Raw genomic sequence first — 57,671 nt, forward strand, 5'->3', positions numbered from 1 at the left:
CGCAGGAACACCGAGCCGGGAGGCACGGCACACCCCCGCCGCGCACCAGGACTCCTGAATCGTCACCCCCGCCCTGGACGCCCCACCTCCGCCGCCACGGCCGCACAGCCGCGAATCCCAGCCCCGGCCCAGAACCTCGCGGCGGAAACCGCGCCTCGCCTGCAACTCGCGCCTCGCGCACGGAGTCCACCTCGCCCCGCGTCAGACCCCACCGGTCAACAACGCAGGAACACCGAGCCGGGAGGCACGGCACACCCCCGCCGCGCACCAGGACTCCTGAATTGTCACCCCCGCCCTGGACGCCCCACCTCCGCCGCCACGGCCGCACAGCCGCGAGTCTCAGCCCCGGCCCAGAACCTCGCGGCGGAAACCGCGCCGCGCCTGCAACTCGCGCCTCGCGCACGGAGTCCACCTCGCTCCGCGTCAGACCCCACCGGTCGACAACGCAGGAACACCGAGCCGGGAGGCACGGCACACCCCCACCACGCACCAGGACTCCTGAATTGTCACCGCTGGTCACTCGTCACCGCGCTGGTTCTGGGCGCCGCTGCTTCGGGGCGCCGCTGCTTCGGGGCGCCGCTGGTCAGCGGTCGCCGCTGGTGCGGCGCGCGGCGCCGCTGGTCATCGGGCGCCGGCGGGCGGACCGCCGCGCCGCGCCGCACCGCACCGCACCGCGGACATCTCACGCTGCGAGCCGCCGCCGACGCGCCGTGAATCGCCGCTCAGGCGTGCGCGACGGCCACGCCACGGCGCTCGCCCCGCCGCACGATCGGCCTGACGATCGCGCGCCAGCCGAGCAGGAACACCCCGAGGACCACACTGGCCACGATGAAGAACGACACGGGCAACGGATTCCCGTGCTCGACGCCCTGCCCCGCGGTGACCCGGATCGCCATGCCGACGAGCACGGTGAGGATCCAGGCCACGACACCGGTCGGCCACAGCGCCAGCGGCCGGGACCACGCCCCGCTCGTGACGTAGGCGATCGCCCAGCCCGCGAGGAACGGGTAGGCCGTGATCCACAGCGTCACGGGTGTGGCCCCCTCGCCGTGCGAGAGCCGTCCGATGAGCGCGAAGACGACGACGAGGACGACGTCGATCACGGCCGCGAGCCAGCCGAAGGTGCGTGTGGTCACGAAGCCATTGTCGCGCACCGACTCGTGCACCAACACCGAGCGGCGGTCGGCACCCCGATCCGTGCCGGCCCGATGACAGCCACGATCAGAACAGGCCGCCGCGCGGGGGCGTGCCCGGTACGTCGAGCCCGCGGAACATGTCGGACACCAGGGCCTCGATCTGCGGTTCCACCAGGCGCTCGATGGCCTCGGCGATGCGGTCGCGGTGTTCCACGAGCGCGAGGCACACCGCCGTCCCGGTGGCCCGAGCGCACTCGTCCGACAGCGCGATCTCGTGGTGCAGCGCGGCCTTGGCCTCGTCCGACAGCGGTTCCCGTGGCGACGTCGCCTGGGCTCCGGTGCCGGTGAGTTCGGCGAGCGTGAACAGGAACGGCGAGCCGGGCTCGGGCTCCGGGTCGACGTCGAGACCCTGGAACTCCGGCGACAGTCCGTCGGCCGGCTGGTACCCCGCGGACCGCTTCCGTGCGTCGGAGCGGTCGAGTTCACGCTTGAGCAGCGGCAGGTTCTTGGCCGTGTAGTCGTCCACGGCGTCGTCGATGATGGTCGAGACCCGACCGATCAGCGCGTGCTGGACCGGGTGCGGCACGTCCGGACCGAACCCCGCCGCGGTCGCGATCGGGGACCCCACGCAGCGCCGGCAGATGCGCGTCCGTGGCCGGGCCGACCCGATCTGCCACCGCGGCAACCAGCGGAGCCAGACGTCGACCGCGGTCCGCACGCGCCCGTCGATCCCGTCCACCCCTCAAGGGTACGGTCGGGAGGCCCGGTGCGCCCCCGCCCCGCACCGAACGGTGCAGAACCCATCTCTGTGCAGGATCACAGCGCGAGCCTGCGAGCCCGCAGGATCAAGCTGCTTCGGTGACGAAGTCGATCAACTCCTCGACCCGGCCGAGCAACGCCGGCTCCAGGTCGGCGTACGTCCGCACCTGCCCGAGGATCCGCTGCCACGCGTGCGCGATGTCCGCCTGGGACTCGTGGGGCCACCCGAGCGCGTCGCAGATGCCGTGCTTCCACTCGATCGACCGCGGGATCGTCGGCCACTCGCGCAGTCCGAGTCGCGCCGGCTTCACCGACTGCCACACGTCCACGTAGGGGTGCCCCACCACGAGGACGTGCCGACCCCACTTGCCCCGCATCACGGCGTCGGCGAACCGAGACTCCTTCGACCCGGGCACGAGGTGGTCGACGAGGACCCCGACGCGGCGTCCACGCTCGGGCCGGAACTCCTCGAGGACGTCGGCGAGGTTGTCCACCCCCGACAGGTACTCGACGACGACACCCTCGATCCGGAGGTCCGCCCCCCACACCTTCTCGACGAGTTCCGCGTCGTGGCGGCCCTCCACCATGATCCGGGAGGGCAGGGCGACCCGCGCCCGCTGTGGTCCCACCGCGAAGCTGCCGGAGGCGGTGCGCGCCCGACCGTCGGCGGTCCCGATGCCGGGCGCCGCGCCTCCCGGCCGGTTCGCGGCGCGCCCGCCGATCGGCGCGGCGGGACGCCCGAGCCGCACGAGCTCCCCCTCGAGCAGGAACTGCCCCGTCGCGGGGAACGAGCGCGTGCGCCCCTTCCAGTCCTCGAGCTCGACGAGACCGGCCTCGAGCCGGACGACCGCGCCGGCCCACCCCGACGCGGGGTCCTCGAGCACCATGTCCCGTTCGAGCGGGACCTCCCGCACCGTCTTCCGTCCCTGTGCTCGCCAGTCCCCGGCGAGCACGTCGGAGCCGTAGCGGTCGTCGCCGGATCCCGATTGCACCCGCCGAGGGTAACGTCGAGGCATCCCCTCCCCGGCCCGGCGGCGCGGTGCGTCGTGGTGCCGGGAGCATCCACCCCACCCCGAGAGGCCACCCCATGCGTGCCACCGTCATCCACGCCGCCCGCGACATCCGCGTCGAGGACCGCGACGACCCCACCATCATCGAGCCGGGCGACGTCGTCGTCCGGGTCGTCGCCGCGTGCGTCTGCGGCTCCGACCTGTGGCCGTACCGCGGCGTCCGCCCGGTCGAGCCGCACGCGATCGGCCACGAGTTCGTGGGCACCGTCACCGAGGTCGGGGACGCGGTCACCACCATCGCACCCGGAGACTTCGTCATCGCGCCGTTCACGACGAACGACGGGACCTGCCAGGCGTGCCGCCACGGCATCACGTCGAGCTGCGAACACGGTTCGGTGTTCGGCGGCAAGCAGGACCCCTACGGCCATCCGATGGGTGGCGCCCAGGCCGAGATCGTGCGGGTCCCCGACGCGGAGGCGACCCTCGTGGTCGTCCCCGGCCCCGTCGACGACGCGCTCGTGCCCTCGCTCCTCACCCTCTCGGACGTCTTCTCGACCGGGCACCACGCCGCGGTCTCCGCTGGGGTCGGCCCCGGCAAGACGGTCGTGGTGGTGGGCGACGGCGCGGTCGGCCTGTGCGCCGTGCTCGCGGCCGCCCGGCTCGGCGCCGACCGCATCATCGCGATGAGCCGCCACGAGGACCGCCAGCGAATCGCGCGCGAGTTCGGTGCGACCGACATCGTCGCCACCCGCGGTGACGAGGGCATCGACGAGGTCCGCGCCCTGCTCGGCGGCGAGCTCGCCGACTGCGCCCTGGAGGCCGTGGGCACCAAGGAGAGCATGGACCAGGCGCTGCGCGTGGTGCGGCCCGGCGGCGCCGTCGGGTACGTCGGCGTGCCGGCGGGTGGCCCGGAGCTCCCGATGTCGTTCCTGTTCGGCAAGAACATCACCGTCGCCGGTGGGGTCGCCCCGGTGCGCGCCTACCTGCCGGAGCTGCTGCCCGACGTGCTCTCACGCGCCGTCGACCCGGGGCGCGTGTTCGACCTGGAACTGCCCCTCGAGGAGGCCGCCGAGGCCTACGCGGCGATGGACGAGCGCCGCGCCGTCAAGGTGCTGCTCCGCCCGTAGCGGCGGTGCGAGGGCCGGGAGCGCGGGCGGTGGTCCGCCGCCCGGCCCACGCGACGCGGCGGTGACGCCGACGCCGCGCTCATCGCGTTCCGCCGCTCGTCGCGCTCGTCGCTCGTCGCGCTCGTCGCGCTCGTCGCTCGTCGCTCGTCGCGCTCAGGCGTCGTGCACGGCGAGCAGGCGATGGGGTGCCGCTTCGACCACGTGCCACGGCGTCCCCTCGGGTAGGACGCCGCGCAACTCGCCCGCGGTGTAGCTCCGACGGATCGAGCGCAGCCCGTCGACGCGGACGAAGGTCCCGGCGGCCACCGGTACGACCCCGAGCGCGTACGCGCGGTAGGCGGCCGCCGAGCGTCGGATGTCGCTGTGCACGACCCGGCGCGTCGCGAGCGTCGCCGAGTCCGCGAGGAACGCCGCCCGTGCCGCATCGTCGAGGTGGTGCAGGACGTGGTTCGACACCACCACGTCGAACCGCTCCCCCGCCGCGACGAGGTCCTCGCTCGACGCCCGCCGGAAGACCACGCCGTCGGTGGTCGTCCGCTCCGCCGCCCGGATCGCCCGGGGGTCGGGGTCGATGCCGACGACCTCGACGCGATGTCCGGAGGCGTGCGCCCACCTCGCGATCGAGCGCGCCACGTCGCCGCCGCCGCATCCGAGGTCGAGCACGCGCGCGGGCCGCTCGACCGGGAGGACCGGCCGCACGAACCGCCGCCAGACCCCGCGCCATCCGCCGACGAGCGGATTGACGATCGCGAAGCGCCGGAAGGTCCGGTCGAGGGCACGAGGGTCGCATGCGGGGTCGTCCATGACCTCGGCGAGGTCCGTCGCTCGGACGCTGAGGTCCGGACGCAGAGGCTCGCCGAAGACGCGCGCGCCCCGCCGATGCTGCAGATCCGGGCGTGTCCCGACCGCCGCGTTCACGCTCGCACGACCTCGAGCGCTGCCGTCTCCACCGTCAGTCCCGGGCCGAACGCGAGGGCGACGACGCGGCTGCCGGGCTCCGCCCCGTCCTGCAGGATGCGGTCGAGCACGAACAAGACGGTGCCGCTCGACATGTTCCCGTGCTCGGCCAGCACGCGACGGGAGGCGTCGATCGCCATCGCGGGCAGCTGCAGTTCGTCCTCGACCCGGTCGAGGATGGCCCGGCCGCCCGGATGCACCGCCCAGAGCGGTACCGACGTCGCGTCGTCACACTCGATCGCCGCGAGGACCGGCGCCACGGCCTCTGCCACGTGCTGCTCGATGAGGTGGGGTACGGCCGAGGACAACACCATCTCGAAGCCCTCGTCGCCGATGTTCCACGCCATGTCGCCGGCTCCCTCCGGGATCACCGACGACGCGAACGCGTCGAGCCGCAGGGCCAGGGGCGCGTCGGGGTCCGGCTCCGCGGTGAACCGCGCGTCCGGGAGGTCCGGTGTCACGACCGCCGCGGCCGCTCCGTCACCGAACACGCTGTTGGCGACGATCTGGTCCGGGTCGTCGGAGGCCCGGATGTGCAGGGTGCACAGCTCCGCGCACACGACGAGCACGACGGCGTCGGGGTCCTCGGCGCAGAACGCCGCCGCGGTCCGGAGTGCCGGGAACGCGGCGTAGCAGCCCATGAACCCGATGTGGTGGCGGAACACCCCCGGTCGCATGCCGAGTTCCGTCGCCACGGCGAGGTCCGGGCCCGGCTGCGTGAACCCCGTGCAGGACACCGTGACGACGTGGGTGACCTGGTCGGCCGCGATGTCCGCCTTCGAGAGCGCGTCGGCGGCAGCGGCGACGAACAACGGGAGCGCGGTCTCGCGGTAGCGGTCGTTGCGGAACCGGGTCGACGGTGAGCGGATGACGCCGTGCTCATCGACGAAGTCGCTCGCGCCCTCGTGGAGGAGTTCGGAGAGCACGGTGTGCCGCTGGTCGACCGCCGAGGCACCGAACGCAGCCCCGACGATGCGCTGTCCGAGCCGACTCAACGCCGGCTGCGCCGCGAACAGCCCCTGCACCGCCCGCTGGTCGAGGGTGGTGGGCGGGACGGCCGTACCGACGGCGCGGATGATTGCGGGCACGATTCATCCTGCCACCGGCCCCCGCGCGCCGCCCAGGCACGATGCACCCCGTGGTCGCCATGCGATCCGGGAGCGTCGGATCGGGACCGACCACGGGGTCACGCCTCGTGGCGGCGGGACGACGATCTCGGCCGTACCGCCGGGCAGCGCGAGGTCAGGCCTGCGCGCGCTCCAACACCAGCTCACGGACACGGGCGGCGTCCGCCTGACCCTTCATCGCCTTCATGACGGCGCCGATGATCGCACCGGCGGCCTGCACCTTGCCGTCGCGGATCTTGCCCAGGACGTCCGGCTGGGCACCGAGCGCCTGGTCGATCGCGGCGATGAGCGCGGTGTCGTCCGACACGACCTTCAGGCCGCGGGACTCGACGACCTCGGCCGGCGACCCCTCGCCGGCGATGACGCCCTCGAGCACCTGACGGGCGAGCCGGTCCGTGAGGTCCCCGGTGTCGACGAGCGCGATGAGCTCGGCCACCTGTGTGGGCGACACGAGATCGGCCGGAGCGGCGTCCTGGGCGTTGGCGATGCGGCTGATCTCGCCCGTCCACCACTTCCGGGCGGACTGCGGTTGCGCGCCGGCGGCGACGGTCTCCTCGACCTCGACGAGCAGACCGCCGTTCACGACGTCCTGGAACTCCAGGTCCGCGAACCCCCATTCGGCCTTGAGACGACGACGGCGCGCCGCCGGGGCTTCCGGAAGGGCCGCGCGGAGTTCCTCGATGAGCTCGGGCGCGGGCACCACGGGCAGCAGATCGGGCTCGGGGAAGTAGCGGTAGTCGTCGGCGTCGGACTTCGGACGCCCCGCCGAGGTACGGCCGGTGTCCTCGTGCCAGTGACGGGTCTCTTGCGTGATCGTCCCGCCGTTGGCGAGGATCGCGGCCTGCCGCTGGATCTCGTAGCGCACCGCACGCTCGACCGCGCGGAACGAGTTGACGTTCTTCGTCTCGGTGCGCGTCCCCAGGCGCTCCTGCCCGCGGGGGCGCAGCGACACGTTCGCGTCGCACCGCAGGTTCCCGCGCTCCATCCGCGCCTCGGACACCCCGAGCGCCCGGACGACGTCGCGGATGGTCTGCACGTAGGCGGCACCGAGCTCGGGCGCGCGGTGCTCCGCCCCGAAGATGGGACGCGTGACGATCTCGACGAGCGGCACGCCCGCTCGGTTGTAGTCGACCAGGGAGTACTCGGCGCCCTGGATGCGGCCCGTGGCTCCACCGACGTGCGTCAGCTTGCCGGCGTCCTCTTCCATGTGGGCACGCTCGATCGGCACCGTGAACATGGTGCCGTCGGCGAGCTCGACCTCGACCGACCCGTCGAACGCGATGGGCTCGTCGTACTGGGAGATCTGGTAGTTCTTCGCCAGGTCCGGGTAGAAGTAGTTCTTCCGGGCGAAGCGCGAGGACTCGGCGATCGAGCAGCCGAGCGCCAGACCGAGGCTGATCGAGTAGCGGATCGCCTGCTCGTTCACGACCGGGAGCGACCCGGGCAGCCCGAGGTCGACCGGCGTGATGTTGGTGTTCGGCTCGCCGCCGAAGAAGTTCGGCGCGTCGGAGAACATCTTGGTCTTCGTCGCGAGCTCGACGTGGACCTCGAACCCGAGCACGGGCTCGAAGCGCTCGATCGCCTCGTCGAAGTCCATGAGTGCGTCCTTGGCCATCAGATCACGCCTTCTTCCGCTGCCGACTGCTGAGTCTCGTCGAGGTCGGGGACCTGCGAGATGAGGGTGCGCCCCCACGAGTCCTCGAGCAGACGCTCGAGCGCAGCGCCGTACCGGTAGAGGCGGGCGTCCTGACGCGCGGGTGCCATGAGCTGCACGCCCGTGGGCAGGCCGTCCTCGGGTGCCAACCCCATGGGGATGCTCATGCCCGGGATCCCGGCGAGGTTCGCGGGGATCGTCGTGAGGTCGTTGAGGTACATCGCGAGCGGGTCGTCGATCTTCTCGCCGAGGGGGAACGCCGTGGTGGGCGCACTGGGGCTGGCGAGCAGGTCGACCTGTTCGAAGGCGCGGTCGAAGTCACGCTGCACGAGCGTGCGGACCTTCTGCGCGCTGCCGTAGTACGCGTCGTAGTAGCCGGCGCTCAGGGCGTACGTGCCGAGGATGATGCGGCGCTTGACCTCCGGACCGAAGCCGGCCTCGCGCGTCGCCGCCATGACGTCCTCGACCGTGCCACCGGCCGCGGGCGTGACGCGCATGCCGAACCGGACCGAGTCGAACTTGGCGAGGTTCGACGAGGCCTCGGCCGGGAGGATCAGGTAGTACGCGCTGATCGCGTACGCGAAGCTCGGCGCGTCGATCTCGACCACCGTGGCCCCTGCCGACTCGAGCAGGGCGACGGTCTCGGTGAAGCGCTGCGTGACGCCGGCCTGGAAGCCGTCGCCACCGAGCTCCTTCACGACGCCGATCCGGACCCCGGCCAGGGTGCCGTCCTGGAGACCGGAGCGAGCGGCGTCCGCGAAGGACGGCCAGGCGTCGGTGAGGGACGTCGAGTCGCGCGGGTCGTGTCCGCCGATGACGTCGTGCACGAGCGCGGCGTCGAGCACCGTCCGTGACACGGGCCCCACCTGGTCCAGTGAGGACGCGAGCGCGATCGCACCGTAGCGGCTCACGCCGCCGTACGTCGGCTTGACACCGACCGTTCCGGTCACCGCACCCGGCTGGCGGATCGATCCACCCGTGTCGCTGCCGAGCGCGACCGGTGCCTCGTACGCGGCGACGGCCGCTGCGGAGCCGCCCCCCGAGCCTCCCGGGATGCGGTCGAGGTCCCACGGGTTGCGCGTGGGACCGTACGCCGAGAACTCGGTCGACGATCCCATGGCGAACTCGTCCATGTTGGTCTTGCCGAGCGGGACCATGCCCGCCTGGCGGAGCCGGGCGACGACCGTGGCGTCGTACGGCGGCACCCAGCCTTCGAGGATCCGCGAGCCGGAGGTCGTGGGCATGTCCTGCGTGCAGAGGACGTCCTTGATGGCGACGGGCACCCCGGCGAGCGGGCCGAGGGCGTCACCCGCGGCGCGTCGAGCGTCCACGGCCTGGGCCACGGCGAGCGCGGACTCGTTGACGTGGAGGAACGCGTGCACGTCGGTGTCGACGGCGGCGATGCGGTCCAGGTGGGCCTGGGTGACCTCGACGCTCGACAGGTCACGGGCGACGAGCGCGTCGGCGAGCGCCGCCGCGGTCATCCCGGTGATCTCGGCGCTCACTGTTCCTCTCCCAGGATCGCGGTGACCCGGAACCGGGAGCCGTCGGAGTCGGGCGCACCGGCGAGGGCCTGCTCCTGCGTCAGCGTCTGGCCGACCTCGTCCGGTCGGAACACGTTCTGCAGCGGGATCGGGTGACTGGTCGCGGGCACGTCCGGCGTCGCGACCTCGCTCACCTTGGCGACGCTCTCGACGATCTGCGAGAGCTCCCCGGTCAGGCGGCTGATCTCGTCCGGCGTGAGTGCGATGCGTGCGAGGTGCGCCAGATGCGCGACCTGCTCGCTCGTGATGTCAGGCATGGTGCTCCGTCGATCGGTTCGTGGGATGCCGACCAGTCTAGAGCGGCGGCGTCCGCCGACCGGGCCGCCGGGTCACTTGCCGGTGGACGGGGCCGGGATCGTCGCCGTGGTGGAGGACGAGCCGGACCGGGCGGTCGACTTCGCGGAGGTCGACCCGACCATCGTGGGGTCGGGCGTCGGCAGGGCATCGCCGCCGTACTTCTGGTCGAGCGTCGTCATCATGGTCCGACCGACGCCGAACTTGGCGCTGTAGCCGGTGGTCCCGGCGAGCATCGGGACGTTCGCGAGCCCGACCGCCCCCTTCACGTTGCCGATCCAGGTCGCGTTCGTGTACTTCGTCGTCGAGGTGACGAGCCAGTTCTGCACGTCGGCGTCGGTCGTGCCGGTCTTGGCGAACTTCGGGGTGCTGTCGCCGGGGTTCGCCGAGGCCGCGGTGCCGCTGCCCTGCAGGACGCCCTGCAACGCGTAGTCGACCGTGGCGGCGACCTGCGCGGAGACACCGCGCGTGCACGTCGTCGGGGTCGGCGCGATCGACTTGCCGTTCGCCTGCGTCACCTTGTCGATCGCGACCGGCGTGCAGAACACCCCGCCGTTCGCGAACCCGGCGTAGGCGCTCGCCAGGGTGAGCGGCGAGAGCTCGTTGACGCCGAGGATCATCGACGGCCCCTCGAACAGGCCGCTCGCACCGTTCGCCTTGTGGATGCCCATCGCCTCGGCGAGCTTCGCGATCTGGCACAGGTCGAGCTGCTTGCCCATCGCGGCGAACGCGGTGTTGATCGACTCCGCCGTCGCGAGCATGACGCTCATCGACGCCGGGACCGCCTCGGCGTTCGCGACGGACCAGGGGGCACCCGCGATGTTCTCGCACGTGTTCGTGAACTCCGCGGTCGGGTAGGTGTGCTCCGTCGTGTTCACGTACTGGTTCAAGGTGTGCCCGGACGCGAGCCACTCGGCGAGCGTGAACACCTTGAACGTGGAGCCCGTCTGGAACCCGGTGGAACCGCCGTACGCCTGGTCGGTGCTGTAGTTCACCGAGGTCGAGCCCGGAGGCGCCGCATCCGACTGGTTGAAGCTCGTGTTCTGCACCATCGACAGCACGCGACCCGTCCCGGGCTGGATGGTGACGTTCGAACCACCGATGTGGACGTAGGTCATCGTCGACGGCACGTAGGTCGAGAGCGCGGACTGCGCCGTCGCCTGCAGATCCAGGTCGAGCGACGTGTAGATCTTCAGGCCCTTGGTGTCGAGGGTGGTGATCCGGTCGGCCTCGGTGGTGCCGAAGGCGCTGTCGTGGAGCACGACGTTCCGCACGTAGTCGCAGAAGTACCCGGCGTCGTACTGGACCGCCGCGGCGCACCCGTTCGTCGTCGCGGTGATCTTCGGCGTGATCGGGGCCGCGATCGCCGCGTCGCGCTGCTGCTTCGTGATGTCGTGGTGCACGTACATGCGCTTGAGCACGTAGTCGCGGCGCGCCTTGGTGAGCGCGTACCCGTTCGCCGAGCCGTTGTCCGTGTCGGCCGGCTCGTCGATCCGGAGGTTCGCCGGGTTGTTGAGGATCGCGACGAGCGTCGCCGACTGCTCCAGGTTCAACTGCGCGGCCGTGACCCCGAAGTAGTACTCGGCACCGGCCTCCACGCCGTACACACGACCGCCGAGCCCGACGATGTTGAGGTACCCGGTGAGGATCTGCGACTTCGAGTACTTCTTGTTCACGGCGATCGCGTACCGCATCTCCTGCAGCTTCCGCTGCGGGGACACCTCGGTGACGTGCTGGTAGCAGGAGTCGATCTTCGACTGCGTCCCGAGCTGCTCGCACTGCTGGACGAGGACGTTCTTGACGTACTGCTGGGTGATCGACGACCCGCCCTGGACGTCCTTGCCGAGGGCGGTCGACGCCGCACCACGGAGCGTGCCGACGACGTCGATCCCGCCCTCGGTGGCGAACCGCGGGTCCTCGGTGTCGATCGCGGCCTGCTTCACCGTGGTGGCGATCGCCGAGTCCTTGACGATCACGCGGTTCTCCGCGAAGAACGACGCGATCGCGACGTCCTGGCCGCCCTTCTTGGCGTAGATCGTCGAGACCTGCTGCGGCGTCGAGATGTCGAGGTAGCTCGGCAGGTCCTCGAAGAACTCGGCCGCCGACGACACCCCCTGCCCGGCGAGCGCGACGCCCGGCGTGACCGCGACGGCGACGAGGACGCCCGCCACGACCGCCATGACGACGAAGAGGAGGAACGCTCCAGGCCACCGGACGACACGCATGTGATGACGGTACGGACTACCGCTGTACCCGGGCCGCTGCGACTCGCCCCGAATCTGCGTGGATGCTCAGGCCCAGCGGGTCATTCGCGCAGCTGGACGTCCTGCGGACGCACGAGCAGCAGGTCGGGGGACTCCGGCCCGCCACCACCACCACCGCCGCTCCCGCTGCCGTCCGCAGCGGTGCCAGCGACCGCACCTTCCGCGGTCAGGACGGTCCGCCCCGACGGGTCCGCGCCCGTGACGAGGTCGGAGCGGCCGACCGCGATGAGCGCGACGTCGTGGATGGATGCCGTCCCCGGCACGAGGTACTCGTTGTGGCCGTACGGGCGCCGGAACACCTCCTCGTCCTCACGGTGATCGACCCCGCCGCGCAGGTCGAGCACGGTCGACCCGAACCCGGGGGCCGCCGGATCGGTGCCGAAGTACCCGGTTCCCGCCACCGGATCCCAGTGTGCGGCGCCGACGAACACCTGCCCCGCAGGCACGGCCAGCTCGGATGCGCGGGTGACCGCGCTGCCCGGCGACCCGAGCACGGTCAGGCTGTCGACGTGGATGCGCCCCGACGACAAGGCCAGCAGGGCGGTCGTCGACCCGTACGAGTGCGCGACGACGGACACCCGCACCGGATCCGCCGTCCTGGTCGCGTCGATGCCCTCCACCACCCGCTCCAGACGCACCGCCCCCGCCCGGGCCAGTCCCACCGACAACACGTTCGTCAGGTCCGGCGTGCGGTAGCCGAGCCACGCGACGACCGCCACACCGCCCCGGCCACCACGAGCGAGGGGTGTCAGGGTCGCCTGCTCGCGGTACAGGTCCGCGCCCGTCGCGGTCCAGTCGGCGAACTGCCCGGAGACGGTGAAGAACATCCCGGGCACCATCACCGTCACGTCCGAAGCGGTCGTGAGGTCGCCCATCGCGATCGCCGCCCGCCCGGACCCCCGAGGATCGAGGGTCAGGAGCTGCTTCGGCGGGTCCTCCGGCCCCCGTACGAGCGCGGTCCGCACCTGCTCGAGCATCCGGAGGCGGGACGCCGACCCGGAGTCCGGGGCACGCGCGGTCCGGAGGTCCTCCCCCAGCACCCGCCGGTTCGCCCGGTCACGCACCGGGTACGGGACGCCCTCGAGGTTCCCCACCGCCTGCGGGGCGGACGTGACCAACCGGTGTCGGGCCTCCCGGCCGAGTCCGGACCACCACCGCGCGACGTCACCGGCGTCCGGCGGGGCGTCGAGCAGCGTTCGCATGACCGGCCCCGCCAGGCGCGCGGCGTGGCGCAGCGTCGCGTCCGACGCCGACGACAGTCCCGTCAGCAGCGCACGGCCGTGCAGGTCGTCGAGCCGCTCCGCCCGGGAGGCCCGGTGCACGCCCGTCGCGTCCGGCGCCGCCGCCTCCCGCGGGGCCGTCGCGACGACCACCTCCGCAGCTGGGCTCGACGCGGCCGCGGGCAGCGGCGTGGCCTCGATCACTCCGAGTGAGTGCACCGAGGCGGTGAGCAGTGCTGCGACGAGGAACAGCAGAGCGGTCTCCCCTGGGAAGGCCTGCCCGTCGCCGCCCTGTCGACGACGGGTGATGCACGCACCATCCTACGGACGTCCTCGTCATCCGGTCCGGGCGACCTGTGTCGCTCTCGCTCCGGACGATCACGCGTCCGGATGATCAGGCGTCGCCGAATCGGTTTCGCCGATGCTGCGTCACTCGCTCGGGGTCGCCTCCGTCGCCGGAGCGCTCTCCTCCGTCGCCGGAGCGCTCTCCTCCGTCGTCGATGCGACGTCGGCCGCCGCGATGTCCTCCGGGTCGCCTGCCGTGGCGTCGTCTTGGTCGCCGTCCACGGAGCGCTCGTCCGGCTCCAGCGCTGCGGGGCCCTCACGCACGAGCACCGCGAACTGGGCCGCGTCGATGATCCGCAGTCCGAGCTGTTCCGCCTTCGTCAGCTTCGAGCCGGCGCCGGGCCCAGCAGCCACGAAGTCGGTCTTCTTGCTCACGCTCGACGCCGCCTTGCCGCCCGCGGCGATGATCGCCTCCTGGGCGCCCTCGCGCGTGAACCCCTCGAGCGAGCCCGTCGCGACCACCGTGATGCCGGACAGCACGCCGCCCTCCACCGCCGCGCCGCCGGGGCCCGGGTGGTCGGGCGTCGTGAACTGCACGCCGGCCGCCGTCCAGCGCTCGATGATCTCGCGGTGCCAGTCGACCTCGAACCACTCGAGGAGCGCGTCCGCGATGATCCCGCCGACGCCGTCCACGGCCGCGAGCTCGTCGCGCGACGCCGACCGGATGGCGTCGAGGGACCCGAAGTGTGACGCGAGCGCTCGGGCCGCGACCGGACCCACGTGGCGGATGCTCAGCCCCACGAGGATGCGCCAGAGCGGCTTCGTCTTCGCCGCGTCGATGTTCCGCAGCATCTCGAACGCGTTCTTCGACGGGTACCGCCCCGGCTCTCCCCGGTAGTCCGCTCCGCGAGCCTCCGGGTCGAACGGCGGATCGGTCTTCTTGCGCGCGCGACTGAAGGGCGTCACTCGCTTCGGCACGGCCTGGCCGGTGGCATCGGTGTCGTCCTCGAGTCGCACCATGCCCGTCTCGGCGTCGCGCACGATGACCTCGATCGGGACGATGTCCTCCATCGTCAGGTCGAACAGCCCCGCTTCGGTCACCAACGGCGGTGTCTCGGGGAACAGGGGCTGCGTCAGCGCCGCCGCCGCGACTTCGCCGAGCCCCTCGATGTCGAGCGAACCCCGCGATGCGATGTGCTCCACACGACCGCGGACCTGCGCCGGGCAGCTCCGCGCGTTCGGGCAACGGAGGTCGATGTCGCCCTCCTTCGCCGGCCGGAGCTCCGTGCCGCACTCCGGGCACCGCGTCGGCATGACGAACTCGCGTTCGGAGCCGTCGCGGAGCTCGACGACGGGCCCGAGGACCTCGGGGATGACGTCGCCGGCCTTCCGCAGCACGACGGTGTCCCCGATGAGGACGCCCTTCGCCTTGACCACCTGCTGGTTGTGCAGCGTCGCCTGCCGGACCACCGACCCGGCGACCTCGGCCGGCGCCATCGCGGCGAACGGCGTGGCACGGCCGGTGCGTCCGACACTCACGACGATGTCGAGCAGCTTCGTGTGGACCTCTTCCGGCGGGTACTTGTAGGCGGTCGCCCACCGCGGCGCGCGCGAGGTCGCCCCGAGCTCCTCGTGCAGCGCGAGGTCGTCGACCTTGACGACGATGCCGTCGATCTGGTGCTCGACGCTCGCGCGGCGCTCCCCGTAGTCCCGCACGAACCCGATGACCTCGTCGATCGTGTCGAACACCCGGTAGTGGGTGCTCGTCGGCAGACCCCAGCCGCGGAGCAGGTCGTAGACCTCGGACTGCGCCCGCACGTCGGTGTCGCGCTCGAGCTCCCGGACCGGCCAGGCGCCGATCCCGTGCACGAGCATCCGCAGCCGCCGGAGGCGGTCGACCATGAGCGCCCGCTTCGCCGGGGACTTGCCCTCTTCCTTCTGACGGAGCGAACCGGCCGCTGCGTTCCGCGGGTTGGCGAACACGCGCTCGCCGGCCTCGCGCTGCCGCGCGTTGAGCTCGTCGAACTCGGCGACGGGGAAGAAGATCTCGCCTCGGACCTCCACGATCGGTGGATGTCCGGACCCCGCGAGGCGCTCGGGGATGGTGCCCATCGTCAGGACGTTGCCGGTGACGTCCTCGCCCACCACGCCGTCGCCCCGGGTCGCCGCCGTGACGAGTCGGCCGTGTTCGTACCGGAGGTTGATCGCGAGCCCGTCGATCTTCAGCTCGGTGAGGAACCGGACCCGCTCGGCACCGGCGTCACGCTCCACCTTGACGGCCCACTCGGTCAGTTCCTCCGGGCTGAAGACGTTGTCGAGGCTCAGCATGCGCTCGGCGTGCTCGACGGGCGCGAACTGCGTCGTCTCGGCCCGCCCGCCGACCGTCTGGGTGGGGCTGTCCGCCGTCAGCAGTTCGGGGAACCGCTGTTCGATCGCGTCGAGACGCCGGACCATGGCGTCGTACTCGGCGTCCGTGACGGTCGAGGCGTTCTGCTCGTAGTACGCGTCCCGGAGCTCCCCGATCCGGGTCCGGAGGCGGTCGGTCTCCTCACGCGCCTGGTGGCCGTCGAGGTCCCCGACGTCGATGGTCTCGAACGTCTCCTCGACGGCGGGTGCGGCGTCCGCGGGCTCGGTGCTCATGGTCCAGTTCTACCGGTCGCCACCGACGCGGGGACGCCCGGCGGGGCCTCCCTCCGGGCGGCGTCGAGTCCCCGGACTGCGACGCCTGCCGCGCTCGTCGCCCCTCCATCCGTCGGCCCCTCCACGCCGCCGACCCCGTCGACAACTCAGGACGAGGCAACCCGGGAGGCCCCCCACACCCCGCCACGCAACCGACCCTCCTGAATTCTCCGCCGCGACCGCACCCCTCCCGCCCCATCCACAACTCAGGACGACCCAGCCGGGAGGCCCCACTCGACCACGCCACACAGCTGACATTCCTGAGTTGCCAACGGGACGGGGCCGGCGGTCCACCCGACCGCGACCGCGACCGCGCCTGGCCTGGCCGCCCCGCCACCCGCCCGGCGGCACCGGCCCGCCGGTGCCGCGCCGGGCCTCCCGGCCGCGGCGGCTGCCCCGCTCGTCAGCCCCGTCGACAACTCAGGACAAGCCGGCCAGGAGGGCTCACGCGGCCCCGCCACACAACCTCGTTCCTGAATTGCCAATAGGGCGGAACAAGCCGGGCCGCGCCGGCCCGCCGGTGCCGCACCGGGCCTCCCGGCCGCAGCGGCTGCCCCGCTCGTCAGCTCCGTCGACAACGCAGGACGATCCCGCCGGGAGGCCCACCCGACGCCGCCCCACGACCAACGGTCCTGAGTTCCCAACGCAGCGGGCCGCGACGGCGGGAGACGGCCGGACAGCCCGCGCCGACTGCCGGCCGGGTACGGCCGCGCGCTCCGCGCGCTGACGGCCCCGCGGCCAGCGCCGGACCACGCCCCCGTCACGCCCAGACACGCCGCCTCAGCGGACCGCAGGCACCGCCGAGACCGTGCGGTCGATCGTGCACTGCCCGAGGACGCGCGTGCCGACGTACACGACGGCGGTCTGCCCGGGGGCGACGCCGACGATCGGCTCCGCCGGCGTGACGACGAGTTCCGTCCCACCGGTCGGCGTGGCGGTCACCCGAGCCACCGCCGGCACGGGGTCGGCGTGGGCGCGGATCTGGACCTCGCAGTCGAACGGGAGGGTCGGGTCGGCCGGGGCCGCACCGGCCCACGTGAAGCGCGCACCCGCGAGCTCCGCGATCGCCAGGGCCTCCTTCGGCCCGACCACGACGGTGTTGTCCTTCGGCCGCACCTCGAGCACGAACCGCGGCCGCCCGTCCGGTGCGGGGTGACCGATGGCGAGCCCCCGTCGCTGCCCGACCGTGTACGCGTGGGCGCCCTCGTGCGAGCCGACCACGGTGCCGTCGCGCTCGACGATGTCGCCGGTCGCCGTGCCGACGCGGTCCGCGAGCCACCCACGGGTGTCCCCGTCCGGGATGAAGCAGATGTCGTGGCTGTCGGGCTTCTGGGCGACGGTCAAGCCACGTGCTGCGGCCTCGGCCCGGACCTCGGCCTTCGACGGCGTCGCGCCGAGCGGGAACATCGCGTGCGCGAGCTGCTCCGCCGTCAGGACCCCGAGCACGTAGGACTGGTCCTTCGCCCAGGCCGCGGCACGGTGGAGTTCGCGGGAACCGTCCGCACCCGTGACGATCGAGGCGTAGTGCCCGGTGGCGACGGCGTCGAACCCGAGCGCCAGGGCCTTCTCGAGCAGCGCCGCGAACTTGATCCGCTCGTTGCACCGCATGCACGGGTTCGGAGTGCGGCCGGCGGAGTACTCGGCGACGAAGTCGTCGACGACGTCCTCGGCGAACCGCTCGGAGAAGTCCCACACGTAGTACGGGATCCCGATCGCGGCTGCCGCGCGCTGGGCGTCCATCGAGTCCTCGATGGTGCAGCAGCCACGGCTGCCCGTCCGGAGCGTCCCCGGCATGCGACTCAGCGCGAGGTGGACCCCGACGACGTCGTGTCCGGCGTCGACGGCCCGGGCCGCGGCCACGGCCGAGTCGACGCCACCACTCATCGCTGCCAGCATCCTCATCCCTCAAGCGTACGTCGTCGGGCGTACCGTGGAGGGGCCATGAGCTCGCGCGACGCCACCTTCGACCTCCGCGCGGTCGCGTTGTCCGCGTTCCTGCCCGCGACGCTCTTCGCCATCGGCGAGGGCGCGATCATCCCGATCATCCCGATCGCCGCGCACTCCCTCGGCGCCACGCTGGCGTTCGCCGGGTTCGTCGCGTCGCTCATCCTCGTCGGAGAGCTCATCGGCGACGTCCCGAGCGGCTGGGTCGTCGCGGCGATCGGCGAGCGCACCGCGATGATCGGCGCCGCGCTCGTCAGCATCGTGGGTCTGCTCGTGGCGGTCTGGTCGCCGAACGCGGTGGTCCTCGCGGTCGGGGTGTTCCTCGTCGGTGTCTCGACGGCGGTGTTCGCCCTCGCGCGGCACGCGTACATGACGACCTCGGTGCCGATCGCGATCCGGGCCCGGGCGCTCTCGACCCTCGGCGGTGTGTTCCGCTTCGGGTACTTCGTCGGTCCGTTCCTGTCCGCGGGCCTGACGCACGTCACCGGCTCGACGCAGAGCGCGTTCTGGATCCACGTCGTCTGTTGTCTGGCGGCCGCCGGGGTCCTCCTCGTCGTACGCGACCCGGTCGACGGCGCACGCGGCCTCCGGATCCGGCCCCGGGCCTCCCGACCGTCGCCCGCACGTCCCGCTGCCGCGTCCGCGGACCCGGGCGGTGAGGCCGCCCGAGAGGGCGCCGAGGGCCTGTTCGGCACGATCCGCCGACACCGCGCGGTGCTCCTGCGGTTGGGCAGCGGCGCGGGCCTCATCGGCGCGATGCGGGCGGGGCGTCAGGTGATCCTGCCGCTGTGGGCGGTGAGCGTCGGCATGGACGACTCGACCGCCGCGCTCGTGATCGGGATCGCCGGCGCGATCGACTTCGCGCTGTTCTACACGAGTGGTCAGATCATGGACCGGTTCGGCCGGCTCGCGAGCGCGCTGCCGTGCCTCGGGGGCCTGAGCCTGTGCTACTTCCTCCTGGCGTGGAGCGACCACCTCGACACCCGGGTGGTCTGGTTCGTCGGGGTCGCGATGCTGATGTCGCTCGCGAACGGCGTCGGATCGGGCATCCTCATGACCCTCGGCGCCGACCTCGCGCCGCGCACGGCGCCCGCGCCGTTCCTCGGCGCGTGGCGGTTCACGGGCGACTTCGGCAGCGCGGCAGCACCCCTCGTCATCTCGGGCGTCACGGCGGTCGCGTCCATCGCCGTCGCGAGCGGCGTGATGGGCGTGCTCGGCATCGTCGGCGTCGGCGTGCTGCTCCGGTACGTGCCGCGGTACCTCCCGCGCCCGCTGCGCTGACCGGCACCGCGGGTCCTGTCCGCACCCGCTGGCTACACTGACCGTGCCGGCGGGAGTGGTGAAACTGGCAGACACGCAGGATTTAGGTTCCTGTGCCCTAGGCGTGAGGGTTCGAGTCCCTTCTCCCGCACGGAGCCGGCACCGAGCAGACGTGTGGACCGGCTCATGACCGTCCCACTGGTCGAGGCCGCGGAACCGCTACCCTCGTGGTGCGGGCGCCCGCCCCGCGAGCCGCCGTGCCGCCGCTGGCTGCGCAGCCAGCCGAGCGCCCGACGACCGGAAGAGAGTCATGACGACCGTCGCACTTGCCCTGATCCCGTGGCTGGATCCGACCTACATCCTCCACCACTTCGGATCCATCGCGGTCCTCGTGCTGTGCGCGATCATCTTCGCCGAGACCGGCCTGCTCATCGGGTTCATCTTCCCCGGTGACACCCTGCTCGTGATCGCCGGACTCACGGCGTTCGACCAGCACGGGCACCTCGGCGGCCTGCCGATCTGGCTCATCGCCCTCTGCGTCGGCGCTGCCGCGTTCCTCGGTGGCGAGGTCGGGTACTTCATCGGTCGTAAGGTCGGTCCCCCGATCTTCGAGCGACGCGAGAGCGGTCTGTTCTCGAAGTCGAACGTCGACCGGACCTACGCGTTCTTCGACCGGTTCGGTGCACTCGCGGTCATCGTGGCCCGCTTCGTGCCGGTCGTCCGGACCTTCGCGCCGATCGCCGCCGGTGTCGGCCGCATGTCCTACCGCCGGTACTCGCTGTACAACGCGATCGGCGCGCTCCTCTGGGGCACCGGGGTGACGTTCCTCGGGTACGTCCTCGGCTACATCCCGCCGGTCGCGCACTTCGTGCGCAACTACATCGACGTCATCCTGCTCGCAGCGGTCGTCGTCACGGTCGTCCCGGCCGCGCTGACCTACGTGCGGAACGCGCGCAAGGCGAAGCGCGAGTCGGACGAGCACGGGACCGCGGGCGAGTCGACCGCCCGCTGACCCGGCCGGGAGGCCCTGACCCGGCCGGGAGGCCCGCCGGCGGCCCGCCAGGTCGGGCCGACCCCGCGCGCCCCTCCTCGCTCCGCCGTCCGGGAGGCCCGTCAGCAGCCCGACGGACCGGGGCCGATCCATCCGGCGCCGGTGTCAGACGCCGAAGTACTCGCGGACGATCGGCGCGATCGCACGGAACGCCTTCGACCGGTGGCTGAGGGCGTCCTTCTCCGCCGCGGACAGCTCGGCGGCCGAGACCCCGGCGTCGTCCGGTCGGAACACCGGGTCGTACCCGAAGCCGCCGGACCCCGCGGGGGCCTCGAGCACCTCGCCGTTCCACACGGCCTCCTCGACGTGCTCCCACTCCGCCGACGTCGCTGGGTCGGACGACGGCACGACGAACGCGGCGGCGCACACGAACGCCGCGGTGCGCTGCACCACGCCGGCCATGTTCGCGAGCAGCAGTCGCAGGTTGTCCCCGTCGTCGCGGGTCCCGGCGTAGCGCGCCGAGTGGATGCCGGGCGCCCCGCCGAGGGCGTCGACCGCGATGCCCGAGTCGTCGGCCAGGGCCGGCAGTCCGGTGTGCGCCGCGCAGGCCCGCGCCTTGATCAGCGCGTTCGCACCGAAGGTGTCGCCGTCCTCGACCGGCTCGGGACCGTCGTAGGCGACGAGGCGGATGCCCGCGAGTGCGTCGCCGAGGATCCGCTGCAGCTCCTGGACCTTGTGCGCGTTGTGCGTCGCGAGGACGACGACGCGGTCGCGCGCCGCCCCGGCGTCGGCGTGGACCCCGGCGGCGTCGACGTCGGCGTGGACCCCGGCGGCGTCGACGTCGGCGTCGGCGTGGACCCCGGCGGCGGCGTCGGCGTGGACCCCGGCGGCGGCGTCGGCCCCCGCCCCGGCCCCGGCCCCGGCCCCGGCCCCGGTCATGCCGTCGCCGTCTCGGCGAGGACCGCACGCTGGATCGCCGCGAGCGAGGCCGTTCCGGCGAGCCCGAGGTCGAGCAGCGTGTCGAGCTCGGCCCGGTCGAAGGGAGCGTGCTCGGCGGTGCCCTGCACCTCGACGAAGGTCCCGGCACCCGTCGTGACGATGTTCATGTCGGTGTCCGCGCGCGAGTCCTCCTCGTACGCCAGGTCGAGCATCGGCACGCCGCCGACGATCCCGACGGAGATCGCGGCGACGCTGTCCGTGAGCGGCGTCGCCTTCTTGCCGACGAACCCGCGCTCGCGGCCCCAGGCGATCGCGTCGGCGAGGGCGACGTACGCGCCCGTGATGGACGCCGTCCTGGTCCCGCCGTCGGCCTGCAGGACGTCGCAGTCGAGCACGATGGTGTTCTCGCCGAGTCCCTTCATGTCGACGACGGCACGGAGCGACCGGCCGATCAGCCGCGAGATCTCGTGCGTCCGCCCGCCGACCTTGCCCTTGATCGACTCGCGCTGCATGCGCTCGTTCGTGGAGCGCGGGAGCATCGAGTACTCGGCGGTCACCCACCCGGTGCCCTTGCCCGCCATCCAGCGCGGGACACCGTTCGTGAAGGACGCCGTGCAGAGCACCTTGGTGCCGCCGAAGGCGATGAGCGCGCTGCCCTCCGCCTGGGCGCTCCAGCCGCGCTCGATGGTCACGGGACGGTGGTCGGTGGCGGTGCGTCCGTCGATGCGGGTGCCGTCGTCGGTCATGGTGTCCTTCCGGTGGTGGCTGGGATACGTGGCAGGTCGATCGCGCCGGTCTCGAGATGACCCACGCGGGAGACCTCCGGTCCGAGGAACCGGCGGGCGAGCCGGATGAAGCCGGCGCGGTCGGTCCCGGTGGTGTCGAACGCGTACGTCGGCGGCGTCGTCGCCGTCCGCTCGATGCCGTGCTCGACGAGCCGACGGTAGACGTCGTTCGCGGTCTCCTCGGCGCTCGAGACGAGGGTGACGTCCGGACCCATGACGTACTGGATCGCGGCGGACATGAGCGGGTAGTGGGTGCAGCCGAGCACGAGCGTGTCGACGTCGGCGGCGCGGATCGGCGCGAGGTACTGCTCGGCCACGGCGCGGAGCGCGGGCGAGGCGGTGTCCCCGGCCTCCACGAACTCGACGAACCGGGGACAGGCGGCGAGGGTCAGCGTGACGTCCGAGGCCGCCGCGAAGGCGTCCTCGTAGGATCGCGAACCGATGGTGCCGATCGTGCCGATGACGCCGATCCGGCGCGTCCTGCTCTGCTTGACCGCGGCGCGCACGGCGGGCTGGATCACCTCGACGACCGGGATCCCGTAGGCCTGCTCGTAGCGCTCCCGGGCGTCCCGGAGCACGGCGGAGCTCGCCGTGTTGCACGCGATGACGAGCGCCTTGACCCCTTGGTCCACCAGGTCGTCCATGACCTCGAGCGCGTACCGGCGGACGTCGGCGATCCGCTTCGGGCCGTACGGCGAGTGTGCGGTGTCCCCGACGTAGCGCATCGACTCGCGCGGCAGCTGGTCGATGATCGCGCGGGCGACGGTGAGGCCGCCGACACCGCTGTCGAAGACTCCGATGGGCGCGTCCGTCACGGCCCCCAGCGTACCCGCGCGGCTCGGCCGGGAGGCCCGACACCCGTCCGGCGGTCACGCCCGCCCATCCCGCGGCCGCTCCGACGCGCGGCCGCTCCGACGGCCCGCCGGTCCGGCGCGCGGCAGGTCGGCAGCACGACGGCAGCACGACGGCCCGGACTACGCTCGGGCGGGTGACCACGGCCCTCCTCACCGACCAGTACGAGCTCACGATGGTGGACGCCGCCCTCAAGGACGGCACCGCGGACCGCCGCTGCGTGTTCGAGGTGTTCGCACGGCGCCTGCCCGACGGCCGCCGGTACGGGGTGTCCGCGGGACTGGGACGGTTCCTCGCCCTGCTCGACGAGTTCCGCTTCGACGACGACGACATCGCGTTCCTCCGCGACCGACGCATCGTCGCCCCCGGCACCGCGGACTGGCTCGCGGGCTACCGGTTCCGTGGCGACGTCCGGGCGTACCGGGAAGGCGAGGTGTACTTCCCGAACTCGCCGATCCTCCAGATCGAGGGCACGTTCGCCGAGGCGGTCGTGCTCGAGACACTCGCGCTCAGCGTGCTCAACGCCGACTCGGCGGTCGCGTCCGCCGCGGCGCGCATGGTGTCGGCGGCCGACCGCCGCCCCCTCGCCGAGATGGGGTCGCGCCGGACCGGGGAACGCAGCGCGGTCGCCGCCGCCCGGGCGGCCTACGTGGCGGGGTTCGGGGCGACGAGCAACCTCGAGGCCGGCCGCGTCTTCGGCATCCCGACGATGGGCACGGCCGCACACGCCTTCACGCTCCTCCACGACTCCGAGGAGGCCGCGTTCCGCTCACAGCTCGCGGCACTCGGTGACGGCACGACCCTGCTCGTGGACACCTTCGACATCGAGCGCGCGGTCGAGACGGCGGTCCGACTGACCGACGGACACCTCGGTGCGGTCCGCATCGACAGCGGCGACCTGCCGAGCGTCGTCGCGACCGTGCGCGCGCAGCTCGACCGCCTGGGAGCGACGTCGACGAAGATCACGGTGACGAACGACCTCGACGAGTACACGATCGCGGCGCTCCGGGCAGCCCCCGTCGACTCGTACGGCGTCGGCACGAGCGTCGTGTCCGGCAGCGGTCACCCGGCGGCGGGCATGGTGTTCAAGCTCGTTGCACACGAGGACGCCTCGGGAGCGTGGGTGCCGGTCGCCAAGAAATCCGCCGACAAGGCGACGGTCGGTGGTGCGAAGACCGCGGGGCGCCGGCTGCAGGACGGTGTCGCGGTCGCCGAGGTCCTGCACGTGGGCGGTGCTCCCGCGGACGACGAACGGCCCCTGCTCGTCCCGGTCGTGACGCACGGCGAGGTCGACGACGCGTTCCTCGGCGTGCACGGGGTCGATGCTGCGCGCCGGCATCACCGCCGGGCGAAGGCCGAGCTCCCGGCGGACGCCGAACGGATCGGTCGCGGCGAACCGGCCGTCCCCACGCTGTACGCGTGAGGACGGGACGGACTACTCGTCGCGCATGCGCTCGTAGATCTCCTTGCAGGTGGGGCAGACCGGGAACTTCTCCGGGTCACGTCCCGGCGTCCACTTCTTGCCGCACAGCGCCTTGACGGGCTTGCCCGTCATCGCGGACTCGAGGATCTTCTCCTTCTTCACGTAGTGCGAGAAGCGCTCGTGGTCCCCGGGCTCGACGCCCTCGTCCTCGAGGAGCTTCTCGAGCTCGCGGTCCATCACGTCGAGGCCGCCACCACCCGGTTCCATCGTGCTCATGGACCCAGGGTACGTCGCCGTCCGGTGGACCGGATGTGCGCTCCGCCCGATCAGTTCCGCTGCGCCGCAGCGAGGATGTCCGGCCCGGAGCGGTCGAAGAGCCGGCCGCCGACGAACACGCCGATCACGAGCACCACGACCCCGATGGCGATGCCCGAGCCGAGCGTGGCGAGCCCCCAGGGGTGCAGACCGTCACGGAACGCGCGCACGGCGAACCACCCGGCGGGCAGGGTCAGCAGCACGGTCACGACGATCGTCGCGGACTGCGCGGTGACGGCGAGCGCGCCCGTGGCCTGCGGCTGCCGGAACGGGTGGTCGCCCGGTCGGACCGCCGGGTACGGCAGGAGCGCGGACGCGATGCTCGACAGCCCGAGGCCCGTGAGCAGTGCGCACCCGGCCACGCCGAGCACCACCGGCAGCAGCGACGGGTCGCCGTAGAGCCAGACGGACACCACCGCGCCGATCACCAGGGCGGGTACGCCGACGACGAGCACGGGCACGAGCCGACCGAGCCGGTCGCTCCACCCCGGTGCCCCCGACGCGACGTGGAGCCACACCGCGGTGTTGTCGTACGAGGCGTCGTTGTGGGGCAGGAACCCGGCGATGAGCGCCATGATCGGCAGCGGCACGAGCGCCGTCCAGTGCCACGACATGCCCGCGACGCCGAGCGGCAGCACCACGATGGGCACGAACAGGAGCACGAGGTACGACGACCGGTAGCGCGGGTCGCGGCTCCAGTAGGTCAAGCTCCGCGCGGCCACGGCGCCGACCGGGTGCGCCGGGAGCTGGTCGAACCAGCCGAGCGTGCGGTAGCGCCGGGTGCGACGACCCGCGTCGACGTGTTCCAGCAGCGTGCCGACGAGTGCCCACCACGCCCACACGAGCACGCCGACGACGGCGAGGGCGACGACGAGCTGCCCCACGGCGGCCCCCACGTGCCCGGCCGCGGCAGCCGCGGGGAACGACCACGCCGCACCCCACGGGGTCCAACCGGCGGCCCGTGCCGCGTGCCGGACGCTCGCCGACACGGGGTCGTGTCGGGCCGCCATGACCACGAGCGAGAGCGCCGGCAGGCCGAGGACCACCACCACGAGTGCGACGAGCCAGCCGGCGTCGCGGGTGCGGTGCGCGGCGAACAACCAGGCGCCGAGCGTCGCCGTCACCCGTGCGAGGAGCGCGCAGGTGACCACGACGAGGACCGCGGACAGCAGCGCGAGCAGTGTCGTGCCGACGCCCCGGCTCCAGGCGACCACCTGCGCCACGGCGACGACGGCCACGGCCACGGTCGGCACCCCGACGAGTCCGGCGACGCCGAGCCCGAGGGTGAGGTCGCGACGGCCGATGCCGAACGTGGCGAAGCGCCGTGGGTCGAGCTGGTCCCCCTCACCGAGCGCGAACGGGACGAGCGTGAAGCCGAGCGCCACGAGTGCGCCGACCGGCACGACGAGGGCCGCGGCCGTGGACGCCGTGTCATCGCGGAGCCCGGCCACGGCGGCGGCGGCGCATGCGGCTGCGACGAACGCGGCCAGCGCGGCGACCACCACGAGAACGGAGCGGGACGCGGACCGGCGGAGCGCGCCGCCCAGCGAGTCGAGTCTCAGTCGGAGGAGTTGTGCAACCATTCCATGCTCTCTCCGACGACCCGGCCACCGGCGAGTTCGACGAACTTGTCCTCGAGGCTCTTGCGCCCGCGGACCTGGGCCATCGTGCCCGACGCGAGCACCTGCCCACCGACGATGATCGCGACCGAGTCGCAGGTGCGCTGCACCAGTTCCATGGAGTGGCTCGACAGCACCACGGTGCCACCGCCCGCGGCGTACCGGCGCAGGATGTCGGTGATCGTGACGGCACTGACCGGGTCGACCGACTCGAACGGCTCGTCGAGCACGAGGAGCCGCGGCGAGTGGATCAGTGTCGCGGCGAGGGCGATCTTCTTCGCCATGCCGACGGAGTAGTCCGCGACCTGCCGACCGAGGGCCTCGCCGAGGTCGAACGCCTGCGCGAGGTCCGCGCTCCGCGAGCGTGCCGTGGCCCGGTCGAGGCCGTGCAGCGTCGCCGAGTAGAAGAGCAGCTGTGCGCCCGTCAGGCGGTCGAACAGGCGGAGTCGGTCCGGGAGCACCCCCATCGCACGCTTCGCCGCGGTCGGGTCGGACCAGACGTCGTGGTCGAGGACGGTCACGCTGCCCGCGTCGGGGCGGAGGAGCCCGGTCAGCATCGAGAGCGTGGTCGTCTTGCCGGCACCGTTCGGACCGACGACGCCGAACACCGAGCCCTTGCGGATCTCCAGGTCGATGTGGTCGGCGGCGACCGTCTGGCCGTACCGCTTGACGAGTCCGGAGGCCGCCAGGACGACCGGTTGCTGCGGCCGGGGCGAGGTGCGCTTCGTCACGGGTCGGGCGGCCCGCTTCTTGCCGGTCCGGGCGGTGGCGGGCGCGGCGGCCGTGGTGCGTTGTCCCCGGGCGTCCCGGGTGGCGTCGTCCTGCTCGGCCGGAACCGCGGGCGCCGTGGCCCCGACGGGCGGAGCGTCCGTGGACGTCACGACCGCATCGTCGTCACCGACAGCGGGAGGCAGGTCACCGACGTCCTCGAGCGGGAACTCCGACAGGTCCGCCGTCGCGTCCATGGTCGCGTAGGGCGAGGACTCGTCCGCAGCGGGGCCGGCGGCCGCGGTCGCCTCCTCGGCGCCACGCGCACCGCGGGCAGCGCCGGCGCGACCGCGCGGTGCACCCGGACGTGCAGCGCCGGAACGACCGGCACCCGTCCGCGGTGCCGCCGGTCGCTTGACCCGGGGCTTCGGCGTCGTGCTCTTCGGGACGGCGGCGGGCAGCGCGCCGCCCTCGCCGTCGGTCCGCTCGCCGTCGGTCACGTCGTCCCCCGTACCGCGCCGTTCGTCGACGCCATCCATGTTCCGGGTGGCAGCACCGACGGCGTCGTCCGCATCGTCGGTCACAGCTCCCACCGCCCCACCGTACCAACGCCAGGGATGACGCGAGCCCGGCTCCGCACGATCACGAATCGGACACGAAATGCGCGGTGCCCGGCCGCTCCGCGCACGAGGGCGCCTAGGATTCACCGAGACACAACGGTGTGTTCACGAATCAGCAACCTGCCGCGCTCGTCCGTCCCCGGGGTACCGATGTTCTCGGGCATCTCAGAGACGTCTCGGGCAGGATCGATCAGCCCGACCGCGCAACGGCGCCCGGGCGGACCCCGAGGAGACCAGCATGACCACGCAGATCGTGATCCTCGCCGCGGGCATGGGCAGCCGGCTCGGTCGCTCGCTCCCGAAGCCCCTCACCGAGCTGGCGGACGGCCGGACCATCATGCAGCAGCAGTTCGACAACATCCGCGCCGCGTTCGGGTCCTCCGCACGCGTCACGATCGTCGTCGGCTACAAGTCGGAGTACATCGTCGAGGCCTTCCCCGAGGCCTCCTTCGTCTACAACGAGTCCTACGACTCCACGAACACCTCGAAGAGCCTCCTCCGTGCGCTCGGCGCGTCCGGCAAGGGCGGAGTCCTCTGGATGAACGGCGACGTCGTGTTCGACCCTCGTGCGCTCGTGCGCGCTGCGGACATGATGGACCAGGACCGCTCGTTCGTCAGCGTCAACACCGAGAAGGTCTCGGACGAAGAGGTCAAGTACACCGTCGACGCCGAGGGCTTCATCGACAAGCTCTCGAAGCGGGTCGTCGGTGGGCTCGGTGAGGCCGTCGGCATCAACTACGTCTCCTCGTCCGACAAGCAGGCGCTCATCCGTCAGCTCGGTCGCGTCGACGACCAGGAGTACTTCGAGGGCGGCATCGAGGCAGCCATCGCCGAGGACGGGCTACGCTGGTCGCCCGTAGACATCTCCGACCTCTACGCGGTCGAGATCGACTTCGCCGAGGACCTCGAGCGCGCGAACGACCTGTTCGTCTGATCCGTTCCGTCCGGGTCGCCTCGGCTCGATGCCGAGGGAACGCATGACCACGACGAGTGCGCCGGTGACCACACCGACCGCCCCGGCGGCCTCACGGACCGCGAGCACCCGGTACCGTCACGCACTCTGGCTCCTGACGATGCGGGACCTCCGGGTCCGGTACTCGACCTCCGCGCTCGGGTACCTGTGGTCGATCCTCGATCCGCTCGTCATGTCGGGCATCTACTGGTTCGTCTTCACGCAGGTGTTCCACCGCGACGTCGGCGAGGAACCGTACATCGTGTTCCTGCTCACGGCCCTGCTGCCGTGGATGTGGTTCACCGGCGCCGTCTCCGACTCGACGCGGGCGTTCATCAAGGAGACCAAGCTCATCCGCTCGACGACGATCCCGCGGAGCATCTGGGTGGCGCGCGTCGATCTGTCGAAGGGCATCGAGTTCCTCTTCAGCATCCCGGTCCTCGCGCTGTTCGCCGTGGTCTCCGGAGCGCCCGTGCACTGGCAGATCGTCTGGTTCCCCGTCGCGATCGTCGAGCAGCTCGTGCTCGTCTACGGCATCGGCATGATCGTCGCCCCCCTCGTCGTGTTCTTCCGCGACCTCGAGCGCGCGACGAAGCTCGTCCTCCGCTTCGCCTTCTACGCGTCGCCGATCATCTACTCGCCCCTCAACCTGCCGAAGGCCCTGCACGGCTGGTCGTCGTTCAACCCGCTGACGGGCATCTTCAGCATGTACCGGTCGGGGTTCTTCCCCAACCAGTTCAACGAGCGGGCGATCGTGGTCGGCGCGGTCGTCACCCTCGTCGTGCTCGGCGTCGGCCTGCTCGTCTTCCGCGCGAGTGAGCGCCGCGTCCTGAAGGAGCTCTGATGACCGCACCCGTCGCCACCGTCGACGTCCGCACGACCCCGGTGATCGCGGTCGAGGACGCGGGCATCCGGTTCCGTCGCAACCGCCGCTCGCACCGGAGCTTCAAGGACCTCTTCGCGGGGCGGAGCCGACGACGACGCCCCGACGAGTTCTGGGCCCTCCGACACGTCTCGTTCACGGTGCAGCCGGGCGAGTCGATCGGCGTGGTCGGGCGCAACGGCCAGGGCAAGTCGACGCTGCTCAAGCTCGTGGCGCAGGTGATGCTGCCCGACGAGGGCCGGGTCCACGTCGGCGCCGGGGTCGCGCCGCTCATCGAGATCACCGGTGGCTTCGTCGGCGACCTGACCGTGCGCGACAACGTCTTCCTCACCGCCGGCCTCCACGGCATGTCGAAGGCCGAGATCCAGGCGGCCTTCGACGACATCATCGCCTTCGCCGAGATCGGTGACTTCGTCGACACCCCCTACAAGCACCTGTCGAGCGGCATGAAGGTCCGGATCGCGTTCGCGGTGATCGCACGCCTCGAGGAGCCGATCATCCTGGTCGACGAGGTCCTCGCCGTGGGCGACAGGGCGTTCCGCGAGAAGTGCTACCGCCGCATCGACGAGATGCTCGCCGGTGGTCGCACGCTGTTCTTCGTGTCCCACAACGACAAGGACCTGCGCCGCTTCTGCACGCGCGGCCTCTACCTGGACAAGGGAGCACTCGTGCTCGACGGCACGATCGACGAGGCGCTCGACCGCTACGCGGCGGACAGCGCCGGCGCCTGACCCGCGCTCGCTCCCGCTCCACAACCGGAGCCGCACCGCCCCGCTCCACAGCCCCCGTCGGCCCATGGGTCCGCCCGGCCCCCACCGTCGGCCGCTCCCCCTAGCGTCGGCCCCATGCTCCACACCGAGACCGCGTACCCCGTCCCCTTCCAGCTCGAACGATCCGACAGCCCGCACCGCTACGACCTCCGGAACCGGAGCGACGAACCACTCGACGGCCTCACCCTCACGCATCTCGGCACCGGCTACGCTCCCCCGCTCCGCATCCGCCGGCTCGATCCCGGTCAGGCACTCGGCATCGCCGTGTTCGGTGGGGCGCCGGAGGACGCCGGCGTGGTCGTCGTCCGGTGGCGCCGGCCCGACCGGCAGGAGTACCTCTGGCGGGTCGCCCTGTGAGGGCGCCCGGGCCGGAGCGCAGGTCAGGCGGTGGGCGCAGGCGCGGTGGGCGTGTCACCGCGCGCGTCATCGGCACCGCGTTCGCGCGCGACCTCGTGCCAGCGGGCGAGCAACCGCTCGACCGCGGCGTGGAACCGCGCCGTCGCCGCTCCGGGCGTCGTGTCCCCGAAGTACCGGCCCACCCAGTACTGGAGCCGCTCGGTCTGCGAGGCGTCGTGCAGCGCCGCGTCGACCCGGTCGAGCACGGCGGGGGCGTCCTCGGCGTGGAGCCAGACCGCAGCCGTCAGGTAGCCGCCCTCGTCGACCTCGGCGTCCGGATGGACGGGCCGCGTCACGATCAACGGGCGACCGACGGCGAGCCGGTCGTAGATCATCGCGCTGATGTCCGTGATCGCGACGTCGGCGTCGGCGAGCTGCCACCCGAGCACCGGACCGTCGTCGTACACGTGGTGAGCGGCCGGATCAGCGGCGTTCGCGGCGGTGATGGCGGCGACGATGCGCTGGTGGGCCTCCCGGTAGTCGGCGTCGCGGACGCCGCTGCGGGGGTGTGGCCGGTAGACCAGCCGGTGCTGGGGCGACGCGAGCACGCGCTCGGTGAGCGCGGCGCCGTGCGTGGCGATGGAGCCGTACGCGGCTGCTGGCCGGTCGCCCTCCCAGGTCGGCGCGTAGAGCACCACGGTGCGACCGTCGGACGGATACGGCACCGCGCCGGCGAAGTGATCGGCCTGCGGACGTCCGATGGCGATCGTCCGGCGATCGAGGTCGTAGTCCCACAGCGCCTTCGACAGCCGGTCGCGCGCGGCGTCCCCGGCGATCAGGGCGTAGTCGTACGCCTTGAACTGGTTCGTCGTCATGTACATCTTGTCGCTCTCGCCGTGGTTGACGAAGACGTGCCACATGCGCCCGTACCGCATCATCTGGAAGTTCCGGGCGTTCTGGTTGACGTACAGGACGATGCGCGGGCGCTGTTCGTCCACGAACCGCTCGAGGTCGACCACTTGCCGCGCGTACACGACCGGCACGGGCGCCTCCTCGAGCAGACTCAGCATGGTGCCGGGCGACCGCGCGATGATCGCCACCGGGTGCTCATTGGCGAGCTTGGCCAGCGGCGCGTACCACTGCCGGATCTGGTACATGTTCACGGGTCCGTCGGCGAAGTACACGGCGACCTCGATCGAGCGGGGATCCGGAACGTCGACGGACGGGAGCCGTCGGTCGAGTTCGCGGCGGTTGCGGCGCGAGCGCACGAGGCGGGTGACCAGCCGGCGCGCGGTGCGGACGTCACGGAGGATCGGCAACGGTCCCTCCTTCCGGCCGTCCTGGGACGACCACTTCGATCTGGGCTAGACGACGGGCGGCCGACCGGCGGCGGTCATGCGCGCGATGGTGATGAGGCCGAGCGGTCGGCGGGGGCCGCAGTCGGTGGACCAGCCCTCGCGGAGACCGGCGAACCACACGAGCAGTCGTCGCGGGTGTCGACGCCACCGGATCAGCTGGACGAGGGCCCAGCTCGCCACGTACACCGGCTGCAGCACCGCCGGCAGGTTCCGGCGGGCGAGCCACACCCGGTTCCGGGCGTTGAGCCGGTAGTACTCGCGGTGCCGAGCCGGGTCGATCGCGGGGTGGTGCGCGACGAGGTCCCCCGCGTACCAGGCACGCCGACCAACGCCCCAGACGCGCCAGGCGAGCTCGATGCCCTCGTGCGCGTAGAAGTACACGTCCCCCCAGCCGCCCGTGGCGCGGAACACCTCGAACGGCAACATCGTCGCGCCCTCCCACACGCTGAGCACCGGACCGGACCGCTGCGGGTCGCCCTTGCGGATCCGGGGCACCCAGCGGCGGGGGTTGGACGCCCCGCTCGGGTCGACGACCCGCGGCTGGATGAGTCCGAGCGTCGGATCTCCCTCGAAGGCACGCGCGGCGTCCGCGAGGAACGACGGGGACGGGATCGCGGCGTCGTCGTCGAGGAAGAACACGTAGTCGCCCTCCACGACGGCTGCTCCGGCGTTCCGGCCCGCGGGGATCCCGACGTTCTCGGCGAGCGCGAGCGGTCGGACGCCCTCGGGCAGGCCGGTGGGGGTCCAGCCGTTGCCGACACACACGACGTCGAGCTCGACGCGCTCCTGTGCGAGCACGGACTCGAGCCCGCGCCGGAGGTCGTCCGGACGCGTGCCCTGGGTGAGGCTCACCACCGCGACCCGCGGACGGTCACGATGCGGCACCGCTCGGCGGCGCAGGGTCCCGGGCCCGGTCACGCCCGCACCCGCTTCGAGGCGATGATCGCGAGGAAGTGCCCGGCGAGCGCCAGGACCGACAGCGGCAGGAGCGCCCCGACGAGGATCCGGTCCGCCAGCGGGTGCCCCATGACGAGCCCGAGGAGCGCGAACACGAACGCGAGGATGGTGAGCTCGACGGAGTGGTACAGCCGGTGGAACGGCAGGAACCGCGCGACCTGGCGGAGGGACGCGAGGCGACGGCCGCTCGGCACGGTCGTGTGGTCGCGGCGGTCGACCAGTCGATCCAGCCCCGCGTTCGCCCGCGCCACGTGCACCATGTCGTTGAGCGCCTTGTTGAGCACGATCACGAGCGCCAGTGCGAACCCGATCGTCGTCCACGCGTAGTCGCCGCCGTGCACGGGCCAGGTCGCGGCTCGGACGCCGAGCGCAGCCGGGATCAGGCCCTCAGTCGTGTAGTGGCCGACCTTGTCGAGGAACACCCCCGCGGGCGACCGGGTCCCCCGCCACCGGGCGACCTCACCGTCGGAGCAGTCGACGAGCATCTGGAGCTGTCCGAGCACGAGCGCGAGCGCGGCCCCGAGGAGTCCGGGCACGAGCAACGCGGCCGCCGTGCTCCAGCCGACGAGGATCATGACGCCCGTCACCTGGTTCGCGCTGATCCGGGTGCGCAGCAGGAACCAGGTCAGGTACGGGGAGACGTCGCGCAGGTACAGCGACGCCGTCCAGTGTTCCGCATTCGCACGTGAGCGGACCTCGTCGGGCTGTGTCACCGCGCGGAGCTCGGCGATGGACCGCGGCCGGTCGTACGCGTGCTCGACGTGGTCGCCGAAGGGGCGGTCCTGAGGCAGGGACTCGTCGTCCGCTCCCGACTCGCCCGGGACGTGCTCGGGGATCTGGTCGTCGGTCATGTCACCTCCCGGTGTGGGTCGTGAGTTCGGAGGTGCGGGCGAGGAACCCGAGGACGAACCCGATCCCCCACCCGATGTGGATGCACGGCAGCACGACGACGAGCCACGCCCGCGTCACCGGGTCACTGCGGCGTGCGACGACCGATGCACCGACCACCACGAACGCCAGGTACGCGCCCGGGACGACGAACCCGAGCATCGCCCAGGAGAGGGCCGACTGGAGGATCGCCCCGACGACGCCGACGATGCCGGCGATGACACCGCCGGACACCGCCACGACCATGACCGGGGGGACGAAGTACCGCAGACCGTTGCCCGTCGGGAAGCGCCGTGCGAGCTCGCCGCGCCACAGACCGGTCGCCACGAACTGCCGCACGAGGCGACGCAGGCTCGGCCGGGGCCGGTACGTCACCACGAGTTCGGGGGTGAACCACACCGTCCCGCCCGTCATCCGCAGACGACGGTTCAGCTCCCAGTCCTGGCCGCGCTTGATGCCCTCGTCGAACAGACCGACCTCGACGAGCCGCTCGCGTCGGAACACGCCGAGGTACGCGGTCTCGGCCGGACCGGCCTGACCGCCCACGTGGTGCGGGGTGCCACCGAGCCCGACCCGACTGCCGTACGCGAGCGCGACCGCGCGCTCGAACGGGGTGCGTCCCTCGGCCCGCATGATGCCGCCGACGTTGTCGGCGCCGGACTCGAGCAGCACGCGGACCGCGACCCGCGTGTACTCCGGCGGCAGCACCGAGTGGGCGTCGACGCGGACGACGACCGGGTGCACCGAATGCCGGATGGCGACGTTGAGCCCCGCGGGCGTGGAGCCGACCGGGTTCGGGACGGCGCGGATGCGGGGATCGGCGCGGCTCATCTCCTCGACCAGCTCGTTGGTGCCGTCGATGGAGGGGCCGAGCGCCAGGATGATCTCGATCGGTCCGTCGTAGTCCTGGTCGAGCAGGCTCCCGACCGCCGCACGGACCTCGGTGACCTCGTTGAGGACCGGCATCACGTACGAGACCCCCGGCAGGGGCTGGCCGTCTGGCTGCATTCGATCAGTACCTCGTGGTCCTCGCGGAACGGAGCCGTGGCCCACCGGGGACCGCCCCGTAGAGCGTGCACGAGCCTAGCAGCGCCGTCGACCGCGCCCCTGCGCCCGGCCGGGATGGCGGGAGGCCCGGCCCACCTCGTCGAGGTGGGCCGGGCCTCCCGGTCGGCCGCCCGGCGTCAGCTGGCCTTGTAGGTGCCCAGCGTGACGTCGGCGGTGTGGCTCTGCCCGTTCCGGACGTACGTGACCGTGGTCTTCGCACCGCCCGCGAGGTACCGCACCTGTGCGGTGAGGTCGGTACCGTCGGTGACCTGGACGCCACCGAGCGCCGTCACGACGTCGCCCTTCTGCAGCCCGGCCGACGCCGCGGCGCCACCGCTCGTCACCGACTTGATGACCGCGCCCACCTGCGTGGCGCTCGTGTCGTCGGTCGCGTCGCCGACCGTGGCGCCGAGGAGACCGTGGCTGGCGGAACCGCTGTCGATGATCTCACCCGCCACGCGCTTGGCGAGGTTCGCCGGGATGGCGAAGCCGACGCCGATGCTGCCCGACTGGGAGTCGGACGACGACGAGGAGCTGCCCGCGCTCGCGATCGCGACGTTGATCCCGATGAGACGCCCCTTGGAGTCGAGCAGCGCGCCACCCGAGTTGCCCGGGTTGATCGCCGCGTCGGTCTGGATCACGGGCAGCGACACGACGTCCGACGTGGACGCGCTGCCGTTGTCGCCGTTGCCCCAGAAGTCGTACGGGCCCTGGCCGTTGTTGCCGCCGCCGTCGTTCGAGTCACCGGAACCGCTGCTCGGCGCGCTCGAGGTGACCTGGATGCTGCGGTTCAGGGTCGAGACGATGCCGTCGGTGACGGTGTTCGACAGCCCGAGCGGCGCGCCGATCGCCACGGCGGTGTCGCCGACGTTGAGCTTCTCCGAGTTGGCGAAGTCCATCGGGGTCAGGCCGCTCGCGTCGATCTTGACGACCGCCAGGTCGACCGTGGGGTCGGTGCCGACGAGCGTGCCCTTGTAGATCTTGCCGTCCGAGGTCGTGACCTGGATCGTGCCCTTCGAGCTGTCACCGTCGAGCGTCACCACGTGGGTGTTCGTGACGATGTAGCCGTCCTTGTCGAGCACGACGCCGGATCCGGTGCCGGCCTCACCGCCCGCGGTCACGTTGATGGTGACGACCGAGGGCGTGGCCTTCGCCGCGACCGCGGTGACCACGGTCGCGGAGTTGTAGTCGTTCACCGTGAGGTGCCCGTTCGAGGTGGTGCCCGACGAGGTCGTCGTGGTCGTCCCGCCGTCGTGGTCGGCCGCGGCGTACACGGTCGCCCCGCCCAGCCCGCCGATGACCGCGCCGATGACGAGCATCCCGATGAGCGGCAACGCGCCACGACGTCGGGCGTCGCGCGGCTGACCGCTGTCGCCGCCCTCGAAGTACGTCCCGTTCCGCCGGTCGGCGCCGTCCACATCGCCGAACGCGCTCGTCGGCGCCTGCGAGGAACCCGGAGCGGTGGTCTGGTGCGCACCCGGTCCGTAGCCGATCGGGTGTCCGTACTGGTCGGTCGCTCCCTGGCCGCCGGCGGACGGAGCGCCGTACGCCGAGCCGCCGTGCGACTGCCCGTAGGGCGACTGCTGGCCGTACTGGCCGCCCTCCTGGTGGCCCTGACCGTACTGACCGTACTGACCGTACTGGCCGCTGTCGTGGCCCTGCTGGCCGTACTGCCCCTGCTGGCCGTACTGCCCCTGACCGTACTGCCCCTGCTGGCCGTACTGCCCCTGGCCGCCCGCGTCGCGGGGGTAGGGGGCCGTGAAGCGATCGGTCTGCTGCGCGTCCTGCGCGCGACCGTCGGAGCCGTACCCCGGCAGTCGCTCGCCGTACCGCGGCTGGTCCGCGTCCCCCGTGTCGGCCCCGGTCGTGCGGGCCTCGTCGTCGTCGGCCGTCATCGGCGTGCTCCAGTTCTCATCGCGGTCGGCTCGTCGGCGCCCCGCTCCGTGGCGGCCGCTCGACGGTCGTCGTTCCCGGTCGGGGTGGTGTCGGTCATGCTCGGCGTGCTCCCTTCCAGCGCAGAGCAGTCTCGCCCACCCACCTGAACGGTCGTCCTGCCACCCCTGGCAGGACCCTAGGTCGAGCATAAGCACCACCTGAACGTCGTGGTCGTCACGCCCGGACACATCCGTCGCCGCGTGCGCCGCGGCCGTTAGGTTGGACCGACCAGCCCAGAGACGGGAGCAGCATGCGAACCACCGGACCCTGGCTCCGCGCCGCGGAGGGAGCGATGCTGCTCGCCCCGGACGGACGACCCGCCCCGACCGTGTTCGCCGAGATGAGCGCGCTCGCGGCGGCCACCGGCGCCATCAACCTGGGCCAGGGGTTCCCGGACCAGGACGGGCCTGCCGCGGTGGTCGAGGCCGCGGCCGCCGCCGTGCTCGCCGGGGTGAACCAGTACCCGCCGGGCCGCGGCATCCCGGACCTCCGCGCCGCCATCGCCGAGCACCAGCGGCGGTTCCACGGCATCGACCTCGACCCGGAGCGCGAGGTCCTCGTGACGGCCGGGGCGACCGAGGCGCTCGCGGCCACCCTGCTCGCCCTCGTCGACACCGGGGACGAGGTCGTCACCTTCGAGCCGTTCTACGACGCGTACGGCGCACTCATCCGCCTCGCGGGCGGGACGCACGTCACCGTCCCCCTGGTCGCACCGGACTTCCTGCCCGACGAGGCCGCACTCCGCGCCGCGGTCACCGACCGGACCCGGGTGATCCTCGTCAACACGCCGCACAACCCCACCGGTCGGGTCCTGCCGCGCGAGGTCCTCGCGACCATCGTGGAACTCGCCGAGCAGCACGACGCGGTGATCCTCACCGACGAGGTCTACGAGCACCTCACGTTCGGCGTCCCGCACGTCCCCATCGCGACCCTGCCCGGCGCGTGGGAGCGAACGGTCACCGTCTCGAGCGCGGGCAAGACCTTCAGCACCACCGGGTGGAAGATCGGCTGGTTGAGCGGCCCGGCCGCGCTCGTGGAGGCGGCGCTCGCGGTCAAGCAGTTCCTCACCTTCGTGAACGGCGCGCCGTTCCAACCCGCGGTGGCGGTCGGCCTCCGGTTGCCGGACGCCGTGTTCCAGGGTGTGGCCGACGACCTCCGCGTCAAGCGCGACCTGCTGGCGGCCGGCCTCACCGCCGCCGGCTTCGACGTCATGCTGCCGGACGCCACGTACTTCGTCATCGCGGACGCGGCCCCCCTCGGCGCTCCGGACGCCCGCGCGCTCTGCCTGGACCTCCCGCGCCTCGCCGGGGTCGTCGGAGTTCCCGTGACCGCATTCGTCCGACCCGACCACGCGGCCGGCTACCGCTCCCTCGTCCGCTTCGCCTTCTGCAAGCGCCGCGAGGTGCTCGAGGAGGCCGCCGGCCGGCTCGCGGCACTCCGCGCTACCGCGGTGTGACCGCGTAACGGCGCAACGCCAGCGACGGGTTGACCGCCCGCACGCGTTCGACGGTCGCGGTCTCGATCGTCGCGGCCAGGAGGCCCGGATCCGCTCCGAGCCCGGCGACGACGACGCCCGACGGGTCGAGCACCACCGAGTGGCCGACGCCGACCGGGGGTGTCTGCCCGGCACCGACCACGTACACGGTGTTCTCGATCGCCCGAGCCGTCAGCAGTGTCCGCCAGTGGTGCTCCTTGCCCGGCCCCCGGACCCACTCCGCGGGCACGAGCAGGACGTCCGCGCCAGCGACCGCGAGCCGACGGCTGACCTCGGGGAACCGGAGGTCGTAACACGTCTCGACGCCGATCCGTACGCCGCCGCGCTCGAACACGGGCTCCTGCTCCGGATCCCCCGGCTCGATCCACTCCGACTCCCGAGCGCCGAACGCGTCGTAGAGGTGCACCTTGCGGTAGGCGAGCACGACGTCACCGTCGGGGCCGACCGCCACGACCGTGTTGCGGAACCGGTCGGCGTCCGTACCGCGTTCGCTCATGCCGGCGACGATGGTGAGGCCCGTTCTCCTCGCGTGCCGCGCGAGCCCCGAGACGAACGGGCCGTCCAGCGGCTCTGCGGCATCGACGTACGAACGGCCGAGCTCAGGCTCGAAGAACGAGCTGTACTCCGGTGCGACGAGGACGTCGGCACCACGGGCGGAGGCGCCGTCCGCCGCCGCACCGATGGTCGCCACGTTCGCTGCGACGTCGGCGACCGGCGCGAACTGGGCGACGGCGATGGTCAGGGTGGCGGGCACGGTCACGAGCGTAGACACCGGCCGGGAGGCGCGCGACCCCACCGACGCGCCGCGTCTGCTCCGCCCTCGACCGGGAACGCAGCAACGGGGAACACCGGAGCGGGAACGCAGAAGGCCCGGTCCTGGCGGACCGGGCCTTCATCTTGTTGCGGGGGCAGGATTTGAACCTACGACCTCTGGGTTATGAGCCCAGCGAGCTACCGAACTGCTCCACCCCGCGGCACGGTTCAGAAGCCTAACACGGCCCGGACGAGGACGCGAATCGGGGCCGCTCGCACGAGCGAGCGGCCCCGATCCGGCTCACTTGGAGGAGGAACTCGACGAGCTGCTCGACCCCGTGGTCGCTCCGTTCGACTCGGCCTGGAGCGCGTCCTGCACCGCCTGCTGCAGTCGCTTGTCGGCCTCGGCCGCCGCCACCAGGTCGTTGTCGGCGTAGGCCTGCTGACGGTCCTGGAGCGCCTGGCTCGCGTCCTGGAGCGCCTGCTGGAGGGCAGCGTTCGCGCTGACCGATCCCGCGCCGCTCGATCCACCGGAGCCGCTCGCGCCCGAGTCGGAACCCGTGTCGCTCGAGCCGGATCCGCTGGCTCCGCTGGTACCCGAACCGGTGCCGCTCGAGCCCGTCGACGCGCCCTGGTCGCCCGCCGCGGCACCGGAGTTCCCACCGAACAGCGAGTTGAGCGCGTCGTTGAGGGTGTCCTCGAACGCGATCTTGTCCCCGAAGGCGACGAGGACCTTCTGCAGTAGTGGGTACGACGTGTTCGAGGTGGACTGCACGTACACCGGCTGGACGTACAGGAAGCCGCCGCCGATCGGCAGCGTCAGCAGGTTGCCGCGCTTGATCGTCGTGTCACCCCGCTTCAGGATGTTCAGCTCGGTGGAGACGTCGGTGTCCGCGTTGAACGACGACTGGACCTGACCCGGACCGGGCACGCTGTCGGTCTTCGGGATCGTCAGGAGCGACAGACGCCCGTACGCCTTCGAGCGCTTGCCCTTGCCACGCCCGCCAGCGTCCGAGTCGACCGACAGGTACCCCGTCAGCACGTTCCGCGCGTTCGACCCCGACTGCTGCGGGATGTAGGTCGAGTAGAGCGTGTAGGCCGTCTGCTCCCCCGGGACCTTCATCGTGAGGTAGTACGGGTCCTGCAGGTCGGCGCTCGAGGTCGTCGTGGTGGTGCCGAGTGCGCTGGTGACCCTCGACGTGGACGAACTCGACGAGCTCGACGACGGGTCCTGCGGCGTCACCCAGGCGTCGTCGCCGGAGTAGAACGAGTTCGCGTTCGTGACGTGGTAGGTCCCGAGGATGGTCCGCTGCACCTTGAACAGGTCGGTCGGGTACCGCACGTGGTCGAGCAGCTCGGCACTCATCGACGACATCGGCTGGACGGTCGCGGGGAAGATCTTCTTCCACGTCGTCAGCAGCGGGTCCTTCGCGTCCCAGGAGTACAGGGTGACCTTGCCCGTGTAGGCGTCCACCGTCGCCTTGACCGAGTTCCGGATGTAGTTCACCTGGTCGGTGTTGTACCCGGACGAGGTGGTGCCGTTGATGCTGTCCGACAGGCTCGCGCTCTGGGAGTACGGGTACGCGTCGGTCGTCGTGTAGCCGTCGACGATCCAGACGATCCGGTGGTTGACGATCGCCGGGTAGACGTCCTTGTCGAGCGTCAGGTACGGCGCGACCTTCTGCACCCGCTGGAGCGGATCGCGGTCGTACAGGATCTGCGAATCCGCGTTCACCGCGTTCGACAGCAGGATCTGCTCCGACCCGAACTTGGCCGCGTAGACGAGCCGGTTGAACACGTCGCCGATGCTCGGTCCGCCGTTCGCCTGGTACGTGGTCGTCGCGTTGCTCGCCGCAGCGTCCTCGGCGCCCGAGGGGTAGTCGAGCTCGATCTTCTTCGTCCCCTTGGGCGCCCCGACGATCGAGTACGCGGGCGAGCTCTCGCCGAAGTACACGCGCGGCTGGTAGTCCCCGAGGTCGCCCGTCGAGGGGATGCCGGACTCGAGGAACACGGGCTTGCCGTCGCTCGTGCGCTGGTTGCCGTACGCGGCGACGACCCCGTACCCGTGTGTGTACACGAACGTGCGGTTGTACTGCGTCGCCGAGGAGCCGAGCCCGTCCACATCGATGTCGCGCACGGCGATCACGGTGTCCTCGGAGGTGCCGTCGATGTCGTAGCGGTCGACGTCGAGGGTGGAGGGGAACTTGTAGTACTGGCGGTACTGCTGCAGCTGGCTGAACGACTCCGACACGATCGACGGGTCGATGATGCGGATGTTCGCCGTGGTCTGCGCGTCCGACGCGAGCGCTCCGGTCTGCGTGTCGGTCCTGGCGTCGTACGAACGCTCCTTCACTCCCGCGACGTCGTACGCGGACCGGGTCGCGTCGATGTTGCGCTGGATGAACGCCGACTCGTAGCTGCGCTCGCTCGGTGCCACCTGCAGGCGCTGGACGACCCAGGGGTAGATCCCGCCGACGACGATGGCCGACACGAGCAGCAGCGCGGTGCCCACGACCGAGATCCGCCACCGGCCGATGACCGCTGTCACGACGAACAGGAGCGCGACGACGGCGGCGATGCCCGCGAGGATCTCGCGCCCGGGGATGGTCGCGTTGACCTCGGTGTACTGCGCACCCGTGATGAGCGAGTTGTCCTTCGAGAGGGTCGCGTACTGGTCGAGCCAGAGGCTGACGGCCTGCAGGGCCACGTACAGGGCCGCGGTGACGGCCAACTGGACCCGAGCGGTCCGCGAGATCCGGACCTCCCGGCTGCCGAAGCGGAGCGCGCCGTACAGGTAGCTGGCGGCGACGGCGGCGAGTCCGGCGATGAGCACGACAGCGGAGGCGAAGGCGACGAGCGCACGCCAGAACGGCAGGTCGAACACGTAGAACGCGATGTCGAGGTGGAACTGCGGGTCGACGCGGCCGAACGGCGTGCGGTTGAAGTAGGCGAGCACGAGGCTCCAGCGCGGCGCGGTCGCGAGGCCTGCGAACAGTCCGAGGACCGACGGCACGCCGAACATGACGGCGCGGCGGAGCGGTTCGATGACCTGCTGGTAGCGGTCGAGTTGGGCGTTGAGCTTGGCGTAGACCGGCCGGAACCGGTAGGCGACGGCGATGCTGACGTACACCGGCACCGCCATGCCGAGGAAACCGGCGAAGAACATCGCGGTGCCGGCGAGCCACCGGGTGGTGAGGACGTGTTGGAACCCGAGCTGCGCGAACCAGAGGTAGTCGGTGTACAGGCTCGCGAAGACGAAGAACGCGATCACCAGCGCCGCCAGCACGATGATCGTGACGACGATCGGGATCCGCGGCGAGCGCCGCCGGACAGCGGACGATGTGTTCGTCACCAGGTGAGCTCCAGACGTGTCGACACGACGGCGTCGCAGCCGTCGGGACCCTGATCCTATGGGTTCGGGCTGACGATCACGCTGGGCGGAGCGCAGGCTGTGGAGCGTCGGTGGAACCGCCCGGAGCCGCCCCGGCGTGCCATGGACGGCGGCAGACCCCGGTCAGGATCCGCAGCGCGCCAGGTGGGCGGTGCTCGCGCCGCTCCGGACGACGGACAGGTCGTGCACGGCCTGCCGGAGCGTCGACACCGCGTAGACGTCGAGCCCGTCGGGGACGTGTCCGGCGACCTCGTCGCAGTTGCTCTCCGGGGCCAGGAACACCGTCGCGCCCGCCGAGCGCGCACCGTAGAGCTTCTGCCGGATCCCGCCGATGGCACCGACGTCGCCGTCGACGTCGATCGTGCCCGTCCCGGCCACGTGGGCTCCGCCGTTGAGGTGCCCGGGCGTCAGCTTGTCGATGGTCCCGAGCGCGAACATCATGCCGGCGCTCGGGCCACCGACGTCCTGCAGGCGGATCTTCACCGAGAACGGGAAGTCGTAGTGCTGGCTGACGCCGATGCCCAGGAGCACCGCACCGTCGGAGGCCTTCGGTGTGATCGAGACGGTCCGGGTGGCGCCGTCGCGACGGACCACGAGGGTGGCGGCCTTCCCGGCGCCGTTCGCGGTCACGCGCGCGCGGAGGGTGCTGGCGTCGCTGTCGTGCGTCAACGACCTCCCGTTGATCGACTCGATGACGTCGCCCTCGCGCAGGACGCCGTCGGCCGCCGACCGGGGTTCGACCGCCGAGACGGTGAGCGTGGAGCCGACCGTGAACCCCTGGTGGACGAGGGCCGCCGCGACCGCCGCCTGCTGGGAGTCCGCCATGTCGGCGGCGTCCTGCTGGTTCACCTGCTCGGTCGTCTCGCCGGTCGGGTAGATCGCCTCGGCGGGGACGACGGCCTCGGACTTCGTGAACAGCGCACGGATGACGCTGAGCCACGACGGGCGTTCGGTCTGGGTGCCCTCGACGCTCACGGTGAGCATGTCGAGGGCGCCCGCCGTGGGGTAGGTCGGGTGTCCCGACACCTGGATGAGCTGCACCCGCTTCGGCTTCGCCGCGGTGCCCTGCTGTTGCGTGCCGATGGTGTTGAACACCGGGCCCGGCAGTTCGATGACGTACGGGCTCGGCAGCACGGTGGCGAGGAGGGCGAGGACGACCGCGGCGACGACGAGCACCCAGCCGACGGTGCGAGCGCGGGAACGCGGGCGGGCAGGAGCCGGGGCGAAGAGGGTCAACGAGGTCCTTCCGACGGGCCGGTGCTCCGCGCGTCCCGGTCACGGGAGCGCGTGTTCGCCCACGGCGCAGCGCGAACGGGCGTCCGAGGGGCACGTCCCAGGTCCGGGTGCAGGGCAGCGGTTAGCGTAGTGCGCATGGCTGATGATCCGCAGCGGCAACCGGACGACGAGTTCCAGGAGATGCTGCGCCGCCTCCTCTCCGGCGGTGCCGACATCGATCCGTCCCAGCTCGCGGGCGCCGCGGGGCTCCCGAACGACCCGGCCTTCGTCGCCCGGCTGATGGGGCAGTTGCAGGACGCCGTCCGGGGCGGCGGCGACGGCATCGACTTCTCGGCTGCCACGGAGCGCGCGGTCGCGATCGCTCGCGAGGGCGGCCAGGGCGTCGACCCGGCGACGAGCGCCGCGTTGACGCAGGCGTTCCAGGTCGCCGCACTGTGGCTGGACGACGTCACCTCGGTCGCCGAGCTCACCGCGGCGCCGCGCCTCATGACGCGCGAGCAGTGGGCGTCCGCGACGATGCCGGTCTGGAGCCAGATCGCCGAGCCCGTCGCGACGAGCATCGCCGACGCCCTCACCGAGGTCATCGACCAGCAGGCGCCCGAGGAGCTCCGGAGCATGCTCAGCGGTGCCGGTCGCATCATGCGGAGCGTCGGCGGCGCCCTGTTCGCGGTGCAGCTCGGACAGGTCGTCGGGCAGCTCGCGACCGAGGTCGTGTCCGGCGGCGACGTCGGGGTCCCGCTCCTCGACGACCAGCAGGCCGCCCTGGTGCCGCAGAACGTCGCCGCCTTCGCCGAGGGCCTCGACGTCCCCGTCGACGAGGTCCGGATCTACCTGGCGGTCCGCGAGCTCGCGCACGCGCGCCTGTTCCGCTCGGCGCGGTGGCTGCGCCTCCACCTCATCTCCTCGATCACCGAGTTCGCACGTGGCATCCACGTCGACACCTCCGCGATCGAGGAACTCGCGAGCGGCTTCGATCCCTCGAACGCCGAGGAGTTGCGCGACGCCCTGTCGAGCGGCGCCCTCATCCCCCCGCGGACGCCCGAGCAGGACCAGGCGCTCGCGCGACTCGAGACCATGCTCGCGCTGATCGAGGGCTGGGTCGACGTCGTCACCGCGGCGGCGACCACGCGCCTGCCCCGGTCGGCCGCCATCGCCGAGATGGTGCGTCGCCGTCGCGCCGCGGGCGGTCCCGCGGAGTCCGCGTTCGCCACGCTGGTCGGTCTCGAACTCCGGCCGCGGCGGCTACGCGAGGCCGCGGCGATGTGGCAGCGGGTCGTCGACGAGCTGGGCCCGGAGCAGCGCGACGCGCTCTGGTCGCACCCGGACCTCGTCCCGACGTCCGCGGACATCGACGACCCCGACGCGCTCGTCGCGCGGCTGCGGGACCCGGGCACGGCCTCCGACGACATCGACCGCGCGCTCGAGGACCTGCTCAACGACACGACGGACGACCGTCCGCACGAGTCGCCGGACGGCACGGCGCGCGACGACGACTAGCGCTCGTCCACAGGTCCCGGTTCTCCACAACTGACGGGAGGTCCGGGAACCGTCCGCCCCGGACCGGCGAGACTGCCGGACATGGGCATCCGCATCGATCCGTCGCTCGAGTTCGTCTGGCGCGACCTGCACACGGTGCAGATCGGGGTGGATCCGCCACGGGCTGTGGTCCCCGTCGCCTCCGTGGCGGAGGAGCGCTTCCTGACGTCCCTCCGGCGTGAGACGAGCCGTGAGGCCCTCCCCGCTCTCGCCGCCCAGGCCCGGTGCAGCCCGGCCGCGGCGGCCGGCGTGCTCGCGGCGGTCGCGCCCGTGCTGGTCGACCGGCCGGTCGCACGCCGACGGTGCGTCGAACTCCACGGATCCGGGCCGGTCGTCGACCTGCTGCAGGGGCACCTGCGCGGCGAGGGCGTGACGGTGGCCCAGCCCGATCCTCCAGCGGGGGAACCGCATGGACCGGCGACCCCGGAGGCCGACCTGGCTCTGGCGGTCGCGGACCACGTCCTCGATCCCGCCCTGCGGTCGGCGTGGCTGCTCCGCGACCTCCCGCAGCTCACCGTCGTCGTCGGCGACGGGCGCGTCCGGGTCGGCCCCGTCGTCGAGCCGGACCGCGGTCCGTGCCTGCACTGCGTCGAGCTCGCGCGGGTGGACGAGGACGATCACTGGCCCACGCTCGCGACACAACTGTGGGGGCGACGCGCCGCGCCGCTGTCACCCCACCGCGCGGCAGCGGTGGCCGCGATCGCGTGCCGCCTGGCGCTCGACCGGCTGGGCACCGGGACGGGCGCCGGACCGATCACGACCTCGGTCACCGACGGCGAGGGCGAGGGCGAGGGCGTCGGCGACGGCGACGGCGACGCGTCCGCTGACCGGGACGCCACCACCACCGGTCACGCGGCTGGCGTGCAGGTGTTCGTCGACCGCGAGACGCTCGCGGTCACGAGCCGGACGCTGCTGCCGCATCCACGGTGCGCGTGCCGAGCGCTGCCAGGAAACGACTCGGCTGACGGTCTCCTCCGCGCCCCGATCCCCGCCGCGCCCACGTGACCGTCAACGAGGCCCGCGCGCGCGTGACCCCGACGTAGAACAGGCGGCGCTCCTCGTCGACCTCGGCATCCGTCGTCGCGTACGAGATCGGCAAGAGGCCCTCCGACGCCCCGACGATCGTCACGTGCGGCCACTCGAGCCCCTTCGCCGAGTGGAGGGTGGAGAGCGTGACGGCCTCGACCTCGGGTTCGTGATGGGTCGCCTCGCGGTCGACGAGGTCCGCCGTGAAGCGCTGGAGGGTGGTGCCGGGCGCGGCCTGCTCAGCGAGGCCCATGATCGCCTGGAGCGCCTCCCACCGGTCGCGCACCGCACCCGCACCGGCGGCATCGGGCGGCGACGCGGCCCAGCCGAGGGACCGCAGGACGTCGGACACGGTCTTCGTCACCGGCTCGTCCGTGATGCTCATCGCCGCACCCCGGAGGAGCAGCACGGCCTGGCGCACCTCCGGCCGGTCGAAGAACCGTGGGCCGCCCTGCACGCGCGTCGGGACACCCGCGCGCCCGAGTGCCGCCTCGAGCGCCGCGGACTGCGCTCCGATGCGGAACAGCACGGCGCACTCCGACGGCCGCGCCCCGCCGGCGATGCGATCGGCGACGCGGCGGGCGACCTCGCGCGCCTCGGCCGCGTCGTCGGCGACCGGGACGACCTCCGGTGGGTGCCCCGGCTCGTCCGTGCGGGCCTCCAGGTCGAGCGCCCCCGGCTGCCCGCGCATGAGCGTGTTCGCGACGTGGACGACCTCGGTCGTCGACCGGTAGTTCCGCTCGAGGCGGACGACCGAGGCGCGGGGGAAGTCGGTGCCGAAACCGAGGAGGTACCGGCTCGACGCACCCGCGAACGAGTAGATCGTCTGCGAGGCGTCCCCGACGACGCACACGTCGTCGCGGTCACCGAGCCACGCTCGGAGCAGGTCGTGCTGCACCGGAGAGACGTCCTGGTACTCGTCGACGACGAAGAAGCGGTACTGCTGCCGGACGTACGACGCGACCCGCGGTTCCGACTCGACCATGCCGAGCGTCGCGAGCAGGACGTCCTCGAAGTCGAGCTGCCGACGATCGTCCTTGAGGTCCTCGTACGCGCGCATGAGGTCGACGACCCGGCGGGGCGTCGTCCCGGTCGGGATCGCGCGATCGGCCGCGGCGGCCTCGTACTCCTCGAGCGTCAGGCGTTGCACCTTCCGCCACTCGACCTCGGCGGCCAGGTCACGGAGGGCGGCGGTGTCCACACCCATGCCGATCGTGTCGGCCGCGTGCGCGATGAGGCGGCCCTTCGACTCGACGATGCGCGGCGCCGGACCCCCGATGGTGTCGGGCCAGAAGTAGCTCAGCTGGGACATGGCGGCCGCGTGGAAGGTGCGGGCCGCGACCTGACCGGCGCCGAGTGCTCGGAGGCGCGCGCGGAGCTCGCCGGCCGCGCGGGTCGTGAAGGTCAGCGCGAGCACGTGGCTCGGCGCGTACGTCCCCGTCGCCACGCCGTACGCGATGCGGTGTGTGATCGCACGGGTCTTGCCGGTCCCGGCACCCGCCAGGACGGCCACCGGTCCGAGCAGGCGCCGTGCGACGGTCCGTTGCTCCGGGTCGAGCGCCTCGAGCAGGCGTTCGGGGTCCATGGGCGATCTCCCCTCTCGTGCGGTTCGGTCCGGCTCGTCAGCGGGACGCCGGGACGCCGGGCCGATCGATGTCAGGGGACGTCGAGTTCGGCTCCGTACCAGTCCTCGATGATGGCGCGAGCGATCGAGGTCCGACCGGGCAGGTGGACCGAGCGTCCGGCGACCGCCGCGAGGTCCGCACGCGAGAACCAGCGGACGTCCATGATCTCGACACCATCGGGCCGGATCGTCGAGGCGTCCCCGCCCACGGCGCGAGCGCGGAACCCGAGCATGAGCGACGCGGGGAACGGCCACGGCTGGGATCCGAGGTAGACCGGGTCCTCCACGTGGACGCCCGACTCCTCGAAGACCTCGCGGCGCACGGCGTCCTCGAGGCTCTCGCCCGGTTCGACGAAGCCCGCGAGGAGCGAGTACCGGCCGGGCTCCCAGGCGGCGTTCGAGCCGAGCAGCAGGCGGTCCTCGCCGTCGGTGACCCCCACGATGATCGCCGGGTCCGTCCGGGGGAAGTGCTCATGGCCCTCCGGGTCGCGCCGCACCCACCCGCCCCGCTCGGTCGTCGTGGCGCTGCCGGTCCTCGGCGAGAACCCGTGCACCGCGTGCCAGTTCGCCATGGCCACGGCCTCGACCGCGATGCCGGAGTCACGGGCCGAGAGCTCGGTGCCGAACATCCGGAGGTTCTCCCACGCCGTGTCGTCCGGCTCGATGGCGGTGGCAGTGGCGTCGTCGACGAAGGCCGCGACGAACCGGGTACCGCGCGGTGCGTCCGGGGCGTCCGCGAGCGCGCGCCCCAGGTACAGCAGCGTGGTGCCCTCGGGGATCACGGCCGCGTCGACGAACCGCAGGACACCGTCCGGCTCCCGCAGCAACGCGGCGCGGCGGACGGGCAGGAACCGCGTCTCGGGGTCGGCTCGGAGCAGCCGCTCGAGGTCCGGTGTCTCCCGGTACTCGCCGTCGCGGTCGAGCTCGTTCCGGGCGAGCGGCAGACGATCGACGAACTCCTGCGACACGATGCGGTCCTCTCTGCGATGCGCCCGGGCGGACGCCGAGACGGTGGGACGCCAGGCGGGACCGCCGCTCGAGTGCGCGGCGATGATCGTCCGGGAGACAGCGTGGCGTCGGTTCGACACCAGGGCACCGACCTACCCTTGAGGACATGGCGGGTTCCCACTTCACTCTAGCGGCGTTGGCCACCACGGCCGTTCCGGGGCTCGTGGTCACCGGCACCCGGACGCTCGGTTCCGCGCAGGCCGGGGACTACGACTCGGCGGTCCTCCGTGACGCCGAGGGCGAGCAGCTCGTCATCCGACGTCCACGCAGCCAGCGAGCCGAGGGGCGCCAGTCGGCCGACCTCGTCGCCATCCGTGCGCTGAGCACCGGGATCCGGACGCGCCTCCCGTTCGCGGTGCCGGAGTACCGCGGACAGGCGCCCATCGGCCAGACCCGTGCGATCGTGACCACCTACGTGGACGGCACGCACGTCGACCTCGGCGCGCTCGTCGAGCAGCCCGATCTCGCGACCGCGCTGGGCGGCGCGATCGCCGCGGTCCACGCGCTCCCCACGAGCTTCGTGACGGACGCGGGACTGCCGTCGCTGACACCGTTCGAGATCCTCCGCTCGGCGGTGTCGGTGATGGACCGGGCCGTCGCCACCGGGCTCGTGCCGGCGGCGCTCACGGAACGGTGGGAGGGCGCCGCGCGCGACCAACAGCTGTGGCAGTTCACCCCGACGGTGGTGCACGGCGGTCTCGCCGCGGATCGGGTGCTCGTCGTGGGCGACCACGTCAGCGGCGTCCTCGGCTGGGGCGAGCTCCGGCTGGGCGACCCGGCACGAGATCTCGCCTGGGTCCTCAGCGCACGGAACGCGTCCGCCTTCGAGACGGTCATGCACGCCTACACGGCCGGCGGCGGCGCCCGGGACCGGCAGGTGCCGCAACGGGCGCGGCTCTACCACGAGCTCGAGACCGCCCAGTGGCTCCTGCACGGCGTCCAGGTGAAGAGCACCGAGGTCGTGGACGACGCGGTCGCGATGATGCACCGCCTCGTCGACGTGGTGCACTCGCCCCTCGCCCAGCCGCTCCAGGCCGCGTCGCCGGACACGATGGAGATCACCGAGGTGGAGCAGCTGCTGTCGTCGACGGAGCGTCGGCACGCCTGACGATCAGTCGATCGCACGCACCCACGCGCGCTCCAGACCGGCTCGGTCGAGCAGTTCCGCTGGACGCACCTCGAGGTCGTCCGCGACGAAGTAGAAGACCGCGTCGACGTCCTCGACCGGCCGTCCGGTGAACTCCGCGTACGCCACGCGGTAGAGCGCGAGTTGGAGCTGCCGCCGCTCCAGGTCCTCGGCCCCGGACGGCGCGCGCCCCGTCTTCCAGTCGACGATCTCGATCCGCCCGTCGATCTCGTACACGGCGTCGAGCTTGCACACGACGCTGTGCCCCAGGAACGGGATGTGGATCTCGCGCTCCACCTCGACCGGGGTGCGGTCGGCCCAGCGGGACCGTGCGAACGTGGCCTGGAACTCGGCGAGCCGCCGGGCGTCGTCGTCGGAGGGGGCAGCGGCCGTGCCGCCGTGCTCGTCGACGTCGGCGTCGAGCTCGCCGTCCCAGGCGTCGAGGGTCTCGAGCGACCCCGACGGCCGGGCCCGGCGCTCGATCCACTGGTGGAACAGGGTCCCGAGGCGGGTCGCCCGGTAGGGCCGCTCCGGCATCGGGCGACGGAGCCGCTCCGCGACCGCGGCGGGTTCGGTCAGGTAGTCCTTGAACCCCGAGGCCGGGATCCGGTGGGGCACGGTCACGACGTGACGGTCGCGGTGAGCGGCGCGTCGCTCGGCGAGCAGGAGGTCGAGGTCGGCCGCGTACCGTCCGGCGGCACCCGGGTGTGCTGCCCGCACCCGGTCGGCGGCCGCCAGGACACGCGCGCCCCGCTCGCCGAACGGCAGGTGGGGCCACGGCATGGTCGCGCCGGAGTCGGCGAGCGGGTTCTCGTCGAACTCGGTTCCCGCCGGGATCGCGTCCGGATCCAGGACACCGGCGGCGACGAGGTCGGCGAGGTAGCGACTCGGCTCCGTCGGGCGCACGCCGGTCCCCCAGTATGAGCCGGTCACGAGCAGCGCCTGCCGTGCGCGGGTCAGCGCCACGTAGGTGAGCCGGCGCTCCTCGTCGAGATTGCTGCGCCCGACGGCCTCCTTGAAGGTCGCGATCGCGTCCGCGACGGCCTTCTGGGTCTCGGCACCCCGCCAGGCGAGATGCGGGAGCTCGTCGGCGTCGCCGCGGAACTCGTACGGCAGCCGCCCGAAGCCGAGCCAGCCGGTCGAGCCCTCCTGCGGACGGGCCGGCAGCGCGCCCTCCACCATCCGCGGGACCGCGACGGCGTCCCACTCGAGCCCCTTCGCCCCGTGGATGGTCAGGATCTGGACGGTGCCGGGTTCCGGCTCCTCGCTCCGCGGCCCCATGTCGTCGCGGCGCGCGGCCGCGTCGAGCCAGCCGATGAACGAGCCGAGATCGGCTCGGTCGTCCGTCGCCACGAACCCGGCGAGTTCGTCGAGGAAGGCGTCGAGGTGGTCGGACGCGCCCTGCTCGTGCGCCGCGACCTCGACGTCGAGCCGCATCTCCTGCACCACGAGCGTGACGAAGTCGACCAGGTCACCGCCGGCGCGGGCGCGGAGCGCCGAGAGGGCGGCACCGAGCGCCCGCATCCGGAGTCGCCCCTCGGCGCTGATGTCGGCGGTCGCCCCGTGCTCGTCGGGTGCGGTCGCGACGAAGTCGAGGGCGTCGACGAGCGACCCGTGCTCGCCCGCCGCGACCGAGCCCCGGAACGCGTCCGCGACCGCGGGGTCGAGACGCGCGTGCGTGTGGTCGCGCTCGAACAGCCACCGGCCGACGCGCTGCAGGGCGACGACGTCGGCGGGACCGATGCGCCAGCGTGCGCCCGTGAGCAGGCGGATGAGCTCGTTGCCGGCGGACGGGTCGTGCAGCACCCGCAGGCAGGCCACGAGGTCGACGATCTCCGGCCGCTGGAGCAGGCCGCCGGTGCCGAGCACGCGGTAGGGCACCTCGCGGTGGCCCAGCGCCGCGGTGAAGGCCGCGAGGTCCTTCCGGGCCCGGAGCAGCAGTGCCATCGACGTGCCGGGTCGCGCCGCCCGCCGGGCGGCGAACCAGTCAGCGACCGCAGCGGCTTCCTCCGGCAGGGTCTCGGGGAACCGTGCCTCGACCGTGCCGACCTCCGCACCCGGTCGGGGGCGGAGTTCCTCGACGCGGACGCGCGCGGCCTCGGTGAGCGGCGCCACGAGGGCGTTCGCCCCGACGAGCACCGACGCGGGGTTCCGCCAGCTCGTCGAGAGCGCGTACGTCCTGGGCGACGGGTCGTCCGCGCCGAAGTCCCGGGGGAACCGTGCGAGGTTGGCCGCGCTCGCCCCGCGGAACCCGTAGATGGACTGGTGCGGGTCACCCACAGCCATGACGGGGTGCCCGCGGAACAGCCGCGCGAGGAACCGCGTCTGGACGACCGACGTGTCCTGGTACTCGTCCAGGAGCACGACCCGGTAGCGGGCGCGCAGGTCGTCCGCGACGCGCGGTGCCGCCTCGGCCGCGGCGAGGGCGAGGGCGATCTGGTCGGAGAACTCGACGAAGCCCCGCTCGGTCTTCTGGCGTCGGAACGTCTCGACCAGGTCCACCAGCGGCGCGAGTCCGCCGACGGCCGGCACCGTCCCGACCAGCGCGGCCGACGGCTTGCCCCGGGTTGCGGGGAGCTCGAGCAGCGCGGTGAACTGCTCCGCGAAGCGACGGAGCCGGTCCGGGTCGACCAGGTGCTCGCTCATCGCGCCGTTGAGGGCGACGAGCGCCGCGGTGACGGTGTCGACGTTCCGGCCCAGACCCGCCAGGCGGTCGTCCTGCGCGGCGACCACGACGCGTCGCGCGAGCTGCCAGGCCGACGGCTCCGTGAGGACCTGCGACTCGCCGTCACGCCCGACGAGCAGGGCGTTCTCGCGGAACACCGCGTTCGCGAAGGCGTTGTAGGTGGAGACCGTCGGGGCCTCGAAGGCGTCGGCGGGCTCGATCAGCCCGGCGCCCTCGAGCGCGGCGATCCGGTCGTTGATCCGCACGCCGAGCTCACCGGCGGCCTTGCGGGTGAAGGTCAGGCCGAGCACCTCGTCCGGGCGCACCGCGCCGTTCGCGAGCAGCCACACGACCCGGGAGGCCATGGTCTCGGTCTTCCCGCTCCCCGCGCCCGCCACGACGAGCGCCGGCGCGAGCGGCGACTCGATCACGGCGCGCTGCTGGTCGGTGGGGCGAGGCCGCCCGAGGGCGTCGGCGATCGCGTCCGCCGAGTACCGCGCCGCGGGGCGGGCCGCCGCGTGCATCGCAGCCGACGGGGCCGCCGCGTCCGCCGATGCCGTCGGCGCGACCTCGGCGTGCCGGTCCTGCTCCGCGGCGGGGGCGCCCGTCACCAGGTGACCTCCCCGACGACGTGGATCCGGCACTCGACACCGGTCCGGGCGCGCTCGCAGTGGTCGTCGACGTGGGCGACGAACACGCGTCCGGCCATGCCCTCGGCGACCGTGTGCAGGCGCTGCCGGTAGGACGCGCGGGCGTCGTCGTCGAACGCGGGCTGGATCCGTTCCGTGAACGCGTGCCCGCCCTGCCCGCTCGCGACGAACACGAGCCGTGCGTCCGACACGGGGACGTCGGCCGGGAGGCCCTCCACCGCCCCGTCGGCGAGCGCGAGCTGGTACGCACCCAGCTGTGCGTGCTCCGGCATGGCGGACTTGCCCGGCATCGTCGTCCCCGTCTTCAGGTCGACGACGCTGACGGTGCCGTCGGGCGCTTCCTCGATCCGGTCGATGCTGCCGCGGAGGCGAGCGGGGCCGGTCACCAGCACGAACGACGCCTCGGCACCGAGGACGCGTCGGTCGGCGGCGGCAGCCGTGCGGAGATAGTCGCTGAGACCCTCGATCATCCGCCGCGTCCGAGCGCGTTCCCGCTCGGCGATCCAGTCGGACTCGAACACGAGCTCGGACCACCGGTCCTCGACGCGGCGCCAGAGCGACTCGACGTCGACGTCGGTCGCGTGCTCCATGGCGTCGTGGACGATCGTCCCGATGCCCATGGCCGGGCTCGGTGCGCCACCGCCGAAGGACTGGGCGAACCAGTGCAGCGGGCACTCCTCGAAGGTCCCGATGCGCGACGGCGACACAGCGACGGTCGGGGGCACGGCCGCCCCGCCGTCCTCCGGCACCACCGGTTCCGCCGTCAGGTCGACGAGGGGTCGGTCGGTGCTCGGCTCGGCGATGCCGTACCACTCGTCCGGATCGGCCCCGGGGACGCCCTCCGCCGCCAGGCGTGCCAGGGCCGATGCCGCTTCCGGATCGCCGGTGGTCACGACCCGTCGGCGCAGGGACCCGGCCATGCCCCGGAGCGAGAGCGGGTGGGGGTTCGGCGTGCGGTCGGGTGGCACCGGGACGAGCCGGAGGAAGGGGCTCGGAGCCTCGTCGTCGTTGGCGATGCTGCCGAGCACCACCTGGGTCGTCGCGCGGGACACCGCCCTGGCGAACAGCCGCAGCTCGTCGGCGACCACGGCGGCGCGCTCGTCGGTCGGTGTGCGCTCGATCCCGGCGGCGGCCCGGACGAGGCCGTCGGGGTCGAGCAGGCTGCCACGGACGCGGGTGTTCGGCCACACGCCGTCCTGGAGTCCGAGCACCACCACGACGTCGCACTCCACCCCGATGGTCGCGAGCGGCGTCACCACGCGGACCCGGCCGGCGGTCCGGTCGGGTCCGATCGTGTCCTCGGGCAGGTCGGCGCCGAGCAGGTCGTCCACGAACACACGCGCCGGGGCGTCCGGTGTGCGTTCGACGAACCGCTTCGCCGCCGTGAACAGACCGACCACCGCGTCGAGATGCCGGTCCGCCTCGGCCGCGCCGACACCGCCGGCGGCCGACTGCCCGCCCCACGTGCGGGCGAGTCCGCTGCGCTCCCACAGCCCCCAGAGCAGTTCCTCGATGCTGGCGCCCCCGGCGGCATCGCGGCGCGCCCGCTCGAGGCTCGCCGCGAGGCGTCCGGCTCGGCGCGCGAAGCCCGCGTCGATCGTCGTGAAGCGGTCCGGGCCGGAGAGCGCCTCGACCAGCAGGTCGTCCGCCGGGCGCGTGCCCCCGGCGGCGAGCTCCTCGCGGCGCAGGGCGAGCCGCAGCCGCCGTACCGCGAGGGCGTCGAGGCCGCCCAGCGGCCCGGACACGAACGCGGTGGCGAGGGCGGGGTCGAGCGCGCGGACCCCGAGGGCGACCGCCGCCGCGTCGATGAGCGCCCGAGCGGCGACGTCGTCCCGCGGGCGCGCCGGAGCACTCGCGGCGGTGGCGGGGACCTCGGCAACGGCCAGGGCGCGGACGAGGTCCGGCACGGCTGCCCCGCTCCGCGTGACGACGACCATGCGCTCCCACGGCACGCCGTCGAACAGGTGGTGTTCCCGCAACCGACGGGCGACGGCGGCCACGAGGCCGGCGCGGCTCGGGGCCTCCAGGTGCACCACGGCGTCGGCCCGGTCGTCCGCACCCGCGGCGGCCGCCACCCGCTGCCGCCCCGCGGCCGCCGCACCGATCCGGGCGGTGACGGCGCTCACGAGCGCCCGGATCGCGGGCGGGTGTCGGTGGACGGTGGCGAGCACGACCTCGTGCACGGCCGGCACGCCGAGCCGGACCGCCAGGCGACCGAGCACGTCGGGCTCGGCGCCGCGGAACGCGCTCGAGGCGATGTCCGGATCGCCGAAGGCGACGATCCGCACGCCCCGTCGGGCGAGCGCACCGAGGAACGCGACCTCGCCCTCCACGAGTTCCTGGGCGTCGTCGACGAGGACGTGGCGGAGCGCGGCGACCGCGGGCGGCACCTCGCCCCGCGCCACGGCCGCGGTGGCGAACGCCACGAGTTCCGCCGCGTCGAGCGCGGTCTCGCGGTACGCCGTGACCGCCGCGCGGTACTCGTCGACGAGGTCCCCGACGGCCGCCCACTCCGGGCGCCCGTGGTCGCCTGCGAGCTCGCGCATGTCGCCGGGCTCGATCCCGGCGGCGACCGTGCGCATCATGACGTCGCGCAGCGCGGTCCGGAAGCCGGCACGTTCGCGGACGGCAGGGGTGATCGGATCGGGCCAGGCCGGGCCGGTGCCGTCGACGGCGTGCCCGGCGATGAGGTCGGCGAGGACCGCGTCCTGTTCCCCACCGGTCAGCAGCGTCGGGGCCTCCTGCCCGACGAGCGCTGCGGCGTGCGTGACGACCTGGAAGGCGAGCGAGTTCACGGTCCGGGCGAGCGCGCCGGGCACCACGCGGTCCGCGGCCGCCGCCAGGCGGTCCCGCAGGGCGGTGGCGGCCGGACGCGACGACGTCAGGGTCAGGACGCTCGTGTACCCGTCGGCGCTGACACCGCCGGGCTCGGACAGCAGGTGGGCGACGAGCTGCGCGAGCACCGTGGTCTTGCCCGTGCCCGGTGCACCGATCACGGCGGCGCACGTGTCGTGCGGCAGCGCGAGCACGGACCGTTGCGCGGGGTCCAGGAGGACCGGAGCGACGACCACCGCGGCACTCGCCCGCCCGCGGCCGGTCAGCCCGGCGTCGCGCAGGACGGCACGGCGGGGCGCACTGGTCGTCGAGGTCGCGGTCGGCACGCCGTCACGCTACCGAGGGCCGCCGACACCACCGGGACGGCGCGCATGTGCGCTGTGGGTGAACGCCGGAGCCCGCCCCTGGGCCCTCGGATACGCTGTGCTCGTGGACATCAAGATCGGCATCACCAACAGCCCGCGTGAGATCGCCTTCGAGACCAAGCAGACGGCCGCCGACATCGAGCAGGCCGTGTCGGCCGCGCTCTCCTCGGGCGCCACGCACCTGTCGCTCCAGGACGACAAGGGCCGACGGTTCATCGTCCCGGTCGCGTCCCTCGCGTACGTCGAGGTCGGCTCCGAGGAGTCGCGCCGCATCGGTTTCGTCGCCTGACCCCTCGGTCCACATGGAACTCCTCTTCGCGGTGCTCGGCGGGATCCTGACCGGCCTGTTCGCGCAGATCGTCGTGCCGTGGCACGTGACGCGGGGCGTGTTCCTCGCCCCCGCCGTGGGCGGGGCCGTCGCGGCCGTGCTGTGGGAGGCCCTCACCTGGGCCGGGTGGTCGTACGGCGAACCCTGGATCTGGGTGGTCACGCTCGTGGTCGCCGGCGTCGTCGCGCTGGTGACGGCGTGGTCGGTCGGGCGCCGGCGGGAGCGCGCGGACGCCGCGTTCTTCGAGCGCCTCCGCACCGTCGGTACCGCTTCCTGACGCATCGGCCGGGAGGCCCGGGCGGCCGGGAGCACCACGGTCCGGAGCGGAGACCCGGACCGGGTCCGGGATCCGCACCGGGTCCGGTCACCCGGTTCGGCTCAGGCGGTCAACCCGAGGGCGTCCATCCGCCGGGTGTGGGCCGCGATGAGCTCGGTGAACACCGGCTCGAGGCGCTCCTCGTCCTCACGGGCGTGCGAGGCGAGCGCCGACCGCGCCACGAGCAGCGTGTCACCGACGAGGCGCCGCCCCCACATGGCGAGGCGCGAGGCCACGAGCGGGTCGCGGGCGATGTCCGCCGTCAGTTCCTCGACGACCGCAGGCTCCTCGCGTGCGTCAAACACCCCACGCAAGCGGTTCCGGACGTCCGTCGGCAGCGACCGGGCGAGGTTCGCGAACAGGTCGTTGAGGATCCCGGCCGTCACGTAACCGGTGAGGATCGACTCCGCCCAGTCCGCACCGGCCGTCCGTCTGAGGAACGCGTCGATGGCCTCGCGGTGGGGCTCCATGAGTTCCGCCGGCTCGTGTCCGGACCGTTCGATCTCGGCCACGATGGCGCGGTGCCGATCGAGCGCGGTCGTGGCGAGCACGCCCGTGACGAGGCGCCCCGACATGGTCGGCGCCGAGGCACCGGCGCGCCCCATGGCCTCGTACAACGACAGCTGCAGGTACGCGGCCTGGCCCAGGTAGACGGTCAGTTCGGGCGAGACGTCGTCGA

45 protein-coding genes and 2 tRNA genes (1 of these 47 running past the window's edge) are annotated in these 57,671 nt (G+C 72.6%); 15 read left to right on the top strand and 32 right to left on the bottom strand.

Annotated features, from left to right (window positions below; translation table 11 throughout):
- Positions 1-722: 722 nt before the first annotated feature.
- The 3 genes from DEI86_RS10720 to DEI86_RS10730 all read right to left on the bottom strand — a co-directional run bounded on the left by DEI86_RS10720 (position 723) and on the right by DEI86_RS10730 (position 2,887).
- Positions 723-1,136, bottom strand: a complete 414-nt coding sequence (locus tag DEI86_RS10720; RefSeq protein ID WP_111049585.1) for a DUF3054 domain-containing protein — start codon at positions 1,134-1,136, stop codon at positions 723-725.
- Positions 1,137-1,221: 85 nt separating this feature from the next.
- A complete protein-coding gene (locus DEI86_RS10725; RefSeq protein ID WP_181435257.1) occupies positions 1,222-1,875 on the bottom strand; it encodes a spermidine/putrescine ABC transporter substrate-binding protein in 654 nt (217 codons plus the stop codon).
- A 106-nt stretch (positions 1,876-1,981) separates the two neighbouring features.
- Positions 1,982-2,887 carry a DUF3097 domain-containing protein gene (locus tag DEI86_RS10730; protein WP_258370181.1) on the bottom strand — a complete coding sequence of 302 codons (906 nt, stop codon included), beginning with the start codon at positions 2,885-2,887 and terminating at the stop codon, positions 1,982-1,984.
- Between the two features lie 95 nt (positions 2,888-2,982).
- Between DEI86_RS10730 and DEI86_RS10735 the strand changes: the two genes are divergently transcribed.
- A complete protein-coding gene (locus DEI86_RS10735) occupies positions 2,983-4,032 on the top strand; it encodes a zinc-binding dehydrogenase (RefSeq protein WP_111049524.1) in 1,050 nt (349 codons plus the stop codon).
- Between the two features lie 153 nt (positions 4,033-4,185).
- On the opposite strand, the gene DEI86_RS10740 is transcribed toward DEI86_RS10735, so the two are convergent.
- The 9 genes from DEI86_RS10740 to mnmA all read right to left on the bottom strand — a co-directional run bounded on the left by DEI86_RS10740 (position 4,186) and on the right by mnmA (position 17,958).
- Positions 4,186-4,920 (bottom strand): methyltransferase domain-containing protein, encoded by a 735-nt coding sequence (locus DEI86_RS10740; protein ID WP_309146559.1) that lies wholly within the window; start codon positions 4,918-4,920, stop codon positions 4,186-4,188.
- Between the two features lie 26 nt (positions 4,921-4,946).
- Positions 4,947-6,077, bottom strand: coding sequence for a type III polyketide synthase (locus tag DEI86_RS10745; RefSeq protein ID WP_111011574.1), 1,131 nt, complete (start codon positions 6,075-6,077; stop codon positions 4,947-4,949).
- Positions 6,078-6,231: 154 nt separating this feature from the next.
- A complete protein-coding gene (gene gatB / locus DEI86_RS10750) occupies positions 6,232-7,731 on the bottom strand; it encodes an Asp-tRNA(Asn)/Glu-tRNA(Gln) amidotransferase subunit GatB (RefSeq protein WP_111013616.1) in 1,500 nt (499 codons plus the stop codon).
- Positions 7,731-9,254 (bottom strand): Asp-tRNA(Asn)/Glu-tRNA(Gln) amidotransferase subunit GatA, encoded by a 1,524-nt coding sequence (gatA, locus tag DEI86_RS10755; RefSeq protein WP_111049587.1) that lies wholly within the window; start codon positions 9,252-9,254, stop codon positions 7,731-7,733. Before gatA ends, gatB begins: the two co-directional genes overlap by 1 nt.
- Before the next feature lie 17 nt (positions 9,255-9,271).
- The gene (gatC, locus tag DEI86_RS10760; RefSeq protein ID WP_111037563.1) at positions 9,272-9,571 is read right to left on the bottom strand and encodes an Asp-tRNA(Asn)/Glu-tRNA(Gln) amidotransferase subunit GatC; all 300 of its coding nucleotides are present in this window, start codon (positions 9,569-9,571) and stop codon (positions 9,272-9,274) included.
- Positions 9,572-9,643: 72 nt separating this feature from the next.
- Positions 9,644-11,833, bottom strand: coding sequence for a transglycosylase domain-containing protein (locus DEI86_RS10765; RefSeq protein ID WP_111013617.1), 2,190 nt, complete (start codon positions 11,831-11,833; stop codon positions 9,644-9,646).
- Positions 11,834-11,913: 80 nt separating this feature from the next.
- Complete coding sequence (locus DEI86_RS10770; protein WP_146244905.1) at positions 11,914-13,311, bottom strand: alpha/beta hydrolase; 1,398 nt, start codon at positions 13,309-13,311, stop codon at positions 11,914-11,916.
- A 210-nt stretch (positions 13,312-13,521) separates the two neighbouring features.
- Positions 13,522-16,017: an NAD-dependent DNA ligase LigA gene (gene ligA, locus DEI86_RS10775; protein WP_111049526.1), complete on the bottom strand. Its 2,496-nt coding sequence runs from the start codon at positions 16,015-16,017 to the stop codon at positions 13,522-13,524.
- Between the two features lie 819 nt (positions 16,018-16,836).
- Positions 16,837-17,958, bottom strand: a complete 1,122-nt coding sequence (gene mnmA, locus DEI86_RS10780; protein ID WP_111049527.1) for a tRNA 2-thiouridine(34) synthase MnmA — start codon at positions 17,956-17,958, stop codon at positions 16,837-16,839.
- 39 nt (positions 17,959-17,997) lie between these two features.
- On the opposite strand from mnmA, the gene DEI86_RS10785 reads away from it, so the two are divergent.
- The 3 genes from DEI86_RS10785 (at position 17,998) to DEI86_RS10795 (ending at position 20,272) form a co-directional block, all read left to right on the top strand.
- Entirely contained in the window at positions 17,998-19,281 is a 1,284-nt protein-coding gene (locus DEI86_RS10785) for an MFS transporter (protein WP_111011581.1), read from the top strand.
- A 49-nt stretch (positions 19,282-19,330) separates the two neighbouring features.
- A tRNA-Leu gene (locus DEI86_RS10790) sits at positions 19,331-19,411 on the top strand.
- Positions 19,412-19,570: 159 nt separating this feature from the next.
- Positions 19,571-20,272, top strand: a complete 702-nt coding sequence (locus DEI86_RS10795; protein WP_111011582.1) for a DedA family protein — start codon at positions 19,571-19,573, stop codon at positions 20,270-20,272.
- Between the two features lie 144 nt (positions 20,273-20,416).
- On the opposite strand, the gene rdgB is transcribed toward DEI86_RS10795, so the two are convergent.
- From rdgB to murI, 3 genes are read right to left on the bottom strand one after another with little or no spacing between them, the layout of a single operon-like run.
- Complete coding sequence (rdgB, locus tag DEI86_RS10800) at positions 20,417-21,190, bottom strand: RdgB/HAM1 family non-canonical purine NTP pyrophosphatase (RefSeq protein WP_111049528.1); 774 nt, start codon at positions 21,188-21,190, stop codon at positions 20,417-20,419.
- Positions 21,187-21,936 (bottom strand): ribonuclease PH, encoded by a 750-nt coding sequence (rph, locus tag DEI86_RS10805; RefSeq protein WP_111010820.1) that lies wholly within the window; start codon positions 21,934-21,936, stop codon positions 21,187-21,189. The genes rdgB and rph overlap by 4 nt, the downstream gene beginning before the upstream one ends.
- Positions 21,933-22,790 (bottom strand): glutamate racemase, encoded by an 858-nt coding sequence (gene murI / locus DEI86_RS10810; RefSeq protein ID WP_111010821.1) that lies wholly within the window; start codon positions 22,788-22,790, stop codon positions 21,933-21,935. Before murI ends, rph begins: the two co-directional genes overlap by 4 nt.
- A 212-nt stretch (positions 22,791-23,002) precedes the next feature.
- Between murI and DEI86_RS10815 the strand changes: the two genes are divergently transcribed.
- A complete protein-coding gene (locus tag DEI86_RS10815; RefSeq protein ID WP_375334618.1) occupies positions 23,003-24,250 on the top strand; it encodes a nicotinate phosphoribosyltransferase in 1,248 nt (415 codons plus the stop codon).
- 12 nt (positions 24,251-24,262) lie between these two features.
- On the opposite strand, the gene DEI86_RS10820 is transcribed toward DEI86_RS10815, so the two are convergent.
- The 3 genes from DEI86_RS10820 to DEI86_RS10830 are packed head-to-tail and all read right to left on the bottom strand — an operon-like array spanning position 24,263 to position 27,485.
- A complete protein-coding gene (locus DEI86_RS10820; RefSeq protein ID WP_111049529.1) occupies positions 24,263-24,526 on the bottom strand; it encodes a DUF3039 domain-containing protein in 264 nt (87 codons plus the stop codon).
- Between the two features lie 50 nt (positions 24,527-24,576).
- Positions 24,577-26,067, bottom strand: a complete 1,491-nt coding sequence (locus tag DEI86_RS10825; protein WP_111049530.1) for an ABC transporter permease — start codon at positions 26,065-26,067, stop codon at positions 24,577-24,579.
- Positions 26,068-26,123: 56 nt separating this feature from the next.
- Positions 26,124-27,485 carry an ABC transporter ATP-binding protein gene (locus DEI86_RS10830; protein WP_258376522.1) on the bottom strand — a complete coding sequence of 454 codons (1,362 nt, stop codon included), beginning with the start codon at positions 27,483-27,485 and terminating at the stop codon, positions 26,124-26,126.
- 265 nt (positions 27,486-27,750) lie between these two features.
- Between DEI86_RS10830 and DEI86_RS10835 the strand changes: the two genes are divergently transcribed.
- From DEI86_RS10835 to DEI86_RS10850, 4 genes are all read left to right on the top strand, one after another.
- Positions 27,751-28,446 carry an NTP transferase domain-containing protein gene (locus DEI86_RS10835; protein WP_111010825.1) on the top strand — a complete coding sequence of 232 codons (696 nt, stop codon included), beginning with the start codon at positions 27,751-27,753 and terminating at the stop codon, positions 28,444-28,446.
- A gap of 43 nt (positions 28,447-28,489) precedes the next feature.
- On the top strand, positions 28,490-29,308 hold the full coding sequence (locus DEI86_RS10840; protein WP_111010826.1) for an ABC transporter permease: 819 nt from the start codon (positions 28,490-28,492) through the stop codon (positions 29,306-29,308).
- On the top strand, positions 29,308-30,078 hold the full coding sequence (locus DEI86_RS10845; RefSeq protein ID WP_111010827.1) for an ABC transporter ATP-binding protein: 771 nt from the start codon (positions 29,308-29,310) through the stop codon (positions 30,076-30,078). Before DEI86_RS10840 ends, DEI86_RS10845 begins: the two co-directional genes overlap by 1 nt.
- A 114-nt stretch (positions 30,079-30,192) precedes the next feature.
- Positions 30,193-30,474, top strand: coding sequence for a hypothetical protein (locus tag DEI86_RS10850; protein WP_111027115.1), 282 nt, complete (start codon positions 30,193-30,195; stop codon positions 30,472-30,474).
- Between the two features lie 23 nt (positions 30,475-30,497).
- Here the strand turns inward: DEI86_RS10850 and DEI86_RS10855 are convergent, their stop codons facing one another.
- From DEI86_RS10855 to DEI86_RS10875, 5 genes are all read right to left on the bottom strand, one after another.
- On the bottom strand, positions 30,498-31,772 hold the full coding sequence (locus DEI86_RS10855; RefSeq protein WP_111049531.1) for a CDP-glycerol glycerophosphotransferase family protein: 1,275 nt from the start codon (positions 31,770-31,772) through the stop codon (positions 30,498-30,500).
- A gap of 45 nt (positions 31,773-31,817) precedes the next feature.
- Complete coding sequence (locus DEI86_RS10860; protein WP_258376523.1) at positions 31,818-32,663, bottom strand: glycosyltransferase family 2 protein; 846 nt, start codon at positions 32,661-32,663, stop codon at positions 31,818-31,820.
- 62 nt (positions 32,664-32,725) lie between these two features.
- Complete coding sequence (locus DEI86_RS10865) at positions 32,726-33,619, bottom strand: CDP-alcohol phosphatidyltransferase family protein (protein ID WP_111010830.1); 894 nt, start codon at positions 33,617-33,619, stop codon at positions 32,726-32,728.
- A gap of 1 nt (position 33,620) precedes the next feature.
- Positions 33,621-34,664: a glycosyltransferase family 2 protein gene (locus DEI86_RS10870; protein ID WP_111027112.1), complete on the bottom strand. Its 1,044-nt coding sequence runs from the start codon at positions 34,662-34,664 to the stop codon at positions 33,621-33,623.
- A 176-nt stretch (positions 34,665-34,840) separates the two neighbouring features.
- Positions 34,841-36,598, bottom strand: coding sequence for a S1C family serine protease (locus DEI86_RS10875; RefSeq protein ID WP_258372010.1), 1,758 nt, complete (start codon positions 36,596-36,598; stop codon positions 34,841-34,843).
- A gap of 290 nt (positions 36,599-36,888) precedes the next feature.
- On the opposite strand from DEI86_RS10875, the gene DEI86_RS10880 reads away from it, so the two are divergent.
- On the top strand, positions 36,889-38,094 hold the full coding sequence (locus tag DEI86_RS10880; protein WP_111049532.1) for an aminotransferase class I/II-fold pyridoxal phosphate-dependent enzyme: 1,206 nt from the start codon (positions 36,889-36,891) through the stop codon (positions 38,092-38,094).
- Here the strand turns inward: DEI86_RS10880 and DEI86_RS10885 are convergent.
- From DEI86_RS10885 to DEI86_RS10900, 4 genes are all read right to left on the bottom strand, one after another.
- The gene (locus DEI86_RS10885; RefSeq protein WP_111049590.1) at positions 38,081-38,887 is read right to left on the bottom strand and encodes a carbon-nitrogen hydrolase family protein; all 807 of its coding nucleotides are present in this window, start codon (positions 38,885-38,887) and stop codon (positions 38,081-38,083) included. The genes DEI86_RS10880 and DEI86_RS10885 overlap by 14 nt on opposite strands.
- A 146-nt stretch (positions 38,888-39,033) precedes the next feature.
- Positions 39,034-39,107 (bottom strand) — tRNA-Met (locus tag DEI86_RS10890).
- Positions 39,108-39,187: 80 nt separating this feature from the next.
- Positions 39,188-42,238 (bottom strand): UPF0182 family protein, encoded by a 3,051-nt coding sequence (locus DEI86_RS10895; RefSeq protein WP_181439760.1) that lies wholly within the window; start codon positions 42,236-42,238, stop codon positions 39,188-39,190.
- Positions 42,239-42,400: 162 nt separating this feature from the next.
- Complete coding sequence (locus DEI86_RS10900) at positions 42,401-43,513, bottom strand: PDZ domain-containing protein (RefSeq protein WP_111049533.1); 1,113 nt, start codon at positions 43,511-43,513, stop codon at positions 42,401-42,403.
- A gap of 135 nt (positions 43,514-43,648) precedes the next feature.
- On the opposite strand from DEI86_RS10900, the gene DEI86_RS10905 reads away from it, so the two are divergent.
- Both DEI86_RS10905 and DEI86_RS16560 read left to right on the top strand, forming a co-directional pair.
- Complete coding sequence (locus DEI86_RS10905) at positions 43,649-45,010, top strand: zinc-dependent metalloprotease (protein ID WP_111036484.1); 1,362 nt, start codon at positions 43,649-43,651, stop codon at positions 45,008-45,010.
- Between the two features lie 81 nt (positions 45,011-45,091).
- Positions 45,092-46,054 carry a hypothetical protein gene (locus DEI86_RS16560; RefSeq protein WP_181439761.1) on the top strand — a complete coding sequence of 321 codons (963 nt, stop codon included), beginning with the start codon at positions 45,092-45,094 and terminating at the stop codon, positions 46,052-46,054.
- Here DEI86_RS16560 and DEI86_RS10915 read toward each other — a convergent pair.
- A complete protein-coding gene (locus tag DEI86_RS10915; RefSeq protein WP_111049535.1) occupies positions 45,945-47,660 on the bottom strand; it encodes an ATP-dependent helicase in 1,716 nt (571 codons plus the stop codon). The genes DEI86_RS16560 and DEI86_RS10915 overlap by 110 nt on opposite strands.
- 71 nt (positions 47,661-47,731) lie before the next feature.
- Complete coding sequence (gene nudC, locus DEI86_RS10920) at positions 47,732-48,667, bottom strand: NAD(+) diphosphatase (protein ID WP_111049592.1); 936 nt, start codon at positions 48,665-48,667, stop codon at positions 47,732-47,734.
- 146 nt (positions 48,668-48,813) lie between these two features.
- Between nudC and DEI86_RS10925 the strand changes: the two genes are divergently transcribed.
- Complete coding sequence (locus DEI86_RS10925; RefSeq protein ID WP_111071253.1) at positions 48,814-49,815, top strand: phosphotransferase; 1,002 nt, start codon at positions 48,814-48,816, stop codon at positions 49,813-49,815.
- A gap of 3 nt (positions 49,816-49,818) precedes the next feature.
- Here the strand turns inward: DEI86_RS10925 and DEI86_RS10930 are convergent, their stop codons facing one another.
- Together DEI86_RS10930 and DEI86_RS10935 are read right to left on the bottom strand one after the other, a co-directional pair.
- Positions 49,819-53,109, bottom strand: coding sequence for an ATP-dependent DNA helicase (locus tag DEI86_RS10930; RefSeq protein ID WP_258376524.1), 3,291 nt, complete (start codon positions 53,107-53,109; stop codon positions 49,819-49,821).
- Positions 53,106-56,309, bottom strand: coding sequence for a UrvD/REP family ATP-dependent DNA helicase (locus DEI86_RS10935; RefSeq protein ID WP_111049536.1), 3,204 nt, complete (start codon positions 56,307-56,309; stop codon positions 53,106-53,108). Before DEI86_RS10935 ends, DEI86_RS10930 begins: the two co-directional genes overlap by 4 nt.
- Positions 56,310-56,412: 103 nt before the next feature.
- On the opposite strand from DEI86_RS10935, the gene DEI86_RS10940 reads away from it, so the two are divergent.
- Positions 56,413-56,637, top strand: coding sequence for a DUF3107 domain-containing protein (locus tag DEI86_RS10940; protein WP_111010909.1), 225 nt, complete (start codon positions 56,413-56,415; stop codon positions 56,635-56,637).
- Positions 56,638-56,650: 13 nt separating this feature from the next.
- A complete protein-coding gene (locus DEI86_RS10945; protein WP_111010840.1) occupies positions 56,651-56,953 on the top strand; it encodes a hypothetical protein in 303 nt (100 codons plus the stop codon).
- Between the two features lie 101 nt (positions 56,954-57,054).
- On the opposite strand, the gene DEI86_RS10950 is transcribed toward DEI86_RS10945, so the two are convergent.
- Positions 57,055-57,671 carry the 3' portion of a ferritin-like domain-containing protein gene (locus DEI86_RS10950; protein ID WP_258368670.1) on the bottom strand. Its footprint extends 97 nt past the window's final position, so 617 of the gene's 714 nt are visible here — the last part of the coding sequence; its start codon lies off the right edge, out of view; it ends in the stop codon at positions 57,055-57,057.

It is taken from the genome of Curtobacterium sp. MCBD17_028, from assembly GCF_003234875.1.
Lineage (GTDB): Bacteria > Actinomycetota > Actinomycetes > Actinomycetales > Microbacteriaceae > Curtobacterium.

What these genes read in the sequence shown, in the direction of transcription:
- DEI86_RS10735 (WP_111049524.1), top strand. Translation starts at nt 2,983, where the DNA reads ATGCGTGCCACCGTCATCCACGCCGCCCGCGACATCCGCGTCGAGGAC.
- gatB (WP_111013616.1), bottom strand. Translation starts at nt 7,731, where the DNA reads ATGGCCAAGGACGCACTCATGGACTTCGACGAGGCGATCGAGCGCTTC.
- gatA (WP_111049587.1), bottom strand. Translation starts at nt 9,254, where the DNA reads ATGACCGCGGCGGCGCTCGCCGACGCGCTCGTCGCCCGTGACCTGTCG.
- gatC (WP_111037563.1), bottom strand. Translation starts at nt 9,571, where the DNA reads ATGCCTGACATCACGAGCGAGCAGGTCGCGCATCTGGCGCACCTCGCA.
- DEI86_RS10765 (WP_111013617.1), bottom strand. Translation starts at nt 11,833, where the DNA reads ATGCGTGTCGTCCGGTGGCCTGGAGCGTTCCTCCTCTTCGTCGTCATG.
- ligA (WP_111049526.1), bottom strand. Translation starts at nt 16,017, where the DNA reads ATGAGCACCGAGCCCGCGGACGCCGCACCCGCCGTCGAGGAGACGTTC.
- mnmA (WP_111049527.1), bottom strand. Translation starts at nt 17,958, where the DNA reads ATGAGGATGCTGGCAGCGATGAGTGGTGGCGTCGACTCGGCCGTGGCC.
- DEI86_RS10785 (WP_111011581.1), top strand. Translation starts at nt 17,998, where the DNA reads ATGAGCTCGCGCGACGCCACCTTCGACCTCCGCGCGGTCGCGTTGTCC.
- DEI86_RS10795 (WP_111011582.1), top strand. Translation starts at nt 19,571, where the DNA reads ATGACGACCGTCGCACTTGCCCTGATCCCGTGGCTGGATCCGACCTAC.
- rdgB (WP_111049528.1), bottom strand. Translation starts at nt 21,190, where the DNA reads ATGACCGGGGCCGGGGCCGGGGCCGGGGCCGGGGCGGGGGCCGACGCC.
- rph (WP_111010820.1), bottom strand. Translation starts at nt 21,936, where the DNA reads ATGACCGACGACGGCACCCGCATCGACGGACGCACCGCCACCGACCAC.
- DEI86_RS10815 (WP_375334618.1), top strand. Translation starts at nt 23,003, where the DNA reads ATGGTGGACGCCGCCCTCAAGGACGGCACCGCGGACCGCCGCTGCGTG.
- DEI86_RS10820 (WP_111049529.1), bottom strand. Translation starts at nt 24,526, where the DNA reads ATGAGCACGATGGAACCGGGTGGTGGCGGCCTCGACGTGATGGACCGC.
- DEI86_RS10835 (WP_111010825.1), top strand. Translation starts at nt 27,751, where the DNA reads ATGACCACGCAGATCGTGATCCTCGCCGCGGGCATGGGCAGCCGGCTC.
- DEI86_RS10840 (WP_111010826.1), top strand. Translation starts at nt 28,490, where the DNA reads ATGACCACGACGAGTGCGCCGGTGACCACACCGACCGCCCCGGCGGCC.
- DEI86_RS10845 (WP_111010827.1), top strand. Translation starts at nt 29,308, where the DNA reads ATGACCGCACCCGTCGCCACCGTCGACGTCCGCACGACCCCGGTGATC.
- DEI86_RS10850 (WP_111027115.1), top strand. Translation starts at nt 30,193, where the DNA reads ATGCTCCACACCGAGACCGCGTACCCCGTCCCCTTCCAGCTCGAACGA.
- DEI86_RS10865 (WP_111010830.1), bottom strand. Translation starts at nt 33,619, where the DNA reads ATGACCGACGACCAGATCCCCGAGCACGTCCCGGGCGAGTCGGGAGCG.
- DEI86_RS10870 (WP_111027112.1), bottom strand. Translation starts at nt 34,664, where the DNA reads ATGCAGCCAGACGGCCAGCCCCTGCCGGGGGTCTCGTACGTGATGCCG.
- DEI86_RS10875 (WP_258372010.1), bottom strand. Translation starts at nt 36,598, where the DNA reads ATGACGGCCGACGACGACGAGGCCCGCACGACCGGGGCCGACACGGGG.
- DEI86_RS10880 (WP_111049532.1), top strand. Translation starts at nt 36,889, where the DNA reads ATGCGAACCACCGGACCCTGGCTCCGCGCCGCGGAGGGAGCGATGCTG.
- DEI86_RS10905 (WP_111036484.1), top strand. Translation starts at nt 43,649, where the DNA reads ATGGCTGATGATCCGCAGCGGCAACCGGACGACGAGTTCCAGGAGATG.
- DEI86_RS16560 (WP_181439761.1), top strand. Translation starts at nt 45,092, where the DNA reads ATGGGCATCCGCATCGATCCGTCGCTCGAGTTCGTCTGGCGCGACCTG.
- DEI86_RS10915 (WP_111049535.1), bottom strand. Translation starts at nt 47,660, where the DNA reads ATGGACCCCGAACGCCTGCTCGAGGCGCTCGACCCGGAGCAACGGACC.
- DEI86_RS10925 (WP_111071253.1), top strand. Translation starts at nt 48,814, where the DNA reads ATGGCGGGTTCCCACTTCACTCTAGCGGCGTTGGCCACCACGGCCGTT.
- DEI86_RS10945 (WP_111010840.1), top strand. Translation starts at nt 56,651, where the DNA reads ATGGAACTCCTCTTCGCGGTGCTCGGCGGGATCCTGACCGGCCTGTTC.